This is a genomic window from Archangium sp. Cb G35 (assembly GCF_001896145.1).
Taxonomy (GTDB): Bacteria; Myxococcota; Myxococcia; order Myxococcales; family Myxococcaceae; genus Archangium; species Archangium violaceum.
In genome coordinates this window covers 57672-100475 of the sequence record NZ_MPOI01000025.1, presented here as the reverse complement: position 1 = coordinate 100475, position 42804 = coordinate 57672, and the positions used below count along the sequence as shown (strand labels likewise).

The 42804-nt window shown below is 67.6% G+C and carries 28 protein-coding genes, 2 pseudogenes and 1 riboswitch (1 of these 31 cut by a window edge); of the genes and pseudogenes, 18 read left to right on the top strand and 12 right to left on the bottom strand.

Annotated elements, in window-relative coordinates; genetic code table 11:
- Window positions 1-1294 precede the first annotated feature (1294 nt).
- From BO221_RS54600 to BO221_RS50255, 4 genes are all read left to right on the top strand, one after another.
- Complete coding sequence (locus BO221_RS54600; RefSeq protein WP_143196165.1) at window positions 1295-1600, top strand: hypothetical protein; 306 nt, start codon at window positions 1295-1297, stop codon at window positions 1598-1600.
- A 114-nt stretch (window positions 1601-1714) separates the two neighbouring features.
- On the top strand, window positions 1715-2644 hold the full coding sequence (locus tag BO221_RS50265; protein WP_158080057.1) for a DUF2381 family protein: 930 nt from the start codon (window positions 1715-1717) through the stop codon (window positions 2642-2644).
- A 188-nt stretch (window positions 2645-2832) separates the two neighbouring features.
- Complete coding sequence (locus BO221_RS50260) at window positions 2833-4260, top strand: hypothetical protein (RefSeq protein WP_143196164.1); 1428 nt, start codon at window positions 2833-2835, stop codon at window positions 4258-4260.
- The gene (locus tag BO221_RS50255) at window positions 4260-4616 is read left to right on the top strand and encodes a DUF2019 domain-containing protein (RefSeq protein WP_073568078.1); all 357 of its coding nucleotides are present in this window, start codon (window positions 4260-4262) and stop codon (window positions 4614-4616) included. Before BO221_RS50260 ends, BO221_RS50255 begins: the two co-directional genes overlap by 1 nt.
- Before the next feature lie 663 nt (window positions 4617-5279).
- On the opposite strand, the gene BO221_RS54595 is transcribed toward BO221_RS50255, so the two are convergent.
- Window positions 5280-7019, bottom strand: a complete 1740-nt coding sequence (locus tag BO221_RS54595) for a hypothetical protein (RefSeq protein WP_143196163.1) — start codon at window positions 7017-7019, stop codon at window positions 5280-5282.
- A gap of 519 nt (window positions 7020-7538) precedes the next feature.
- On the opposite strand from BO221_RS54595, the gene BO221_RS50245 reads away from it, so the two are divergent.
- The 3 genes from BO221_RS50245 to BO221_RS50235 all read left to right on the top strand — a co-directional run bounded on the left by BO221_RS50245 (window position 7539) and on the right by BO221_RS50235 (window position 11174).
- Window positions 7539-8705, top strand: a complete 1167-nt coding sequence (locus tag BO221_RS50245) for a hypothetical protein (protein ID WP_143196162.1) — start codon at window positions 7539-7541, stop codon at window positions 8703-8705.
- Window positions 8699-9046 carry a hypothetical protein gene (locus BO221_RS50240; RefSeq protein ID WP_158080056.1) on the top strand — a complete coding sequence of 116 codons (348 nt, stop codon included), beginning with the start codon at window positions 8699-8701 and terminating at the stop codon, window positions 9044-9046. The genes BO221_RS50245 and BO221_RS50240 overlap by 7 nt, the downstream gene beginning before the upstream one ends.
- Window positions 9047-9329: 283 nt before the next feature.
- Window positions 9330-11174, top strand: coding sequence for a bifunctional UDP-sugar hydrolase/5'-nucleotidase (locus BO221_RS50235; protein ID WP_073568074.1), 1845 nt, complete (start codon window positions 9330-9332; stop codon window positions 11172-11174).
- 76 nt (window positions 11175-11250) lie between these two features.
- On the opposite strand, the gene BO221_RS50230 is transcribed toward BO221_RS50235, so the two are convergent.
- Entirely contained in the window at window positions 11251-13716 is a 2466-nt protein-coding gene (locus BO221_RS50230) for a WD40 repeat domain-containing protein (protein WP_073568073.1), read from the bottom strand.
- Window positions 13717-13978: 262 nt separating this feature from the next.
- On the opposite strand from BO221_RS50230, the gene BO221_RS50225 reads away from it, so the two are divergent.
- Window positions 13979-14692: a hypothetical protein gene (locus tag BO221_RS50225; protein WP_073568072.1), complete on the top strand. Its 714-nt coding sequence runs from the start codon at window positions 13979-13981 to the stop codon at window positions 14690-14692.
- Here BO221_RS50225 and BO221_RS57545 read toward each other — a convergent pair.
- Window positions 14640-14969 carry an SDR family NAD(P)-dependent oxidoreductase gene (locus BO221_RS57545; RefSeq protein ID WP_304528737.1) on the bottom strand — a complete coding sequence of 110 codons (330 nt, stop codon included), beginning with the start codon at window positions 14967-14969 and terminating at the stop codon, window positions 14640-14642. The genes BO221_RS50225 and BO221_RS57545 overlap by 53 nt on opposite strands.
- Window positions 14970-15129: 160 nt before the next feature.
- A riboswitch (S-adenosyl-L-homocysteine riboswitch) is annotated at window positions 15130-15200 on the top strand.
- Window positions 15201-15269: 69 nt separating this feature from the next.
- On the opposite strand from BO221_RS57545, the gene ahcY reads away from it, so the two are divergent.
- Window positions 15270-16688: an adenosylhomocysteinase gene (gene ahcY / locus BO221_RS50215; RefSeq protein ID WP_073568071.1), complete on the top strand. Its 1419-nt coding sequence runs from the start codon at window positions 15270-15272 to the stop codon at window positions 16686-16688.
- 78 nt (window positions 16689-16766) lie between these two features.
- Window positions 16767-18140 (top strand): SBBP repeat-containing protein, encoded by a 1374-nt coding sequence (locus tag BO221_RS50210; RefSeq protein WP_143196161.1) that lies wholly within the window; start codon window positions 16767-16769, stop codon window positions 18138-18140.
- Between the two features lie 106 nt (window positions 18141-18246).
- Here the strand turns inward: BO221_RS50210 and BO221_RS50205 are convergent, their stop codons facing one another.
- Entirely contained in the window at window positions 18247-20379 is a 2133-nt protein-coding gene (locus BO221_RS50205) for a catalase (RefSeq protein ID WP_369866299.1), read from the bottom strand.
- A 407-nt stretch (window positions 20380-20786) separates the two neighbouring features.
- Between BO221_RS50205 and BO221_RS50200 the strand changes: the two genes are divergently transcribed.
- The 5 genes from BO221_RS50200 (at window position 20787) to BO221_RS53285 (ending at window position 30766) form a co-directional block, all read left to right on the top strand.
- Entirely contained in the window at window positions 20787-22283 is a 1497-nt protein-coding gene (locus tag BO221_RS50200) for a glucan biosynthesis protein (RefSeq protein WP_083682738.1), read from the top strand.
- Window positions 22271-22753, top strand: a complete 483-nt coding sequence (locus BO221_RS50195) for a hypothetical protein (RefSeq protein ID WP_073568069.1) — start codon at window positions 22271-22273, stop codon at window positions 22751-22753. Before BO221_RS50200 ends, BO221_RS50195 begins: the two co-directional genes overlap by 13 nt.
- 14 nt (window positions 22754-22767) lie before the next feature.
- The gene (mdoH, locus tag BO221_RS50190) at window positions 22768-24762 is read left to right on the top strand and encodes a glucans biosynthesis glucosyltransferase MdoH (protein WP_073568068.1); all 1995 of its coding nucleotides are present in this window, start codon (window positions 22768-22770) and stop codon (window positions 24760-24762) included.
- A gap of 122 nt (window positions 24763-24884) precedes the next feature.
- Complete coding sequence (locus BO221_RS50185) at window positions 24885-26753, top strand: OmpA family protein (RefSeq protein WP_198956347.1); 1869 nt, start codon at window positions 24885-24887, stop codon at window positions 26751-26753.
- Window positions 26754-26764: 11 nt separating this feature from the next.
- Window positions 26765-30766: a DUF4215 domain-containing protein gene (locus BO221_RS53285; RefSeq protein ID WP_083682736.1), complete on the top strand. Its 4002-nt coding sequence runs from the start codon at window positions 26765-26767 to the stop codon at window positions 30764-30766.
- Window positions 30767-31352: 586 nt separating this feature from the next.
- Here the strand turns inward: BO221_RS53285 and BO221_RS56930 are convergent.
- Together BO221_RS56930 and BO221_RS50160 are read right to left on the bottom strand one after the other, a co-directional pair.
- Window positions 31353-33626, bottom strand: a complete 2274-nt coding sequence (locus BO221_RS56930) for a S41 family peptidase (protein WP_083682734.1) — start codon at window positions 33624-33626, stop codon at window positions 31353-31355.
- A gap of 114 nt (window positions 33627-33740) precedes the next feature.
- Window positions 33741-34280 carry a DUF1801 domain-containing protein gene (locus BO221_RS50160; RefSeq protein ID WP_073568065.1) on the bottom strand — a complete coding sequence of 180 codons (540 nt, stop codon included), beginning with the start codon at window positions 34278-34280 and terminating at the stop codon, window positions 33741-33743.
- A gap of 163 nt (window positions 34281-34443) precedes the next feature.
- Between BO221_RS50160 and BO221_RS50155 the strand changes: the two genes are divergently transcribed.
- The 3 genes from BO221_RS50155 (at window position 34444) to BO221_RS56925 (ending at window position 36805) form a co-directional block, all read left to right on the top strand.
- The gene (locus tag BO221_RS50155; protein ID WP_073568088.1) at window positions 34444-35154 is read left to right on the top strand and encodes a rhomboid family intramembrane serine protease; all 711 of its coding nucleotides are present in this window, start codon (window positions 34444-34446) and stop codon (window positions 35152-35154) included.
- Window positions 35155-35216: 62 nt separating this feature from the next.
- Window positions 35217-35774, top strand: coding sequence for a hypothetical protein (locus tag BO221_RS50150; protein ID WP_143196160.1), 558 nt, complete (start codon window positions 35217-35219; stop codon window positions 35772-35774).
- Entirely contained in the window at window positions 35771-36805 is a 1035-nt protein-coding gene (locus BO221_RS56925) for a hypothetical protein (RefSeq protein ID WP_233166630.1), read from the top strand. The genes BO221_RS50150 and BO221_RS56925 overlap by 4 nt, the downstream gene beginning before the upstream one ends.
- On the opposite strand, the pseudogene BO221_RS56920 reads toward BO221_RS56925, so the two are convergent.
- The 6 genes and pseudogenes from BO221_RS56920 to BO221_RS50115 form a co-directional block, all read right to left on the bottom strand.
- Window positions 36797-37174 (bottom strand): annotated as a pseudogene (locus BO221_RS56920) (transposase); the annotation flags it as partial. The gene BO221_RS56925 and the pseudogene BO221_RS56920 overlap by 9 nt on opposite strands.
- An 18-nt stretch (window positions 37175-37192) precedes the next feature.
- A pseudogene (gene tnpB / locus BO221_RS57775) lies at window positions 37193-37489 on the bottom strand (IS66 family insertion sequence element accessory protein TnpB); the annotation flags it as partial.
- Window positions 37490-38188: 699 nt separating this feature from the next.
- Window positions 38189-38920, bottom strand: coding sequence for a DUF5953 family protein (locus BO221_RS50130; protein WP_233166629.1), 732 nt, complete (start codon window positions 38918-38920; stop codon window positions 38189-38191).
- A 31-nt stretch (window positions 38921-38951) separates the two neighbouring features.
- Window positions 38952-39605: a DUF6310 domain-containing protein gene (locus BO221_RS50125; protein ID WP_369866297.1), complete on the bottom strand. Its 654-nt coding sequence runs from the start codon at window positions 39603-39605 to the stop codon at window positions 38952-38954.
- 810 nt (window positions 39606-40415) lie between these two features.
- Window positions 40416-42074, bottom strand: a complete 1659-nt coding sequence (locus tag BO221_RS50120) for a hypothetical protein (protein WP_073568060.1) — start codon at window positions 42072-42074, stop codon at window positions 40416-40418.
- A 17-nt stretch (window positions 42075-42091) separates the two neighbouring features.
- Window positions 42092-42804: the 3' portion of an RNA ligase family protein gene (locus BO221_RS50115; protein ID WP_073568087.1), read on the bottom strand. 274 nt of this gene lie beyond the right edge of the window; the window shows 713 of its 987 coding nt (coding positions 275-987); its start codon lies beyond the right edge, outside the window — the gene reads right to left on this strand; the stop codon is at window positions 42092-42094.

Here is a 42804-nt window from a genome sequence, read left to right as displayed (position 1 = left end):
TTCTTATACATATAGCCTCTCGGACGAACTGTGGGCGCTGGGGGTGACTCTGTACTGGCTGCTTACGGACGTGCTGCCGTTTGGAAATCGAAGGGAGCCGGGGCTTAATGCTCGCATCCGCTTGGACTCCCCGCCGCATCCTTGCGTCGCCAATCCGCGACTGCCCGAATCGGCCAGCCGCTTGTGTCTGCGCATGCTGGAGAAGGACCCGCAGTCACGCTTTCAAAACCACGACGAGATATGTGGCGCCGTTGAGGCGCTGTTGTCCGCACATGAGGGGGATGCGAGCTGGGATGTGCCGTTGATTGATCCGGAGTCCCCAAATCGTGTGACAACCGTGGGGGGGCCGAACGCGGACAAGCCGAGGAATGAGCAAGAGAAGGAGGTAGCCCAGTGGATAGGCGAGAAGCCCCGGCGGGGGCTTTGGAGGGAGGGCGATGCACTCCAGCCACCCGCGCCGGGCAAGCTGCTACCGCCCGTGGGTTTCCTGGAAGGGCAAGCGCGGGCCTTGCCCGACGTGCCCGCCGTGGACGTAGCCCCTGGGGAGGTGCAGGAGGACGCAGGCGCCGCACCGCCCCGGGGGGAGCCCGCAGGGCCGGTGGGTGGCGCAGCCGCGCCCCCGGTGCAGGGGCGGGCCGAAGCTCGGGCACCGCCCGCCCGCCGGGGGGCCTCGGGCGTGCGCCGTTGGGTGTTGGGCGCGGGGCCCTTCCCCACGGGGCGCCTGCTGCTGGACTTGCTCAAGCGGCCCCCTTTGTCCCTGGTGGCGGTGCTCGCCCTGGTGGCGCTCGTGGTGGGCTCCGTGGGCGCGCGGCGCTCGCCAGCACCCGCCCGGGAAGCTCCGCCCGCCCCGCTTCCAGGGAAGACGGCGCCCCCACCGAGCGCGTCTGCCAGCGATGGGGAGACGGAACGGGCCTCACCCATCCGCGAAGTGGCGCAGCCGCACAACCCAGCCGAAGCTAACAAGGGCGCGGCGCCTGTGAGGGCCCAACCCCCCGCGCCTACTCCTACCGTCATGCTTCGCAAAGAATCCCGCTTGAAGCCCGAAGAGAAGCCCGCCCCCCAGCCGCAGAACAAGGCGCGGCGCTGCGTCCCCATTTTTAAATGGGTATGCACGGCGGCCGGTGTCTGCTCACCCATGCTCACCGGCTGCCCTGGCGCCCAGGTACGCCCCGAGCCCGCGCCCATGGAGTGCCCCGCCGGTTCGAGGGAGACACACACCAAGTTTCACCTTGGCGGGACCCAAGACGTCGTTCTGCAAGGGCACAAGGGGTATGGTGGAGATGAACTCGCCACCATGAAAGAGGGCCCCGTTACCGTGGTGCTCGATGATTGGTGGGACAAGCTGCCCCCCGGCACGCTGCTAACCGGGACGTTGACGGTTGGGGAAAAGCGTTTCTTCGGCCGCTTCACTCAAGCACAGACACCAGACCGGCAGACCTACCCGGTTTGCGTTCAGGTTTACACCTCCGGTTTGACTGGCATGCGCGAAGGTCCAGACTGCCACAGAGGCGTGGGCCTTTGCCTCATGCCCGGCAGCAAGCCGGATGCTTTCAAGGTTTTCCCTCGCTTGGAAGTACAGACAACAAGCCGTTTTGAATAGAGCCGCCCGGGTTGGCCCGGTGCGGTGTTAAGCCGGGCGCCACCGTGCCCGGCGGTTTCACAGGGGCCCCGGTAGTCGGACATGGCTCCGTTTGCATTCTGGAGGTTGATTTCCGTGCTGCCCCCGTTTCCCGGTGCACTCCTGGCGTTGGCCCTCCTCACTGGCACCGCAGAGGCCGCCGAGCCGCCCGGCGTCTCCGAGTGCTCCGCCACCTCTCGGCTTGCCTTAACGGCCGAGTCCACCGAGCAGACGCCCGGCGTATGTGTCACCCCGGACGAGCCAACAACCTTTGTATTTGGTGCTCCGCTGCCCCCCGGGGCGGTGGTGCTGTCCGACAACCGCTCAATAAGCTTCGCGCAAGTCGATAATTTCGTGACTGTCTACCCAAAGCGGAGCCTCTTGGCTGGGGAGCGAGTCAAGCTGACGGTGCGCTTCGCGGATGGCTCGGCCCCGGAGAGTGCAAGCTTTTGGCTGGTGGGACACTCGGTGCTGGGGGCGCGGCGCGTGGAGGTGTTCCGCCACTCGCGCCCGGCGGATGAACTCAAGAGGGAGGCATCCGAGGCACGAGCCGAAGCTCGCCAGTGCCAAGAGGACAAGGCGCGGCTGCTGGCCGAGCGCACCGAGCCGGGCGGACTCATGGGCGCCGCATGGCTGGAGCGCACAAGGGCCGTTCAATCAAAGAACATTCTCGGAGACTTGAGGCAGTACCCTGGCAACGCGCTAGAACTGGCCAAGGCCAGGAGCTACAGCCACCCGGGAAGCGTGGCGGTGCGGCTGAAGCTCCTAAACCCTGGGGCCGAGCCCTGGACAGCGGCGGGGGCGGTGTTGAAGGACTCGACGGGCGCGGAGGTGGAGTTTTCACCATGGCAGGAGGCCGCAATTCCCGCCGGGGCCCCTGGCTTTGTCGTGGTGGGCGCCGAGAGGGAGGCGGGGCAACTCGCCTGCCCCTGCACCCTCAAGTTGTGGGAGGCAGAGGGGCCCCGCACCGTCACCCTCGGGAACGTCACGTTCCCGCCTGTAGAGCAAGGAGGCGAGCGCGAGTGAGTGGCGCCGTCGCCCCATGGGGCCCGAGGGAAGCACAACCTACCCGATGGGTTTTGGGCACCTCACCAGACCCGACGGCTTGACCTAGCTATCAGCCGTTTTCTGTAATCGGCGGGTTTGGCTTCCAACTCGGGCGGCTCGCCCGGAGAGGTGCGTAAATGTCTAGGCATGCCATCGATACTCGCCCCATGGGCACACGGCAGCCCTTGCGAGTGGGGGCGCTGGCCCTGGCGGCGTTGATGCTGGTTACAGCGTGCGCCACGGGAACCCCCTCAGGCGGAGGGCTGACGGCGTACCGTTCCAGCCTGCCCACTCCCGAGGGCTCCTCCGAGGCGTGGACGCTGGAGGCGGAAGCCGACGAAGAAGACACAGGCGACGGCGAAGCCATCTTTTCCAACCTGCCCACGGACTTTCAGCCGGTGAGCGTCAGTGACTCCGAGCTTAGGGCCGCTCTGGCAACGTTTTGGCTCGAAGTCCCGCTGCGGGTGTCCACCTCATGCCCCCCGTTGTACGTCGGCCGGAAGCTGGCGCTAGCGTCCGCGCCTTTGAGCGGCGAAGCGTGGCAATCAGACTTGGCGCAGTCCTATGGGCGATTTTGTGAGCGGCGCGGTAATCCTGGCGACTGTCTAACGTTGTTTGACGATGGGCCCCGCCTGCAAGCCAACGATAAGCGCAGTATCGCCCTTGCCCTGGCGGTGGGGCCCGCCCTGGAAGGCGTGGATGCGGAAGTGCGGGCCATGCTCAACCCGACGCGGGTACTTGCTACTCTCAGCCTCACGATTACAGCCTATATGGCTCTATTGCTTGCACCCGAGCCCGTCACGAAGGGCGTTGCGCTCGCGTTCTCCGTGCTCATGTGGGGCTATCTCGGATGGGAATTCTTCGATCTACTGCGAGCCTATGCTCAGCTTTACGAAGATGCGCCGCGAGCTTCTAGCTTTGCGGAGTTGCGGGAGGTGGGTGACAGGTTCGGAAGAGTCATCGGCCCCAATAGCGTGCGAATTCTCGTCATGGTGGCGACGGCGGCGGTAGGTGAAACGGCGGCGCTCATGTCGAAAGGGCCGAAGCTGCCGGGCTTCGGGCAAGCTTCGCGCACCGTCGAGGCAAACACTGGGCTTCGCCTGATGGATGCGGCAGCCGATGCCGAGCGAGTCATTCTTTCCGTAAACGAGGGCACGATCCGCATTGTCCTGCCAGTCAATGCCGTGTCCATGACTGCGCGGAACGGAGGAGGCGCGCGCCCTGCACTCAAATCCAATGAGCCCACGAAAGGCGGCAGACTTCTTCCTAATGGTCATCGCGCCTTTAGTTCGTTCAGGGCCTTCAAACGTTACATGGGAAAGGCTGGCGACGGGCTGGAATGGCATCATCTCGTCGAGAAGCACAAATTCAACCTCAAGCGTTTCGGTGCCGAGGCTCTTCATAATACTGAGAATATCATTCCACTAAACAAGGATCTGCATGCGGAGGTCAGTGCGTTCTATTCCTCAAAGAGACCCAATATCACAAACTCATACGACTTGACCGTGCGAGAGTGGATAAGAACTCAAAGTTATGAGAAGCAGCGCTCGTTTGCGCTGCTTGCTATGGAAAAGATCAGAGCAGGGGAGTGGTGATGGCGAAGGATATAGAGAGGATTGTAGAGGAGTTTGCGGAGAACGTGGCCGCGCAGACGGAGGCGATAAGGAGAGGAGACGCAAAGACGGGCAACAAGCACGCTAGTCGTTATATATCTGCGCTCAAGAAGCTGCGGTTGAAGGGTGATGCCGGACGTGATGCGCTCGCCGTTCTGCTCAAGCATCCTCGCGCGGATGTACGGGTTAGTGCTGCTGGGTTCTTGCTGCGGTATCGAACGGCGGAAGCAAAAGCAGTGCTGGAGGCTGCCGCCACCGGAGACGGTGTTGCGGCTATTGATGCGATCATGGCCCTGAAACATTGGGAGGAAGGCACCTGGAACTTGGATCCCGGGTGATGCCCGAAGCACGGGCCAGTGGCGGACAGGGCCCGGCAGCCGAAGCTCGGGGTGGTGCTACTCGGATAATCGGAGCACGGGCCGGTGGTGGCCATGGCAGCCACCCCAAGGCCCGCGAGGACATGCACGAAGCACGGGCCGGTGGAGGGTGCCAGCAACCCGGCAGCCACGGCGGGCACCTCGGGCCGTTGGAGGCCACCAGGGGTACCCGTCCAGTCAATGACGTGCTGCGATGCTTGGCCGAACGAGTACCCAGGGCCAGGAATCCGCGCTCCAGGCGTCGTAGCGCGGGCAAGGGCATCACAGACACCACAGCGGGACTTGCGCCGGGGCGGCTTCACCTCCACCACGCCATGGGGCTCGAAGCGGGCTCCACTCACTCGCAGGCCCTTCACCCCCAGCAGTTTCTCCACCCCGATCCGCGCCATCGTCCGCCTCTCCCGCCGCGCTCTTCGTCCCTCCCTGTCCGTACCGGGGCGGCGCGTTATGCAAGGCGACCGCCAGCGCTGGTTCAGAGGGGAGCAGCCCTTTGCGCATCACATTGGTCGTCTCTCGCTGTGAACCACCATCCGTCGAGGGAAACCCACGGGTGCTACAGGAGAGCCGAACAAATGCCCTAATTCAATCGACGAGCGCTGGAAGGATGGAAAACTCAATCCCCTGTCACTTGAAGTCAAGATGTCGTCCACAGTGACCAATCACAATTTTCTTTGCGTCCGGGTCAAACTCAAAATGCAGTCGCCATGTCTCGGCGACACTATCCTTCACGCCAATTTTCAGGTGCTTCCACATGACGATTGGATTGCCGTTGTATTGAAAAGTACGAAGCTTTTGAGCACCTTTGCGACCCTCGACAGATTCACTTTCCCTTGAAGCAAAGGTAGCACTTGAGAAGCATTTCTTGCCAGCCGAGTCACCGCCGTTTTGGATCTCCACAAAGTATTCTTGGACGAGAACAAGCATGAGTTCAAATGCCTTTTCCGGCTTCTGAAAAGCTGCGGACTCTTTTGCTGAACTCCATGCGGATGGCAGAATGATCACCCGATCCGAAAACAATGCGTTCAATACATGAAGAGCTTGCTCAAGTGACCGAGGACCACCTCGCAGCACGTCGCGCAGAGCCTCTTTTTGTGGGGCGTTCAGGCCATTGTTGGTTGTTTTCAGAAGGCTTGCCAAGTGAACTGAGGCAAGCTGCTCTTTATGTTTTGATTGGTCACGTTCTTGCTCTGCAATCTCAAGAAGCTGGCGCAATTCATTGATCTCGGCTTCGTGACGGATGACGTCACGCTCCCAAATTGTTCGCTCTTCTTGTGCCGTTCTAAGTTGATGCCGAAGTTCGGCGATCTCTTGTGCATGAATCTCACTCTGAAGTTGAAGATTTTTTGCGTTTGCTGTCTCTCGTTGCAGGAGTGTCTCGGCCTGTGCACGACTTTCATTGCGATCCCACTCCTCAAGAATTGCAAAGAATCTAGGAGGAAGAGCACGCCAAGTAATTCTTTCGGCAACTTCTCCAGCTAGCCGTTCGGTGGCAGTCGAGCCGTAAGTCTCAAACCGCTCAGGAAACCACAGATAGTGGTCGCGAGGGCTCCGACTTTTCTTGATGCCGGTCTGATAAACCCGCGCTGCTCCATCAAAACAGTGACCATACTCACGATCAAAACCCAACTCTTCAAATGCATCCGCAAACAGCCATGTGGCGTCATCATCAAGCTTGACGACAACGGCTTGAGTGGAGAGGCGTTTCGCTAGCACGTCCGGGTCGACGAGAAAGGTGTTTGAGTCTTTAAGCGCCGACACAACCAAATAGGGATGGGAGCGATTGTCATCCATGAGCACGTGGCGCACAAATGTCTTCGCCTCGTCCTTTCGGATGTGAATCGGGCCTTTCGTGAAAAGATCTCGTGCGCGTGGTTTTGCGCTTGGCAGAGCGCAGAGATTGCCGACAACAATAGGGGCCCCGGCGACAGGCCGAAGGTTTAGGTGCGGTGGTGAAGCTCTACCAGTGGCATGTTCAACAAGAATGCCTTTTGATGTGGTTTCACTGGTAATGCGAACAACTGAGTGCCACCAGATGTCGGGCTTTTGGTCGTCTCGGTGCACGAATCGCAGAAGAAATTTTTCTGCGTTATGTCGCACGGTAAGCTCGCATCCATTCGACAAAATCGGACTCGTGCCGTTGAGCAGTGCCTCTCGATTGAACTTTGAAGGTACGCCTTGCAACTCACGAGAAGACCGTCGTTTCTTGTAGGCTCTAACTCCTTCAACCCAATCCAGGTACTCATGAATAGCCTTCTCAAGTGAAAGACCATCCAAATGAAGCGACGTGAAGTAGGTGGGTGACAAAACAACACGAGGGAGCAATGGCTCGGTCGTGGAAAATCCGGGTTTGAGCGTTTGGGTCATGCATAGATATTAGCTTGGAACCAACTTTGGCCATATCTTTGATTTTTTGAGAAACTGTGTGACGGCGAAATTTCAGTGCCCATGTCTGTGGGGCGGGCGATCGTCGTCCTCGTGCATTTGTACAGTGTTGCTGGAAGCGCGGTGGGATGCATGGGGCCGTTAGCTGCGTGGATTGAGCCACAAAATGCTACGTTGCGGATTAGCATTGGTGATGCAGCTTAGTAGGATATAGATGGATCGTTGGGCCCGTCGCTCGCGTTCGACAAAGCGGCAAAAGGGACCAAAAAAGGACCAAATCGAACGGACGCGCCTGGACTCTCCCGGACAGATGGGCGCCCCATGTTCAGAGGGAGAACGGGGGTGTGCCTCTGGTCCCGAGTGGGGGCGGCTCCGCCCTTGGCGGCTTCGATTCCCGCCGCCTCCACCAGGGTGATGATGGGGAGGCATGCCGCTTTCATGATGGAGTCATGTGGCCCGCATGACGAGGGGTGGAAGGTGCTCATGGGACGCTCGTGGACCATGAGCGCTCACCGTCTTCTCGCCTGTGTCCTCCTGGCCACTCTCCAGCTCGCCTGCCAGTCACAGCAGGCCGCGAGGAGGGATCGTCAGTCGCTCCATCGGCTCTTCCATGAGCCTCCCCCCCGCTGTGACACGGTGCCGCAGTGTGTCGCCATCGCCAGTCGCGAGCCCGAGGTGTTCTCGCTCGCGTTGAAGAGGATGCTGGTGAAGCCGTCCCTCTCCACGTTGGTGGACGGCTTCGACTATCAGCACGAGCGCCCCACGGTGACCCGGCGCGTCCAGGAGCAGCTCTGGCCCCTGCTCCATGGCGTGCTGAAAGAGGCCGTCGCGAATCCCTCCCGAGGGGACGTGCCCCCCGAGCTGATGGGCCGCCTCTTCGCGCTCGCCGAGCACGAACTGCGGTCGCCGAAACCGGAGCCCTTCCCGTGGGGGTTGGAGCTGCTGAAGTCCCTGGCGAAGCTCCCCGAGGGGCGCGCGTTGCTCGTCCAGCGGCTCTTCGCGGGTGAGGACGCGATGGCGATCGCCGCCAGCCTCGTGCTCCTGGAGCAGGAGCCCGACCCCGCCAGGGAGCCCGCGGTCTCCACTCGCGCCATCGAGGTCCTCTGGGGGTGCTACCTCGCGCAGCGCACCCGGGGCACCTATCTTCCGGAGCTGGAGTCGGCTCGCCAGCTTCCGAAGCTCGTCACCCAGACCCTCCAGGCGTTGCCCGTGTTCCACTCCCGGGTCATCGCGCAGGTCGAGGCGGACGCCGAGCGCGGCACCGTGTACCCGTCCGACTTCAGCCTCTACAACGGGTTCCTGTACGGCCGAGGGCTCTCGTGTAAGGAGCCGCGCCTCCGGGGTGTCTTTCTGCGATTCGCGGCCGCCGGCAGCGCCGATGCCGTGTATTCGCTGCTCGGCTGCCTCGAGGGCATGTCCACGCAGGAGGTGGCGCAAGTGGTCGCCCTCTCCCGCTCCTCCTCGAAGAAGGTCCGGGTGGAGATCATCCCCGCCCTGGGGACGCTGGCGCGGGAGCATGTCCCGGCTCGAGAGGCCCTCCTCGAGGTGCTCCAGCGCGATGAGCCGGAGAGGTGGGGGCAGCCATCGATACCCTCGTCAAGGGGGCTTCGTCACCCAGGACGCTCCCCCTGGACTGGCGAGAGCGCGCGGTGGCCGGGTGGTTGCTGAAGGTCCCCGCCAGCCGCTTCAGGGAGGGCGCCTGGCACTGGCCCCTCGGGGGGGCCCTCGAACTGGCCGAGCAGGTGTACCGGCGGCGCTTCCGGCCCTATGAGCATCCGCGACCCATCATTTGCGACAGCGGGAACTTTCCCTCCGAGGTGGAGTCGCAGAGCCTGGAGGATCAGATCGCCTTCGGACTCGAGCCGCCTTTCTCCTCCGAGCAGGCGCTGGCGCGGGACCGCCGGAGCGAGGAGCGGTGGATGACTCGGGATGGGGTCAAACTGCTGGAGGGCCGGGAGCGGTTCTCCCGGTTTCTCGACTGGTCCGAGGGGCGGCGCTCCACCTGGTGAGTCAGGGGAGATGACCGGCGAGCTGAAGCCCGGCACGGCGGACCGCCAATGCCGCTCCCTTCACGTACACCAACACCCGCCGCCTGCCTCCACACCTCACACAGACGACTCCCGCTACGAGCAAAGACAGACATCGCTTCTTGTGCATGGACATGTTCCTTCCGCAAGGAGATGAGCGCGAACGTTCCCGGGCAGAAGAAACATGCGATTGCAATGACCCGTGGGGACTCGTAGGAGGAACGCGCCCGGGAATTCCATCCCGGGTCCTGCGAGGTCACCTGTCATGTCTCCACGTTCTCCAGTCAGCCGTCGCCGCTCGGCCCTCCTCTCCCTGCTGGGCACCTGTGCCCTGCTCCCCCTCACCGCTTGCGACGAGCCCGAGCCCCAGCCCGAGCCCCCGCCGCCGGTGGATACCTCGCCGCGCACGTTGCGGCTGATGCAGACGAGCGATCTGCACACCAACATCCTCCCCTGGGACTACTTCACCGGAAAGCCGGACCCCCTGCGCGGCCTGTCCAAGGTGGCCACGCTCGTGAAGCAGGCCCGGGCGGAGCAGCCCGAGTGCAACCTGCTCATCGACACGGGCGACACCATCCAGGGTACGCCGCTGGGCACCTACTACGCCCTGGTGGACAACGCTCCCCAGCACCCCATGGCCGTGGCCATGAACGAGCTGCGCTACGACGCCATGGCGCTCGGCAACCACGAGTTCAACTACGGCCTCGACGTCCTCTCCAAGTTCAAGGGCGAGGTGGGCTTCCCCCTGCTCGGCGCCAACATCCGCCACAGCTCGGGCGGCGAGGCCTTCACCCCCTACCTGCTCAAGGACGTGTGCGGAGTGAAGGTGGGCATCCTCGGCCTGGTGACGCCCGGGGTGACGACGTGGGAGCGCGCGGAGAACATCCCCGGCCTGCGCTTCGAGGATCCGCTCGCGACGGCCCGGGAGTACGTGCCGAGGATGCGGCAGGCCGGCGCGGACGTGGTGGTGGTGGCCATCCACAGCGGCCCGGACAAGCAGCCCACCGGCAGGGCCACCGATCCCGCCTCCTGGCTGACCGACTACGCCGACCCCACGAAGTGGGCCGACCGCGGCAACCTGCCCGGCGAGAACCAGGCGGTGCAGATCGCCCAGCAGGTCGAGGGCATCGACGTGCTGCTCACCGGCCACACCCACCAGCCCATCCCCAAGATGCTGCTCGAGAACACCCAGGGCCAGGACGTGCTGCTCATCCAGCCCAACCGCTGGGGCAGCCACCTGGGCGTGGTGGACCTCTCGCTCGTCCACGCGGACGGCCACTGGAAGGTGGAGGGCAAGGACTCGCGCCTGCTCGAGGTGAACGCCAGCGTGGAGCAGGACGCGCGGGTGACGCAGCTCACCCAGGGCCACCACGACACTACCCTGAACTACGTGAGCAGGAAGATTGGCACCACCCGCGCCGCCTTCCCCGGGGGTTACGCCGCCCGCTACGTGGACAGCTCGCTGGCCGATCTCATCAACGCCGTGCAGGAGCAGGCCGCCGACGAGGCTGGCTTCCCGGTGGACTTCTCGATCGCCGCGCTCTTCACCGATGATGGCCTGCCCGCTGGCGACATCACCCTGCGCGACGCCTACAGCATCTACATCTATGACAACACGCTGTATGTGATGGAGATCAACGGCTCCATCCTGCGCCGCGCGCTGGAGCACAACGCCGGGTACTTCGTCCAGTGGAACCCCAGTGCCCCGCCCGATGCCTCCAGACCGGAGGCGGCCAGGGTGAGCAGCGTGCAGCACTACAACTGGGACCTCTACTCGGGCATCGACTACGGGTTCGATCTCACGAAGCCCTTGGGCTCGCGCCTCACCCACCTGAGGTTCAAGGGCGCGGACGTGCGCGATGACGACGTCTTCCACGTCGCCGTCAACAACTACCGGGCCGGCGGCGGAGGCGGCTACTCCATGTTCAAGGAGGGCCGGGTGCTCTGGACCTCGGCGGATGGCGTGCGCGACTACGTCGCCCGCTACCTCCAGAACCACCCCGGCGTGGACCCCAACGACGTGAACGCGTGCAACTTCTCGCTCACGCCCAGCGTCTACGACTACTACTTCCAGGCCACGCGCGGCCCGGTGAAGTGCTCGGTACCGTAGTGAGCGCGCGCCCTCTCCCCCCTGGGAGAGGGCACCTCTGGAGGGGCCACGTCGAGCACGGCAACGGGTCCTGGACTCACGCCCCGCCCTGGGCATCGTGAAGCCGCAACACATACAGGAAGTCCCGAAGGGTGCGGCCCCGGGCCACGACGAGCCCATCGCGCAGGATGAGGTCCTCCTCCAAGACGTCCGGGAAGTACGCCATGGGCACGGGGTCCGTCCGGCGATGGAAGGCGACGGGGCCCTCCCCCAGCACCTCCCAGTACTGGCGGCGCGTTACCTCCTCGGGCTCCGCGTTGCCCTGAATCACGGCGCGAGGCGCCCCCGTGGCGAGGTCGAAGAAGCGCGTGGTCTGGTCATCGGAGCGGGTGACCAGCCAATCCCCCTCCATGGCCACCGAGAACGGCATCGCCGGATGCGGCACCTCGTACAGGAGCCCTCCCGTCCCCGCGTCGAAGAGGCGCACGCGATCGTCCAGACTGCACGCGGCCACCCGGCCGCCATCGTCGGACAGCCGCACCGCGATGACAGGCTCATTGGAAGGCTGGAGGACGCGCCGGAAGCCCGCGGATAGGTCGAAGACCTCCAACTCCCCAGAGGCCCGGCCCACGGCGATGCGGGGCGCGCGGGCCGCCGCCGCGTACGCGGGCGCGGGCTTCAGCATCGCCTGGGTGTCGAGCACCAGCGCCCCCGTGCCCATGTCGTGCACCATGAGCCGGGAGGCCTCTGCATGGCCCGAGACGACGTAGGCCCCATCGGGCGTGAACTCCACCAGCGAGACGGGCGTCACCGGCCCCTTCAGGGTGTGCCGCAGCTTCCCGTCCGCGACGCGCCACACCCGCACCACGCCGATTTCGATGACCGCCGCCAGCCACTGCCCGTCCGGCGAGAAGGCCATGGGCGGCTCCAGCGTCAGCTTCTTCGACGCATCACGCCCCTCCAGCGGTGGCACGGACAGCTCCCGCACCGGCACGAGGCGCTCCACGTCGATCAACTGGACGCCCCGCCTGGGAGGCTCCTCGTGGAGATGCAGGACGGGGTAGGCGGCCAGGGCGCCGTCCGGACTGAAGCGCCAGGGCTGCAGGCCGGACTCGTTGGCCTCGGCGGGTACCGCCCGCATGTGTCCCCGGGCATCGATGGCGAAGGCCGCGTCGTACCGCTTCGCGATGGCGATGTTCCCCTCCGCTCGCCCCCAGAGGTTGACCACGCGGTGCTCCTCGGCGAGCAGGGTGGGCGGCGTGGGCGCGTGGAGCTCGCTCAGGAGCACGCCCCCGTCGGCGGCCGTCAGCGCGAAGTGCTTCAGGTCCGGCGAGAAGGCCGCGCCGCGCTCGTGGCCATCCGAGGCATAGGGGCGCGTCCACAGCGTGACGCCGTCGCCCAGCTCCAGCAACTCCAGCCGGTCATACCGGAGCAGGCCCAGGCGCGACGTCCCCAGCCAGCTCACCTGGGAGTAGCGCCCCTCCCCCTTCAATCCCTCCATCCGCTTCCAGTCCCGCGTCCGCGCCACGGCGACGCCGTCCAGGGCCGCCCAGGCCAGCCACTCGCCATCCGGGCTGAAGGCCACCGTGCCGACGGACGTGTCGGAATCCAGCCGCGCCACCTGCGCCCCCGTCTCCACGTCCCAGACGCGCACCGTGTCGTCCGAGGCACCCGAGGCCAGCCAGCGCCCCGAGGGATGGAACGCCACGCTCAGCACCGACTGCTGATGCCCCTGAAGCGTGCGGACCCTCTTGCCCGAGGCCACATCGTACAGATGGATTCTCCAGCCGAGGTTGCCCACCGCGAGCAGCGTCCCCTCGGGGCTGAAGGCCACCGACGTCACCTGGCCCTCCTGGCCGGTGAAGGCATGCAGTTGCGCTCCCGTCTCCGCGTCCCAGATGCGCGCGTCGTGGTCCCTCGAGCCCGACGCCAGGCGCTTGCCGTCCGCGCTCCAGGCAATCCCTCGCACCTCGCCCTCGTGGCCCTCCATCACCTGGAGGCTTCGGGCGGTGGCCGCGTCCCAGACGCGCACGTTGTGACCATCCGACCACGAGCCGGTGGCCAGCCGCGTCCCAGACGGGTCGAACGCCGCGCACAGCACCTGGGAGTCGTGCCAGAGAACCTCGTCCACGCCTTCGAGGGCGCCGCGCAGCGGAAGCAGGGACTCCACCCAGGACGAGCCACCCGCCGCTTCGCGCTGCCGTCGCCACTGCGCCGCCAGCGAGTGCAGGTGCGCCTCCGGGTCGCTCCAGGGCTTCGCGCCTGCCCCGGAGTAGTGCGCGGCGGCATCGGGCGCGTCGTACCAGCGCAGCCGGTTGTAGAGACACTGGAAGAGGGCCTCGGGGTGCGCCCGCAGGAAGCCGGCGTCGAGTGCGATGGCCTTGCGCAAGACGCGCAGCGTCTTCGGGCCCACCGTGGGCCCGTCCTCCCGCGGCACGCGGGCGTCCTCGGGCGTCTGGGCGAGCGCCGAGTCCAGTGCGGCGAGCAGCGCCTCCACGCCCTGGGTGCTCAGGAGGTGTTCGAGGGTGGAGAGCTCGGTGAGGGATGCGAGGTCGTGGGGCATGGCAGTTCCTTCGCCGCGAGACGCGAGGGGGCGCATTCTCGCGGCGACTCTCTCCCGGATTCAATGGCAGACGAAGGCCGCTGACGGGAGCCCACGAGCTGTGAGCCATGGCCCGATTCACGAAGGGGCGCAGTGACGATATTCGTCCCCCAGGTGACGCAAATTGTCCCTTGCCCTCCCCCCGGCGCTCCTGAAATCACCACTTTCAGGGCTGGCCCACGTCATGCAGTCCGGCGACGAACCGCGACGAAAGGCCCCCTCCATGCCCCGCAGCCCCTTGCTCCTCCTCCTCGCGACCCTCGCGGCCACTGCCGCCGCCGCTGCCCCACCTGTCGACGACGGGTATGACGACGGATATGAGGAGACCGAGGAGATGCCTCAAGACGAGCTCGAGGGCTCCAGCCGCTTCTCGCTCATGACCGGCTGGCGGTATGCGCCCAACGGCCGCTTCTACGACATGTACTACGCGCGCCCGAAACACCAGGGCCTGGAGCGCTCTCGAGGCGCCACCGGGGGGCCGCTGCTGATGGGCTGCTTCGCGTTCTCGCCCATCAACCTGATCGAGGTGGGAATCGATCTCTTCACCACCTACGAGCGCATGGAGTTCACCGGCCAGCCCGGGCTCAACGCCGTCGGCGTCGGAGCGATCATCGACGTGCGCTTCCAGCACAAATTCGAGTTCGGCCGCTACGGGCTGGTTCCCTCGGCGGGAATCCTGCTGGGGCCGACGTTCGTGGCCTCGTTCTTCGATGGCGGGTATGCGGTGGAGAGCGGCTCGCAGTCCTTCGGAGTCACAGCGGGAGCCACTCTGCGCCTCTCCGACGTGTGGGGCCTGCGCTTCGATTACCGGCTGGTCACCGGCCGGGGCGAAGCGGAGGACATCGGCTCCTTCGATGCCGGCGGGAGCTGGTTCTCCGTGGGCATCAACTACCAGTTCCCCACGAAGCCAGCCCGGCCCCTGCGCCGGATGTTCTGAATGGTCCCACAGCAGGGGTAGCTACTGCGCGACGATTCCCCCGTCCACCGGAAGCGCGGCTCCCGTGATGAAGGACGCCGCGCTCGAGCCAACGGATGAAGCGCGCCTCGCCCCCCTGCTTCTGGATGGCCGCCACCGTCTCCTCCCCTCCCTCCACGTTCACGTCGGAGACGATCACCCTCGCCCCCTCGCGCGCGAACACCGCCGCCGCCGCACGGCCAATCCCCGAGCCCGCCCCCGTCACCAGCGCTGCCTTGCCTTCCAATCTCCTGCTCATGGATGTCTCCCCCAGTTCCCGGCCACTCGCTGTTCCGGCCGGCTCCACCCACCGTGACAAAGAAGCCCGCCCGGAGGAAGTCTTCGTCCACCCCCTCGCCCGGCGCCTCGGGGGGTTCACTTCTGTGGCGGCACCCCACCCTCTTGTTGTAGGGTCCGCCCACCCTGAGGAGCGCTGCAACGGGGGTCCCTCCCCGCCAGGCTCAGGTTCGTGCAACGGCGCTCGCTGACTCGTGGCTGGATGCCCGGGAGGCGAGCAGGTCCCGTCGCCCACATCCAGCCCCCTGCCGAGGAGCACCGCATGAGGGCTGCAGTCGATCTGTCCAAGTTCACCGACTACCGCATCGCCGACATCAAGCTGGCCGACTGGGGCCGCAAGGAGATCGCGATCGCCGAGACCGAGATGCCCGGTCTCATGGCCATCCGCGACGAGTTCACCAAGACCCAGCCCCTCAAGGGCGCTCGCGTCGCTGGCTCGCTCCACATGACGATCCAGACCGCGGTGCTCATCCAGACCCTGGAGGCCCTCGGGGCCGAGGTCCGCTGGGCGTCCTGCAACATCTTCTCCACGCAGGACCACGCCGCGGCCGCCATCGCCGCCGGCGGCACCCCCGTGTTCGCCTACAAGGGCGAGTCGCTCGAGGAGTACTGGGAGTACACCCACCGCATCTTCGACTGGGCCGACGGTGGCACCCCCAACATGATCCTCGATGACGGCGGCGACGCCACGCTGCTCATCCACCTGGGCACCCGCGCCGAGACGGATCCCTCCGTGCTCAACAACCCGGGCAGCGAGGAGGAGACCATCCTCTTCGCCTCCATCAAGAAGCAGCTGGCGGCCAAGCCGGGCTGGTACTCGAAGATCCTCAAGAACATCCAGGGCGTCACCGAGGAGACCACCACGGGCGTGCACCGCCTGTACCAGATGGCCAAGGAGGGCAAGCTCAAGTTCCCCGCCATCAACGTCAACGACTCGGTCACCAAGTCCAAGTTCGACAACATCTACGGCTGCCGCGAGTCCCTGGTGGACGCCATCAAGCGCGCCACCGACGTGATGATCGCCGGCAAGGTCGCCGTGGTGTGCGGCTACGGTGAGGTGGGCAAGGGCTCGGCCCAGGCGCTGCGCGGCCTCCAGGCCCAGGTGTGGGTGACCGAGATCGATCCCATCTGCGCGCTCCAGGCCGCGATGGAGGGTTACCGGGTCGTCACCATGGAGTACGCGGCGGACAAGGCCGACATCTTCGTGACCGCCACGGGCAACTTCCAGGTCATCACCCACGATCACATGAAGCGGATGAAGAACAACGCGATCGTGTGCAACATCGGCCACTTCGACAACGAGATCGATGTGGCGGGCCTCAAGCAGTACCAGTGGGAGAACATCAAGCCCCAGGTCGACCACATCATCTTCCCGGACAAGAAGCGCATCATCCTGCTGGCCGAGGGGCGTCTGGTGAACCTGGGCTGCGGCACCGGCCACCCCAGCTACGTGATGAGCTCGTCCTTCGCCAACCAGGTGCTGGCGCAGGTGGAGATCTTCTCCAACCCGGGCAAGTACAAGCCGGGCGTGTACATGCTGCCGCGGCACCTGGATGAGAAGGTGGCCCGCCTCCAGCTCACCAAGCTGGGCGCGGAGCTCACCGAGCTCACCGACTCGCAGGCGAAGTACATCGGCGTCACCAAGGAAGGGCCGTACAAGAGCGACCACTACCGCTACTAGAGATCCGCTCTCGAGGTGAGGTAGCAAGGGCCCCGGCCGCCATCAGGCGAGCCGGGGTTCTTCTTTGGGGGGGTACGCATGTCCATCCGGTTCGGTGTGGTGCTTCTGGGATTGGCCCTGACGGCCTGCGAGGACAACGTCAAGCCGGCGCCCGCCGGGTGCTTCCAGGTGCCCACGGAGTCCCTGGGCTGGAGCTGGAGCACGGAGGGATTCCAGACCGGGGCGGCGAAGAGCGAGGAGTTCCTGGACGTGGCCATCGACGCCCAGGGGCGGCTCTACCTGGCCGGGTATGAGAATGGAGATGTCGGAACGGAGCGATTCGATCCCTCGGGAGATTCGAGGGGTGTTCTGTGGAGGCTGGGAGCCGGAGCCAGCGATGGCTCGAGAAGCTTCGACCTCCCGGGCACGACCGAGTCCCTCGATGCGCTGACCTTCCACCCGGTCACGGGCGCGCTCTACTTCGCGGGCCGCACCACGGGGGCCTTCGACCGGGCGCACGGTGCCTCCGCGGATTTCACCCACCTGGGCCAGCAGGACGTCTTCGCCGGTTCCGAGCAGGACGGAGTCCTGTACCAGGGGGGCTCGATACGCCCACAGCACCCGAACCGGATCGCCTTCGATGCCCAGGGAGCGCTCATCGTCAGCGGGTTCGACGACTACTACGTGCCTTCCGGGACCACCTACGTCGAGCGGTGGGATGACCCCTTCTTCATCAAGCTGGAGCGGCCAACGGAGGGGCTGACGTTGAACGAGCGCTGGTTCCGATCGTTCGACACCAGCGCGCTCGACCGGCTGGGCGGTCTGGCCGTGGACACCCGGAGTGACTCGAGCATCTACGTCACGGGCAACGCCGAGAATGGCTCCACGCGGGGCTCGTTCGTGCGGAAGATCGACCCCGGCACCGGGGAACCGGGTCCTCTCTGGCGGCAGTCGGCAATCAGCATGGACTCGATGCAGGCCGCCCACTTCCGGGAGGATGGGAATCTGCTCATCGCCGGCTCGACGTTCGGAGTGATGGGGCCGCGCTCCTCCGGCGGACAGGACGTGGTGGTGCGGTTGCTCAACATGGACCCGGAGAAGGGAGCCATCGGTGAGCCCCTCTGGACGAAGCAGTACGGCTCACCGGGAGCCGACTTCGTGACGGACATGGCGGTGGACGCCCAGGGCAACATCATCGTGGTGGGCGAGACGCTGGACTCGGTCCTCGAGCAGGATCCCACGGCCAACAAGGGCAGTTACGACGTCTTCATGATGAAGCTGGATGTGAACGGCGACCGGCTCGACGTCAAGCAATGGGGCAGCGCGGGAGATGACCACCCGAACGCCGTGGCGGTGGACGCGTGCGGAGAGATCTTCATCGCCGGCTACACGACGGGCACCCTGCTCTCCTCCTCTGCCCAGGAGGGCGAGCGGGACGCCTTCCTCATCACCACGGCCAGACGGAGGGAGTGACACCGCGTCCAGCACCCGGCAGCCAATCCCGCCCCTCGTCGCAACTTCTAGCGAGGGGCCGCACCTCCCAGCCCGCGTGGGCCGGGAGGTCATCCTCCGGGTGTGATCAGCCCGAGATCACATCCTTGTCGTGACGGGCCCAGTGCCGGTGCTGCGCGATGGCCGCGATGAACTTCGTGGCGAAGTCCTGGCCTCCCGCTTCACCCACGACGACGCCCAGCGCCGGGGTGGACACGCCCGCGGTCTGCAACAGCTCGGCGGCCTCCTTCGTCACCCCGATGGCCTTGCAGTGACGGTAGGCCTCCTGGATGAAGTGCACCGAGTCTCCGTCCTTCTTCAGCACGGCCACGCTCGCCTTGCCTCCGGGCACGAAGACGGCGTCGTACTCGAACGAGCCCGTGGTGAGCGCGCTCTTGTCCACCTTGACCGGCTGCCCGTCCGAGCCCTTCACCGTCCCCAGGCGCCGGGAGATGATCACCAGCTCACCGCCCGCCTGCTCGATGGCCGCCTTCGTGGACTGGAGATCCGCCGCGTCGAAGCCATCCCCCACGAGCACGCCGATGCGCCGCGTCTTGATGGAGTCCTTCTTCTGGTTCTCCTGGCTCAGCGCGGGCGATTTGTCGATCACCGGCAGCCCCAGCGTGTCGGCCACCTTCTCGAGCTTGCCCTTCACCGCCGTCATCGCGGGCACCGTCATCCCCAGGCCCTGCGCCACCTCCGTGACGAGCTCCGCGTCGATCTTCGCGAGGATCTGCTCGATCACGCGCTTGCGCACCTCCTCCCGCTCGACCTTTCCCAGCTCGAACTGGAGCGCCATGATGATGTGCTCGCGCTCGGGCTTGGACATGCTGCGGAAGAACAGGCCCGCCTGGCTGAAGTGATCCTGGAAGCTCTCCGCGCGCTGGCGCACCTTCTCGCCCGCGGCCTTCTCCGGGAAGTGCCGGTAGCCCCCCTTCTCCGCGGCGGCCATGAACGGGCAGCCGCCCCCCAGCGAGTTGGGGAAGTAGTTGGCCCGCCCCGCGTCGATGGTCTGCCGGTGGAAGCCGTCCTGGTGGAAGTTGTGGACCGGCGCGATCGGGCGGTTGATGGGAATCTCCGTGAAGTTCGGCCCGCCCAGCCGCGTGAGCTGCGTGTCCATGTACGAGAAGTTGCGCGCCTGCAACAGCGGGTCATCCGTGAAGTCGATGCCCGGCACGACATGCGCGGTGCAGAACGCCACCTGCTCCGTCTCCGCGAAGAAGTTCGTCGGATTGCGGTTGAGCACCAGCTTGCCCACGCGCCGCACCGGTACGAGCTCCTCCGGGATGATCTTCGTCGCATCCAGCAGATCGATGCCCAGCTTGTCCGCGTCCTTCTCCTCGATGATCTGCAGGCCGAGCTCCCACTCGGGGAAATTGCCCTTCTCGATGGATTCCCACAGGTCGCGGCGGTGGAAGTCCGGGTCCTTGCCCGCGAGCTTCTGGCTCTCGTCCCACACGAGCGAGTGCACACCGAGCACCGGCTTCCAGTGAAACTTCACGAAGCGCGACACGCCCTTCGCGTTGACCAGGCGGAAGGTGTGGACCCCGAAGCCCTCCATCATCCGGTAGCTGCGGGGAATGGCCCGGTCGGACATGGTCCACATGATCATGTGCGCCGTCTCCGGCACGAGCGACACGAAGTCCCAGAAGGAATCATGCGCGGTGGCCGCCTGGGGCATCTCGTGGTGCGGCTCGGGCTTGGCCGCGTGGACCACGTCCGGGAACTTGATGCCGTCCTGGATGAAGAAGACGGGGATGTTGTTGCCCACCAGATCCCAGTTCCCCTCCTCCGTGTAGAACTTCACGGCGAAGCCCCGCACGTCCCGCACCGTGTCCGCCGAGCCTCGCGAGCCCGCCACGGTGGAGAAGCGCACGAACACAGGCGTCTTCTTGGACGGATCCTGGAAGACCTTCGCCTTGGTGTACTCGGCCAGGGACTCGTAGACCTGGAAGTAGCCGTGCGCCGCCGAGCCTCGCGCATGCACCACCCGCTCCGGGATGCGCTCGTGATCGAAGCGCATGATCTTCTCACGGAGGTGGAAGTCCTCCAGCAGCGCGGGACCCCTGGCCCCGAGCCGTAAGGAATTGTCCGTATCCTCGACGGGAACACCCTGCCCCGTCGTCATCCGCTGGCCCGTGGGGTCCGAACGGTTCCTCTCCAGTTCCTGGTCCTTGCTGTGCTCGCTGATGTTCACCGTCTCCGGGGTCTTCTTGTCCACAGGCACTCCTCCTAGGAGCCCTCCGGGGTAAACATCGGTTCACTGGCATGCGAGCGCCCACCTCCGCGTGTGAGCAGGCCCTGCCGGTTGGAGAACGGATCACTCCCGGACCTGTGCAGCACCACCACCGCCAACGCTGTCTCGCTGTTGTGGACCAAACGGACAGCGCCTCGCCTGGCGCTGTTCCTCTCCTCCACACCCCTCGCCCTCCGCTCCCCGCTCGCGCCTCACGGCGGCGCCACGCCAACCCCCCGAATTTATTTGAGCAACAACGAGATTCTCACGCTGTGTTGGGAAAAATAACGGGGATTCCCAGACATCCGGAGTGCGCGCGGTGAATGGCACGGGGGCTGCTACGTGCCCGAACGCAACGCGTCACCGCCCGGAGGGAGTCGGAATTGAAGTCGATGAAGTGGGCTGTACGAGGAGCGCGTGTGGCCTGTGTGCTCGGCGCTCTGTGGTCCGTGGTGGCCGTGGCCACACCCAAGCCCGCGTTCAGCGCCGAGCGGGTGCGGGAACGGGCCCGGGAGTTGTCCGGACGCCCCTACCAGGCCCCGGTGGCGGCCCTCCCTCCCGAGTACGCACGGCTCTCGTACGACCAGTACCGCGACATCCGCTACCGCAACGAGCGCGCCCGGTGGCGCGACGCCGGCCTGCCCTTCCAGGCGCAGTTCTTCCACCCCGGCTTCCTCTACACCTCGCCCGTCACGGTGCACGAGGTGGTGGGCGGGCGCGTGGAGACGGTGCGGTTCTCGCCGGACCTCTATGACCATGGCGCGCTGGCGCCGGCCCCCGCGCGGATGGAGGGCTTCGCGGGCTTCCGGCTCACCCACCCGCTCAACCGGCCGGACCACTTCGACGAGGTGGTGTCGTTCCTCGGGGCCAGCTACTTCCGCTCCCTGGGCCGAGGCAACGTGTACGGGCTGTCCGCGCGCGGGCTGGCCATCGACACGGCGCTCCCCGAGGGCGAGGAGTTCCCCTCGTTCCGCGAGTTCTGGCTGGAGAAGCCGGCGCCCGGCGCGGACCGTGTCGTGGTGCACGCGCTGATGGACAGCCCGAGCGTCACCGGCGCGTACCGCTTCGTCATCATCCCCGGCGAGCGCACGGTGATGGAGGTGGAGGCGTCGCTCTTCGCGCGCAAGGCGGTGAAGCGGCTCGGGGTGGCACCGCTCACCAGCATGTATCTCTTCGGGGAGAACGACCGTGGCACCCCGGACGACTTCCGGCCCGAGGTGCATGACTCGGACGGGCTCTTCCTGAGGACCAGGGGCGGCGAGCAGTTGTGGCGCCCGCTGCGCAACCCCGGCCAGCTGAGCGTCTCCAGCTTCCAGGTGGACGGCCCGCGCACCTTCGGCCTGCTGCAACGCGATCAGGCCTTCACCAGCTACGAGGACCTCGAGGCGCGCTACGACAAGCGTCCTGGTGTCTGGGTGGAGCCGGTGGGCGATTGGGGCCGGGGCGTGGTGCAGCTGGTGGAGATCCCCACCCCGGAAGAGGTGCACGACAACATCGTGGCCTACTGGGTGCCCGAGGCGCCCTTCAAGCCCGGCACCGAGCTGCGCCTGGGCTGGCGGCTGCACTGGGGGAGCACGCCGCCCGAGCCCTCCACGGTGGCCCACACCACCGCCACGCGCGAGGCGGCGGGCAGTACGCCCGGGGCCCGGCGCTTCATCCTCGAGTTCTCGCGCGGCGGTACCGAGGGCACGGGCCCGGTGGAGGCGGTCGTCACCACCTCGACGGGCCAGGTGCTCCGCCCCACCGCGCAGCACAACGACGTCACCGGCGGCTGGAGGGTCACCTTCGAGCTGCTACCCGGGACAGGCGCCCCCGCAGAGCTGCGCTGCTTCCTCCGACGTGGATCCGAAACCCTCACCGAGACTTGGAGTTACCTATGGACCCCGTGATGACGCCGACCTTCTTCCCCTCCTCCTCGGACGCACGCGAGGCGCTCGATGCCTTCTTCGAGTCCTTCGGCTTCACCACGGACGCGGACCTCTCCCGGTTGTCGGCGTGGGTGCTCGGCACGCGTGGCCAGGAGACGCGGGACGCGGTGGAGCTCGCCCGGGCCCGGATGGAGGACTGGCTGTCTGGAGTGCTCGGCGCGGGCCTCGCGAGGGGTGGCGCGCTGCTGTCCCGCGGCCGTGCGGCCTTCGTGCTGAGCGATGCGGCGCGCTGGGGCGCGGACGTCCTCACGGAGGGCCCGGGCGAGGTGCCGCCGGAGCTCACGCGGGCCCTGCGCGCCGCGGTGCCCGTCCCCGCGCCGAGGGAGCTGCCCGCGGTGATGCCAGAGCAGCAGCTGGTGCTGTGGCCCCTGGGTGAACTCTTCCGCCGCTGGTGGCGGGCGGGCGAGCCGGACGTCTCCATCTCTCGCTGAGCCTCGGGAGCACCATGCACGCGCATTCGTTCTCGCCCGACACCACCGGGCTCCGGCGGGGGTGTGTCCTCGGCCTGGCCGCGGGCTCCACCCTGCTCGGGACGTGGGAGATGTACTGGCTGCTGAGCGACTGGGGACTCACCGCTCCCGAGGCGGTGATGCTGGGCCTCTTCGCCCTGTGCTTCGCCTGGATCTCCCTGTCCTTCTGGACGGCGGTGGCGGGCTTCCTCGAGCTCGCGCTCGGAGGGCGGGCGCCGGGCCTCCGGTGGCCGGACGCGAAGGAGGAAGCCGCTCCGCTGAACGGCCGCACCGCGGTGGTGATGCCCATCCACAACGAGGATCCGGCGTCGGTCTTCGCCAACGTGCAGGCCACGTACGAGTCCCTGGCGGCCACGGGGCGGCTGGACTGCTTCGACTTCTACGTGCTGAGCGATTCCACGCGCGCGGAGGCCTGGGTGGCCGAGGAGCTGGCGTGGGCGGACCTGTGCCAGCGGGTGGGCGGACAGGGGCGCATCTTCTACCGGCGGCGCTCGGACAACACGGGGAAGAAGGCGGGCAACCTCGCCGACTTCTGCGAGCGCTGGGGCCGGCGCTACGACTTCATGGTGGTGCTGGACGCCGACAGCATCATGTCGGGCGAGACGCTGGTGAAGATGGCGCGGCTGATGGAGCTCAACCCGCGCGCGGGCATCCTCCAGGCGCCGCCGCGGTGCGTGGGGAAGACCACGCTCTTCGCGCGGCTGCAGCAGTTCGCCGGGCGGGTGTACGGGCCGGTGGTGGCGGCGGGCGCGGCGGCGTGGCAGCTCGGCGAGTCCAACTACTGGGGCCACAACGCCATCCTGCGCGTGTCCGCCTTCACCGAGCACTGCGGGCTGCCGGTGCTGCCGGGGCAGCAGCCCTTCGGCGGCCATATCCTCAGCCATGACTTCGTGGAGGCGGCGCTGATGCGGCGCGCGGGCTACACGGTGTGGCTGGTGCCGGAGCTGGACGGCAGCTACGAGCAGTCCCCGCCCCACCTGCTGGCGTACGCGCAGCGGGATCGGCGCTGGTGCCAGGGCAACCTCCAGCACCTGCGGCTGGTGCTCGCGGGCGGGCTGCACCCGGTGAGCCGGGCCCACTTCCTCATGGGGGTGATGTCCTACGTGGCCTCGCCGCTGTGGCTGCTCTTCCTGCTGGCGGGACTGGGGGCGGCGCTACACGGCCGCGTCGTGGACCTGGAGGCCTCCATGCTCGACAGCGAGGGCGCGCTGTGGCTGATGGGCGTGTCCATGGCCATGCTGCTGCTGCCCAAGGTGTTCGGACTGGTGCTGGCTCTAGCTCGGAAGGAAGAGGCGGAGCGCATGGGCGGCCGGGTGCGGCTGGTGCTGAGCGCGCTGGCGGAGATTGGGATGTCCACGCTGCTCGCCCCGGTGATGATGCTCTTCCAGTCGCACTTCGTCTTCGGGACGCTGCTCGGCTACCGGGTGTCCTGGACGAGCCAGCAGCGCGATGATGAGGAATTGCCGTGGGCGGAGGCGGCGCGGCGCCACGCGGTGCACACGCTGGTGGGAGTGGTGCTGGCGGCGGTGGTGCTCGTGTTGTCCCCGGGGCTGCTCGCGTGGCTGTCGCCCGTGGTGGCGGGGCTGTTGCTGTCCATTCCACTGTCGGTGTGGACAGCGCGCGCGTCGCTGGGCACGTGGGCGCGGCGGCACGGCCTGTTCCTCATCCCCGAGGAGTCTGACTCTCCACCGGTGCTGACCCGGGCGCTCGAGCTCGCACAACGGCCACTGGAGCCGGTGGAGGACGGACTGGATCGGGTATTAACGGATCCACGCGCCCATGCCCTGCACCTGGCACTCCTGGAGTCGCTGCCGGGCTCGGGGGCTGCGCCGCTCGTACTCGCCTCGGCACGCCGCAAGCTATTGGAAGGAACGCCCGGGCCTCTTTCCACGCAGGAGAAGACGGCGGCGCTGCTGGACGCGGAGACGCTCACGCAAGCGCGGAGCCGGTACGCCGTCCGCTTCATTTGATTGCGCGAGAGCCCGGAACGTCCCCCACACTCTGAGTATTACCTTGTGCGGTGGCCTGGAGCATGCAATGGGCCCGCCACCCACCCGCTCGTCCAGAGCGCCGTGCTCCGAAAACCGGGCACATGGGTGTGGAGGAAACCTTGCTTTCAAGAAAGTACAACCCGTGGATCGGAGGAGCGGCCCTCCTCTGGGCCGTTACCGCCCAGGCACAGGCTCTGCGCGACATTCCCGGGCTCGAGCTGGAGCGGCTGCAACTCAATCCCGGCGCCCGTGACAGTCTCGTGTTGTCGACGGGCGACCTGCTGCAGCGGGGCCAGTACCACCTCGGCCTCACCGCGCACTATGAGCGCGAGCCGCTCGTGCTCATCGAGCGCGGCGAGCAGAGCGCCACCATCATCTCCGACCGCGTGACGACGCACCTGAGTGGCGCCTACGCCATCACCGACTGGCTCGAGCTGGGCGCGCAGGTGCCCGTGGTGGCCCAGTGGGGCCCGAACATCTCGGAGCTGGGCCTGTCCGCGCCCCAGACCCTGGCACTCGGCACCCCCTGGCTGCAGGGACGCGCCGGCCTCCTCTCCGAACGGGCGGGTGGACCGCTCGACCTGGGCGTGCACCTCGGCGCGGCGCTGCCCGTGGGCAGCTCGGAGGCCCTCACCCGGGATCAGGGCTTCGTCTTCTCCCCTCGCCTGGGCCTCGGCAAGCAGCTCGGCGGCACCTGGCGCGTGGGCGCCGACGTGGGCGCGCTCGTCCGCACCAAGACGTACTCGCTCTCCAGCAACACGCAGAACCCCCGGGACGAGCTGGGCGTGGAGGTGAATGGCGGCCTCAACCTCTCCGCCGCCCTGTTCGGCCTCAAGGAGGAGCTGGTGGTGCGCGGCGCGCTGCCCGTGGCGCGCTCGCCCTCCTCCCTGGAAGTGCTGCTCGGCCTGCGCGCCCCCCTGGGCCCTGGAGCCGAGGTGTACGCCCTGGGCGGCCCCGGCTTCGGACAGACTCCCGGCACTCCGCTGTTCCGCGTGCTCGCGGGCGTCTCGTTCACCCCCGAGGCCGCTCCCGTGAGCCGGTGCGTGGAGGGCCAGCCCTACGTCCTGGCCCAGTGCCCGGATCTCGACGCGGATGGCGACGGCGTGAAGAACGTGGCCGACCGCTGCCCATCCGACAAGGGACTCGCCCAGCTCAACGGCTGCGCCGACACCGATGACGACAAGGACGGCATCCTCAACCTGGCCGACCGCTGCCCCGCGCAGGCGGAGAACACCAACGGCTATCAGGACGACGACGGCTGCCCGGATGATCCGGATACGGATGGGGATGGCCTCGCCGACTCGAAGGACGCTTGCCCGCGCGACGCGGAGGACCTGGACGGCTTCGAGGACGCCAACGGCTGCCCGGAGCCGGACAACGACCAGGACGGCCTCGCCGACGCACGCGACGCCTGCATGAACGAGGCGGGCCCGAAGGAGAACCGCGGCTGCCCCGACAAGGATCGTGATGGGGACGGCCTCGTCGACCGGCTCGACAACTGCCCCGGCGAGAAGGGCCCCGAGAAGAACAAGGGCTGCAAGGAGAAGCAGCTGGCGCAGATCGACGAGGGGCAGATCCGCATGCTCGAGTCCGTCTTCTTCGAGCAGAACGCGGACGTCATCAGCACGCGCAGCTACAAGCTGCTCGACACGGTGGCGGCCATCCTCCAGTCGCACCCGGAGATCCAGAAGCTGCGCATCGAGGGCCATACCGACAACCAGGGCGATGCCGCGTACAACCTGGACCTGTCGCAGCGCCGCGCCGAGGCGGTGGTGAAGTACCTCGTGGGCAAGAGCGTGGTGCGCGAGCGCCTGGAGCCCAAGGGCTTCGGTCCGGCCCAGCCCATCGCCAGCAATGACACCAAGGAAGACCGCGCGAAGAACCGCCGCGTGGAGTTCAAGATCGTCGGAGACGTCGAGGGCGTGAAGACGCAGCAGGGCGCGCCCACCTCCGGCACCCTCGAGAAGTGAGGCGACATTTCATGAATACGTATGTCATTGAAGCTCTCTCCCGGGAGCCGGCGGCCGTGAAGCGCTCGCGCGCGGGAATCTCCGCGGCGGCGCTCGCGCTCGCCCTCCTCTCCACCCTCACCGGCTGCGGGACGGATGTCTCGCAGCCCCCTCCCCCCGGGCCCACGCTGGCGAGCCAGTCTCGGCCCCTTGCCGGAGACGGAAAGCTCCAGCCCGGCGAGCAATGTGACGATGGCAACACCACGAACGGTGACGGCTGTTCCAGCACCGGCGTCATCGAGTCCGGCTACCTGTGTCATGTCCCCGGCCGGGCCTGCTCCCTGGCGAGCCTGTGCGGCAACAACACGGCGGACCCGGGCGAGGCCTGCGACGACGGCAACACGACGGACAACGGCAACGGCTGCTCGGCCACGTGCGACCTGTCGCAGTGCGGCAACGGCGTGTTCAACAACCGCCAGTACCCGTCCTTCGCGCAGGAGACCTGCGACGATGGCAACCGCTTCGAGGGCGACGGGTGCAGCCGGCTGTGCGAGGTGGAGCCCGGCTTCGCCTGCGCGGGCAACCCGAGCCGCTGCGTGCGCGCGGGCGTGGCGCTGTTCAACACCGGCGTCGACGCGCACAACCGCCGTCTGGAGACGGGGAAGGATCCCCACTGGTTCTACGTGGGCACCACCACGGGCGCGGACCCCGGCCCGCGCAACGCCAGCGACTGGCCGCAGGAGAGCCAGACGGCGCGCTTCATGGCGCCGCAGGGCTCGTTCACCTGCGTGTACCAGGACTTCATGGTGCCCTCGACGACCAACATCCCGCAGTTCCGTCTGCAGCTGGCCACCTTCAACGACAACGACTTCTCCAGCGCCAAGGTGAACGGCGTGGGCTTCACGCCCATCATCGTCAACAACCCGCCCGGCGAGTCCTGGCAGAAGAACGTCTTCCGGGAGTTCGGCACCTCGGCGGCCTGGCGCGCCGGCCTCAACCGCATCGAGCTGTGCAATGAAAACGATCCCGACCAGGAGCCCAACGCCTTCCGCTATCTCTTCGTGGACGCGTACGACGACAAGTGCGGCGACGGGGTGATTTCGCTGCGCGAGGAGTGCGACGACGGCAACGCCACCCCGGGCGACGGCTGCAACGCGAGCTGCGGCATGGAGCCCGGCTACGCCTGCACCGGCCAGCCCAGCAAGTGCGCCGCCACCTGCGGCAACGGCGTGCAGAACGCGGGCGAGCAGTGCGACGACGGCAACACCACCGCGGGTGACGGCTGCAACAGGAGCTGCCGGGTGGAGGCCGGCCACGCGTGCCCCATCGCCGGCCAGTCCTGCGTGAAGACCTGCGGCAACGGCGCCATCGACCCCGGCGAGCAGTGCGATGACGGCAACGGGTACAACTCCGACGGCTGCTCCGCGGCGTGCCTCACCGAGCGCGGCTACGAGTGCGCCGGCGCTCCGTCCGCCTGCGCCCCCCTGTGCGGCAACGGCCGGATGGACAGCGGGGAGCTGTGCGACGACGGCAACATCACCCGGGGGGATGGGTGCTCCAATGCCTGCACCCTGGAGCTGGGCTACGCGTGCCCCACCGTCGGCCAGCCCTGCGTGAAGACGTGCGGCAACGGCACGGTGGACCCCGGCGAGCAGTGCGATGACAACGACCTGGAGCCCCTCGATGGCTGCGGCACCGAGTGCCGCGTCGAGCCGGGTTACGCCTGCAGCACGCCCTCGAGCGCGCCTTCCGTGTGCGCCGCCACCTGCGGCAACGGCGCGCTGGACCCGAACGAGCAGTGCGATGACAACAACACGAAGGCCGGTGATGGCTGCACGCCGGGCTGCCGCATCGAGACCGGCTACTCCTGCAGCGGGGCGCCGAGCACCTGCTCCACCGTGTGTGGCGACGGCATCATGGCGGGCGGCGAGCAGTGCGACACCGGCAACACCACCGCCGATGACGGCTGCGATGCGTCGTGCCGCATCGAGACCGGCTGGAGGTGCCCGGCGCCCGGGACGGTATGCTTCCAGACGTGCGGCAACGGCACGGTGGAGTCCGGCGAGAGGTGCGACGACGGCAACACCACCGCCGGCGATGGCTGCGGCGGCACCTGCCAGGTCGAGAGCGGCTACTCCTGCAGCGGCGCCCCCAGCGCCTGCCGCACCACGTGTGGTGACGGCATCGTGGCGGGCACCGAGGTGTGCGACGACGGCAACCTGTCCGGGGGCGACACGTGCTCCCCGCGCTGCCTGTGGGACGTGGGCCAGGCCTGCACGGCTTCCGGCGTCTGCGACGGCGTCTGCAACCCCACCACCAATACCTGTGCGCTCACCAACGTCTGCGGCAACGGCTTCGTCGAGGGCTCGGAGAGCTGCGACGACGGCAACACTGCCTCCGGCGACGGCTGCGGTTCCACCTGCGCCAGCGAGCCCGGGTCCAGCTGCTACGGCAACGCGCCGTCCATCTGCCACCCGAACTGCGGCGACGGCAGGCTCGGCGAGGGCGAGCAGTGCGACGATTCCAACATCACGGCCGGTGATGGCTGCGCCCCCCACTGCGCCATCGAGGCCGGTTACAGCTGCACCGGCAACCCGTCGGTGTGCGCGGTGAGGTGCGGTGATGGCGTCAAGGCCGCGTCCGAGGCCTGCGATGACGGCAATACCGTCTCCGGTGACGGCTGCGACTCCGCCTGCGCCGTGGAGAGCGGCTTCAGCTGCCAGAACACGGGCGTGCAGGCCTTCTTCACCCGCCGCGGCCGCACCGACTGCACGCAGGTGTCGAGCATCACCGCTCCGTCGCTGGCCTCCAGCACGTCCCAGCCCGCGCTGAGCGTGCCGGGCCGCTACCGCATGCACTACGTCTCGGGAGCCGTCAGCTACTCGAGCGGTGTCAACTGGTTCCCCGGCATCCTCGGCGTCAACGTCGACGCGGGCGCCGGTGTGCAGCGCTTCTCGCTCGGCATCGACTCCCCGGCCGTCCCGCCCTCCGCCACGAGGGATGAGGCCATGACACTCGGCTTCCCGCTGCTGCGCGACTTCGACGCGGGCACGGGCGAGGTGCGCCTGGCCCTCATCGGCACGGACTGCGGCCTCGGCAACAACAGCGACACCACCGTCACCTACCGCGTGGACGCGCTGTCCATCTGCCAGTGGATTCCCGCCATCACGAGCCCCTCCTCGGGTGGCCTCTCGGGTCCGAACATCGGGGGCACCGCCTCGCCGGGCGCCACCGTGCACGTGTACATCGACGGCGGCACCACGCCGGCCTGCACCGCCACCGCCGATGCTTCCGGCCATTGGACGTGCACCCTCTCCAGCGTCGGGGCGGGGCCGCACTCGGCCGTGGTCACCTCCACCATCGTGGGTGCCACGGAGACCGCCCCCGCCATCAACTTCACCCTCGACCTGACGCCGCCGGCCGCGCCCGTCATCACGGGTCCCAAGCCGGACTCCGTGCTCGCCACCTCGACGCCCGCGCTGAGCGGTACGGCGGACCCGGGCAGCCTGGTGACGGTGCGCGAGGGCTCGACGGTGCTGTGCACCGTCACTGCCAATGACAGCGGCAAGTGGAGCTGCACGCCGTCCACGCCGCTCGCCGATGGCCCACACACCGTGACGGCCACTGCCTCCAACGCCGCGGGGAACACCAGCCCGGTGTCCAACTCCGTCACCTTCACCACTGACACCCAGGCGCCCGACACCACCATCAGCCACGGCCCCGCCTCGCACACCGAGGACAACGCCGCGGCGTTCGGTTACTCGTCGAGCGAGAACGGCGTGCGCTACGAGTGCAGCCTGGATGGCACGGCCTACGCTCCTTGCAAGGACGCCTACGACGTCAAGCCCGGGGAGCACACGCTGAGAGTGCGCGCCGTGGACGCCGCGGGCAACGTGGACGCCACGCCCGCCGTGTACACGTGGACGGTGGAGGACACCCGTGCCTTCGCCGGTGGTGGATGCAGCGCGGCGCCCGCCTCGTCGTGGTTCGCGCTGCTGGGCCTGCTGGGCCTGCGCCGCAGGAACCGCCGCTGAGGCTGAGCAGTCCCTGAAAGACCCCCGGGGGTCCACCGAGTCAGGTGGGCCCCCGGCCTCTTTTGGCGGCGAAGCTGGACCCCACCCGAGTCAGGGCACGGCACCAGGCGCCTCACGTGATGGTATGTTCGTCTGCTCGCAGGAAAGTTGCCCGTTTCCGCCCTCTACACAGCTTGGATCCTGCGTCTTCCTCATGTCACAGAGCAACGCTGCCGAGATCTCCATGTGCCATGCGTGCGGCGTGGCACATGCCCCGAAGAGCTATTACCACCGCGGATCGGCGAGTGCGTCGGAGACGCCGCAGAGGGCGCCAGCAAATTACGCGTCCATGGGTCCGAATCGCGTTGACCAGACACACTCGTACGGCAGCCGCTGGGTGAGCGCGGGCGAGCCCACTCAGTCGCCCTGCGCACGCGACGGCTGCGGCAACGTTGAAGGCAACGTCAAAATCTTCATGGACGAGTGTGCGGGATTGGACGGCGTCAACGAATGCAGCGAGATCAAGTGCGCCAGATGTGGATGGTTTACGCTGTACAGATGGAGGGATGAGTTCTAGGCGTTGCGCAACAACAACGCCTTTCACGTCTCACTCGCGAAGCATGGAGATCGCCCGTTCGAGGACCTCGTCCCTCCCCGAGCGGATGCCTTGCACGGTGGGTCGCACCTCCACGTCCGGAGGGACTCCCACGCCCTGCACCGGACGGCCATCCGGGTAGAGCAGGAGCTGGCCGGTGAAGAGGACGCAGATGGCTCCAGGCAGGCACACGTTGGTGGTGTCTCCCACGGCACCCGCGGTGGGCGCTCCGACGATCCGCGTGCCCGCCGTGGCCTGGAGCATCATGGCCGTGTACTCGGCCTGGCTGGAGGCGCGCTCGTCCACGAGCATCACGGTGCGGCCGGTATAGCGCGGTGGGGTGGCTCGGGAGATTTCCGAGTCGGAGAACCGCAGCTCCTGGCGTTTGCCGGAGGACACGAGTGGCCGGGCGACCACCGCCGCGTGCTCGGCCCCCTTCACGTTGAGGCGGGGCGCCAGCTCCCACGCAGTGCTCCGGGGCTGGCCGCGCATGTCGAAGATGATGCCGCGAGTCCCCTTCATGGCCTCCAGCATCGGGTCGATCTGCTCCACCCGGAGTTGCCGCAGGTCGACATAGCCGAGGTTGCCCTCGAGCTTCCGGTAGGGCTCACCCTCGGAGGAGGGCTGCCGGAAGGGGGCGAGCCAGGCGCGGGAGCGGGGCAGCTTCAGTTCCTTCTGCCTGCCATCCGCGGACTTCACGCGCAGCGAGACCTGCGAGCCCTCCGGCCCGGCGAGCAGCATCTCCGCCACCTTCAGCGAGAGTGCCGCGGGAGTCGAGGCCGCGAGGTGACTGCGGAGGAACGCGGCCCGCTCCTCCACGGGCTGTCCATCCACGGTGAGCAGCTCGTCTCCCACGGAGAGCCCGGCCTCGCGGGCCACGTTGGCATCGAAAATCTCCGTCATCAGGGGGCGGCCCTCCACGTATCGGGGGAGGATGGGGGCAGTCGCCTCGCCCAGTGTGCGGAAGACGGTGCCGCGCTCGGCCAGGAAGATGTGGCCGTCATGGACGCGGGCGGACAGCTCGTAGAGCGCGAGCGCGTAGGTTCGGGCATCCGAGGCCTCGCGGGCCTTGCGGAGGAACTCGGGCAGCACCGTGTCCCAGTCGCCGAGCGCCTTCGGGTCCGGGTGGAAGTAGTGCATGACATTCCAGAATCGGCAGACGGCCAGCGTCCTGAGCCCGGGGGAGGGGTACTCCTGGTTCGCGTAGGTCTCGTCCGCGCGCCATGTGGGCAGTCCGGTTCGTTGTGAGGCATTGCGCGCGGGAGTCTTCGCCCTGCCCGAGCGGACGAGCTTCAAAGCGGCCTGGAAGGCGGGGCCCTGCTCTCCTTCATCGGCGTTCGCGGGCACGGTGACATCCGCGCGCAGGCCCTGCGAGCCCTCGGGGAAGACGAGCTCGGAGGTGCGCACGACGGCGCGGTGGCCACCGGCGAGCGGCAGCTCCATCGTCTTGACGGCGGGGCTCTCGTCGAGTGCTCCCTGGGCCACGAGGAAGGTGCGGGACGAGGAGCCCACCATGGCCAGCAGCAAGGGGACGAGCGGGGTACGCCCGTTGACGAGAAAGGCCATGGAGCGCTTGGGGGTGCCGGGGGCGGGTGCGAAACCTTCGGCGAGCCTCAGGTCCATCGTGGTGCCGTAGCCGCCCGAGGTGGCGCCGAACTGGATGCGATAGCCCGAGTGCTGGAGGTATCGCTCACCGGGGCCCGTGACCGGCTCGGAGGGCAGTGCGCCCGCGAGGAAGCCCAGGGCCTGGTCCATCCAGACGGCCTCATCGGTGCCACGGGCCCGCAGGTCCACGACGACGCGGCGGGCCTTCGCGAGCTCGGGGCCCAGTGAGGACACCGCCATGTAGAGCTCCTGGAAGTTCCCGAAGCGGCGGTCGAGATCCACCACGAGCACGTCCCCCACCTGGCGTGAGAGGGGCGTGGCCTGCGCGCTCGGAACGGGCGCGGGCGGTGTCTGCCGGGCAACCCGCGTGACAGGGTCTCCGAGCCTGCCGAGCATCCCCTGAAGGGCATCGGAGAGGGCTTCGGGAGAGCGGGCCTCCATCACCCGGGGCGCTGTCTCCACCAGCGCCGCGTCCCAGTCGAGGCCCCGGGAGGGAAGGGACGGATGGAAGTGCTCCACCGCACCCCAGATGCGGCAGAGCGCCGCGAGCCGCGCATCGGGAGTGGCCTCCACGAGCTCCGGAGCGTCCTCCGCCGTGGGGGCCGCATGTGCGGCGAGCCCCATGACGAGTGTGAGTAGAAAGATCGCTCCTGGCTGACGGCGAACTCGTGCGGTGGCCATTCTTCCCTCCCGAATGTTGCCGCAGAGACAGCATGAGGGGCGAAAGGTTCCCGAATTTTATCGAGAGTGGTCCTCACCACGCGAACTCTCCGCGGGCGGCCTCCCCCCTCTCCCTCAGGAGTGGTGCGCCACCGCGGCCTTCACCCAGCGCAGGATGCTCGCCTCGTCGATGTCCGCGGCGCTGCGCACCTTGAGGTGGCGCATGGTCTTCCCGGTGCCCTCGAGCTTTCCTTCCGGGTCGTCGAGCTTCTCCGGGGGCGCCATGATGCTGAGGGCGGCGTAGGTCGGCGAGGTGTAGAGCGCACAGAACCCGCCCTTCAGCTCGAAGTAGGGCATGCCCCACTTCATGGACTCGCGGGCGCCGGGGGCGGCCTTCTTCACCAGGGCACGCAGGGCCTCGAGGTGCTCGCGCCGCTCCGGAGGCTGCTGCTCGAAGAAGGCGTCCGCCGGGGCGCCGAGATCCTCGCGGCGCAGGTATTTGCGGGCAGGGGTCTTCTTGGCGGCCGCGCCCTTCGCAGGCGCCTTCTTCGCAGCCGCGCCCTTCGCCGGGGTCTTCGCGGGCGTCTTCCTCGCGGCGCTCTTCCGCGCAGGGGGATTCTTGGTGGGTGTCTTCTTCCTGGGTGTCTTCTTCGCCATCGCCTTGCGTGCCGCCATCCGAGCCTCCGAGGCCCCGGACCGCCGGGGCGGGCGGGGAGACTATCCCAACCCCAGCAGCGGAGGGCGCATGGGCCGGAGCCAGCTCGGGTTGCGCAACCTCCGCGAGGTGGCCACCTTACCCAGAGCGGCACCGTCGTCCGCCACGAGCCCCGAGCCCTGGATGAATCCCGAAGACCTGCCCCAAGGCCCGTACAAGGCGGAACCCGAGCCAGCCGCTCCTCCCCCGGTGCGCCAGCCGTGGCCTCCGGTGTGCGCGGCCGTCCTCGGGGGCTCGGTGGCCCTCTTCGTCCTGGACCTCCTGCTCGCCCCGTCCGGAGCCAACCCGGGGGCGCTCGGGCCCGTCTTCCAGCGGATTGCCCTCTTCGGGCCGCTCGTCCAGAACGGGGAGTACTGGCGGGTGCTGAGCTGCGTCTTCTCTCACGGAGGCGCCCTCCACCTGGCCTTCAACATGTGGGTGGGCTACTCCATCGGCTTCCCCTTGGAGCGGGCCATCGGCAGCGGGCGCTTCCTGGTGCTGTCCCTCATGGCCGCGCTCGGCTCCTCGGCCTTCGCCCTCTTCTTCAACTTCGACGTGCCCACCGTGGGGGCATCGGGGATGATCCTGGGCTGGGCGGGAGCCATGGTCGTCATCGCCACGCGCGAGTTCCGCAAGAGCCTCTTCGTCTGGCTGGCCCAGGTGGCGCTGCTCAGCCTGCTGCCCGGGGTGAGCTGGGCCGGACACCTCGGAGGCTTCCTCTTCGGCGTGCCCGTGGGCTTCGCCCTGCTCTCCGGTCACCGCGCCTTCGCTCGCGCCGCCCCCCTGCTGCTCGCCGTCGCCACGGTGGCGGTCTACCTCACGGCCCACCCGGAGCGATTCAGCGGTCCAGGCTGAGAGAGTGACACGAGCTTCACATCGCGAGTGACACCTCGCCCGGGCGGCGGTGTTCAGGCGGCATGACGCGATCGACGGGCCTCCGAGCCGTCCTCCTCCTCATGCTCTGCCTCTCGGGTACCGCACGCGCCCAGTCCACCTGGAGCAGCTTCGCCCACGTGGAGGTCCACGGCACCCTGCTCAATGGGGCACCGGGCGCGCCGTTGCTGAACATCAACTCGGGCTGGGCGGTGCGCGGCGGTGTGCGTCGCGGGGGCTGGGGCACCTTCCTCCAGGTCGAGCAGAGCCTCTGGCGCGGCACCGAGTATGGCGCTCACATGGTGCCCGGCGCCCTCAACCTGGGCATCGGAAGCGAGCTCCGCTTCGCGAACGGACTGGTCCGCTCCAGCCTCACCCTCGGCCCCTCCCTGCTGCTCTTCGACACCCAGCTCGACAAGGCCGGTCATCTCGGGGTGTTCCTCGATGCACGGCCCCTGGGACTGCGCTGGCGGCTCAGCCCCCACTTCACGCTCGGGGTGGATCCCCTCTCCTTCGCCATCGTCGCGCCCGTGCTGTCGGGCATTCCCCTCGTCCGGGTGCAGTACCGCACCACCCTCCTCATGGAGTTCGACTTCCCATGAGGCCCACCCCGTTCATCGCCATGCTGGCCTCGCTGCTCATCGCAGGGCCCGCCACCGCCTATACCGTCGCGACGGGGTTCTCCGAGGCCTGTCACGAGCGGATCACTCTCGCGGCCTGGTCGCGCGCCCTCGCCGAGCGCCCCTCGGGCCTCATTCCACCTCCGCCCGGCAACACGGCCGAGCTGCTCTCCGCCCATGTCCTCCGGGAGCACCAGGTCTCCGCCTACGACGAGCGGCAGCGCAACCTCGTCCTCAATCTGGTGCTCGGGGTACAGGCGCCGGACACCCATGGGCACTCGGTGCTCGAGCTGGAGAACACACGCACCATCCACGCGGACCCTGGAGACCAGTACGCCCACGCGCTCCGCGCACCGGAGGACGACGGACCGGAAGGTGACCGCGCCGCCATCGCGGGAACCCGGGCCCACATCAAGGGGTTGCTCGAGCAGTTCCGGGCGGAGCTGGAGAAGCCCCGGGACGAGCAGTTCATCCGGACCCGGCACTATCTGGACTACTACGGGATGATCGAGCTCGAGGCCTGGACCCCGGCCTTCTACCTGGGGGAGGCGCTACACGCCCTCCAGGACTCCTTTTCCCACTCCATCCGGTCCGACGACTTCCGGCGCATCCGCCACGTGCTCAACTATGGAGACGCCATTTCCAGCCACTTCGACGAGCACCGGGATGGGCTGCGTCATTCCTCGAGCCTGGACACGTGTGGCGACGACACCGTGCCGATGGTGCACGCGGCCACGGAAGCGTCGGCCGACCTCCTCCTCGCGGCCATGGCCGGGTCCGGCCAGGTCGACGCCATGCTCGACCGCTGGATGGGATACGAGGAGGGCTGCACCCTCGCGAACGACTACTGTCAGTCCCCCTGGACGGCGGTGGCCCGGAAGGAGCCGACGAAGCCCTATCTCGGGTGCACCGCGGCACCGGATGCGGTGCCACAGATTCTCCCGTGGCTCCTCACGTTGCTCTGTCTCGGCTGGCGCCGCCGGGCACGTGGAAGTGGTTGGAGGCAAAGGTGAAGGCGTGCAGCCGGACGGCGAGTTGGGGTGCGTCTGCACGCGCAGCAACACGTCCGCCAGGTACTCCTCGGGGTTGATTCCGTTCACCTCGCAGGTGGCCACCAGGGCGTAGAGGCCCGCGAGGTTTTCACCCGCCGCCTCGTGCCCGACGAAGAGGAAGTTCTTGCGGCCCACAGCGGCCTTGCGCAGCGCGCCTTCCGAGCGGTTGTTGTCCAGCGGCAGCCGCTCGTCCTCCACGAAGCGGCAGAGGGCGTCCCACTGGTTGAGTGCGTAGGCAATGGCCTGTCCCATGGGCCCCTTGGGCAGGTGCAGCGGTTGCTTTTCCGAGGCGACTTCTGCGGAAGGCTGGCCGGCAGGAGTCCAGGCACGCGGGCGCTCCACTCGTGCCACATCAATGCCGTCCAGCAGCATGGTCAGCTGCGTGGCGTCCAGCTGCACCGCCTGCGCTTCAGCGTCCACTCGCGGCAGGCGGAAGCGGCCCGACTCCAAGCGCTTGTAGTAGAGGACGAAGCCGCCGCGGCTGAAGGTGAGAATTTTCACCCTGTCGCCCTTGCGGCTGACGAAGACGAAGAGGTGCCCCGAGTACACGTCCTCGCCCCAGGCGGTGCGCACCAGGGCCATGAGCCCGTCTATGGAATTGCGCATGTCCACCGGCGGGGTGGCCAACAATGTGCTCAGCGTCATGCTCCGACGCTCCGCGAACTCCCTCTGCGTCAGTCCGCTCGCCTCGTACTCCTCGGCGACGCGGACCCACTCCGGTTTCTCACTCTGCTTCGACATGCCCAGCAGGGTCCGTCGGCTCCCTCAGCCCGGCCAAGCTCCGCAGCACGTCATTGGCCGGACGGATACGTTTGTGGAGCACCCCAGCATGGGCCTTCCTGCGCGCCCGGCGCCGCCCCCGCCATGTTTTAGGTGCTGAGCGGTTTTCGAGCGAGCGTGCGTGTGTACCCCTCACCCTCTGACAAGGGCACCATGCACTCAACGCAACGCCTTGCTCTCATGTGCCTCGCACTCGCACTCGCAGCCGCGGGCTGCCAGGACGAGGCCACAGGCTCTGCCCAGCTCGCGCTCTCCGTGAGCCAGGCCCTCTCCTCCCAATCTGTCACCCGCGTCACCGTCACCTCTTCAGGGCCAGGAATCCCCTCTGAGTGACGCAACCCGGCACGACACGCGGCGGAAAAGAGAAGAGCGGAAAGCGTGCCGAGAAATCCCCTCGCCTCCACCGTGCCGCCGCCTCTCGGAAGGCCGCGACGAAGGCCCGGCCCTGTACCCTCAAGCTGTGGGAAGCGCAGGGGCCGCGCACCGTCACCCGTGGGAGCGTCACGTTCCCGGTGAGCCAGCAGGCGAGGCCCTGAGCCCGGCCACTGCGAGCCGTGCCGAGCCTCAAGGGGTGGAGCGCCCGCCAATCTCCGGGAAGCGCTCGTAAGCCCGTTTGAGCGCGTCCAGGTGGGCGGGGTTGTCCAGGTCGAGCGGCGCATCCGTGAGCATGACAACCCACCCGCCTGTCGCGGTACGCCGTGAGCGCGAGACCAGCTCCGCATCGCGGGCGGGGTCCGGAAAGCCGATGGCCCGTGCGGCAGCATCCGACCAGTAGTTCAGCCATCCGAGGCGATGCGGAATCTCAGGCGAGCGCATGGCAACAGGGGACTTGATCACCGGCAGGCCGCGAGGAGGCGGCTCCAGGCCGTCTGGCCGATTCTTCGTCTGACGTGCAATGTCCACCCCCGCGCTGAACGGCGTCGCGTGACCCCAGAACGCGCGTGCGTCCTCCGCCACGGCCTCCAGTAAGGCTGCCGCAGCCGCGCTGCCGGCAGCGGACAGAGGTAGCGCTACATGGAATTCGAATTGAGCCCGACCGCCAGGAGAAATCCCCGCCGGCTTTCCCCATCCCGTCACGCTGACCCGGAAGTTGTCATCAGTGCTGCGCAGCGGTGGCATTTCCCCACGACTAGACTCGCGGGCGACGAATGCGTCGCGATCCGGCAACGGAATAAGCTTCCCCTCGTCAGAAATCATCAACCCAATGCGCAAGCCGGGGTGTGCGCGCTCCATCGCATGAACAACAGCCAAAGTTCGGCCATCATCCCCCGCAAGCGCAGGCGCGTAGACGATCATGCCGATCTGATTCTCTCGTGTAGCTGGCATTTCAGCACCAATCCATGACGACGATCAGGTTTTCGAGCGCCGGTTCGGCGTACTCCAGCGCCTTTTTGTGTGCGGCACTTCGAACGCCGACCCGAAAATCAAATCCGCACGCCCTCGCAAGCTCACGCTCGATCAGAAAATCACGCACGTGCTTTCCTACTACAATGTCTTGAAGTTCGAGCGGGTACGAGTCGTAGTTGTCAGTTTTCACCTCCCAAAGCACGCCCGCGACAACCTGCAATGCGTCGAAAGCCTTGCCGTTGACCAGCGCGTTAGCCCCACGGTAGGCGTTGAACTTGATCCCGTCAGCGCACTTGTTGTGCAGCTTGTTCCCGCCCTTGGGCGGCACCCGTCGAGGCTTGCACTCCGGACGGCGCTCCCGCTCCGAGACTTCGGTTGGCCCCACGGGAGGGAAGTCCGGCCCTTTTGGCTCCGGCTTGGGCCTTTTTTCCGGCAAGGGTTCCTGCGGAGCGGGCTTCGTTTCAGGCACGGGCCGCGTTTCAGGCGCGGGGATTACGACCTCGGGTTCGTCTCCTAACAGCTCATACGCATCCAGCGCCTCTTGGAGGGCGAATCCCACCACCACCACGCCCGCGACGATCACCGCTCCCACGATGATCTCCGGCGCCGCCAGGACACAGAGTCCGACGCCCACTGCCACACCTGCGGAGGCGACGGCGCATCTGCCCGTGATGTCCCGAAACCGAACCCTTTCATGGTCCAGAGCGTGGTAGCACCTCTCCGCCAGCACGGGCCAGGGCTCGGAAGCCTCCTGGACGGCGCACCGGCCCCCGTCCGTCCAGGGCAGCGTCGCCGCTCGCTGGAGGTTGGCGAGCCTCGGGTCCCGGGCCGCTGGCTGTGTTGGGCTGGGCGGTGTCGTCGTACAGGCTGAGAGAAAGAGCAGAAGTGCGATGCACGCTCGGAGACGCATGGCCGGACCCTCCACCCGATTCAAGACCTGAATGGTCCTGGCGGGGCGGTTCGGAGTATGGCGGCGTGCCCCTACAGTCACGACCGCTCGCAAGGGGAGCGGCAGGGGGAAGAGGGTGCAGCAGCCGCAGCTCGGTCCTATGGATGGCTCCCAAGGCGCTAGCCGTGCCAGGGGGCGCGCGCTCGCGGACAGTGCCAGGACAGGGACCGCTGGACCGCTTGCCACGGAAGCGGCGAGCCACACAGCCCAGGATGTCTAGCGACGGGAGGTGGGCAGCCCCCGCCATGTTGCACGTATGTGGCAGGAGCGTGCGGAATGGGCCGGAACAAGGTGGGACAGGAGGGGACGCGGCGGGATACCGACTCCCAAGCATTCCGGGCGGTTGCGAGGTAAGGGCGCGATTCTGCTGGGAGTTTCGCACCGCCCGGCGCGGGTTCGATTCCCGCCGACTCCAATAGAGATTGCCCGCCGCTCTGACTCTCACCGCGCGCCGCGTGCCTCCGCCGGTGGAGGCCTGAGCGGCTGTACGGGCCCTCAGCGGATGCGGCGGGCGAGCTGTTCGAGGTGCGGCGGCAGCCCCCGCGCGGGGTCGAGCACCTCGGTGGCGAGCTCGTGCCACAGGTCCCGGTAACGCTCATTCCCGGTCGCGCACAAGAGTGCTCCGAAATCCGGGTGAGGGTCCGAGGCCTCGGGCTCCACCGCCTCGAAAGCCGCGACGAGCGGACCGAGCCGCGGATCCCCGGGCGCGCGGCGCGCGAGCGTCAGCACGAGCGCGAACAGCGGCCACGCATATCCCGCCGCCGGCTCCATGACGTCCGCCAGCCACACCAGGAGCTGCTCCAGCTCGGCATCGAGCCCGAGCGCCCACGCGCTCTCGAGCAGGGGCGCCAGCGAGTCTTCGAGCTCACCCATCTGCTGACTGATGGGCAGCACCACGTCGAGCGCGAGCACGGTGCACGCGAACGCGCGCCGGACGTGGGGTGTGTCCGCTCCCCGGGTCCATCGTGTGAGCTCGAGCACCTCGCGTGGTTCCCACGGGAGCGGCAGCGGGAAGGTGCCCGTGGCCTGGATCTCGAGGAGCGCCTGGTGGTGTTTGCCCGCGCCGCTGCCGTAGTCGGCGTTGGCCATCGCCGTGAGATCCTCGGGACGGAGTCGGGTGCGCAGGCGATGCAGAAGTGCGCGCGGGTCGCGGGCTTCCCACCCCTCGAAGTGGCGCCAGGGCACCGCCTCGCTCTCCAGCGAGCGCATCGTGGGGGCGAGCTGTGCCGCCCGCGCCTCATCCCCCAACCAGCGCCGGAACGCCACCGCGAGCTGCTCGCGCTGTGGGTCCGACGGCGCGGGCTCAGCCGCCAGCGCCGCCTCGAGACAGCGCTGGACCCCCACCGGATCCCACGTGCCCTCGCGTGAGCTGTCACCGCCGTCGCGGTAGCCCTCGGCCAGCACGAGCCAATCCTCGAGCGTCCTCGCGAGCGTCTCCCCTCGGACCAGCGCGCCACGCAGCGCATCCTCGTCCTGGAACATCGAGCGCCAGGCGATCGTCAGGGCGGTGAGCGTTTGGATGTCGGAGGTCCCAGTAGTCGCGAGCTCCAGGAGCGACCGCGCGCGCTCCTTGTCGTGAAGGGACTCGCTCCATTTCAAGGCGATCGACCACAACTCCCGATAATCGCCGCGCTCGAGAGACAGCCGTTCCGCGCGCTCCAACAGGCCACGAGCCTCTTCCAGGTCACCGCGGAACTCGACGTAGCCCTCCGCGAGAGCCTCGAGATCCTTCGGCTGGGAGGCACCCGTGGCCGCGCTCGCGAGACACCGGTGGACGGATTCCGTGTCGCCGAGAACCTCCTGGTAGGCGCGGGCGAGCAGCACCCATTGGTAGGTCTGCGTGGGCATGTACGACGGCGGCGACAAGAGGCGCGCTTCGATCCAGCCCAGCGCCGCACCCGCCGCCGCTCGATCGCCCAGCCGCGTCAGCAGGAATTCGGCGGCCCGGCGGCATGGCCAGTGCTCGCCCTGGGCGCGTTCGAGCGCCGTCCCGACGCACCGCCGCGCCGCCGCCACGTCCCCGGAATCGAGCCACGCGGCCGCGAGCCCCAGCCAGTCGTCGGGCCACCGCGCCGCGCGCTCCCCCTGTGCGAGGCACGACGCCACGTCCTTGCCCTCGCGCGCACGCGCCAGCCAGTCCTCGGTGGTCAACATTCCGCTCAGCTTATCGGTCAGCGGGACGGGCTCGAAGTGGACAGGCCGAGCGCCGTCAGGACGAGCGGCATGGCAAGCCCGCGGATACGGGTGGACAGCTCCTCGTCCGCGGTGGTGTCGAGCGAGCGGCACGCCAGCGGGAAGGCCAGCTCCAGGTCGACGCGCACATCCAGCACCAGCTCGTCGAGCACCTGGCCCGCGTCACTCCGTCCCACCTTCGACACCGCGCTGGCGAGACGCGCCGGATTGACCAGGCGTTCGGCCCACCCCACCAGCTCGTCGAGAGACAGCGGCTGGTGGGGATTCCAGGCCTCGCTCTCGTCGAAGCGGCCCTCGTTGAACTCGTCGATCTTCCGCTTGAAGGAGACTCGCTGGCCTGGGGCCGCGCGTTGATCGACCTTGATGACGAGGCCCTCGGCCACGTTGTTCTCGATGAGCGGAAGTCCCAGCAGCGCGGGGATACGGGCCGGCGCACGCGTGGGCACCGCCCCCATCTCGGAGCGGGTCCCCCGCCGCACCACGGGCGGCGTCAGCAAACCCGCCTCGCGGGCCGCCGCCTCCACTTCGTGGTGGGCCAGCAGCACGCCCTCGTCCTCCTCCGAGCGCGCCACCAGGATGTCGAACGGGGACCACCGCAAGTCCGGCGCATACCAGATGCCCGTCTGCACCGGAGACATCCCCGGCACCGCGGGCACGTCCGGATGCGGGTAGTGGCCGCCGAAGAGCTCGC

Bases quoted from the DNA above. Each gene is read 5' to 3' on its own strand.
- BO221_RS54600 (WP_143196165.1), top strand. From the start codon at position 1,295: ATGAAAGAGGGCCCCGTTACCGTGGTGCTCGATGATTGGTGGGACAAG.
- BO221_RS50260 (WP_143196164.1), top strand. From the start codon at position 2,833: ATGGGCACACGGCAGCCCTTGCGAGTGGGGGCGCTGGCCCTGGCGGCG.
- BO221_RS50255 (WP_073568078.1), top strand. From the start codon at position 4,260: ATGGCGAAGGATATAGAGAGGATTGTAGAGGAGTTTGCGGAGAACGTG.
- BO221_RS54595 (WP_143196163.1), bottom strand. From the start codon at position 7,019: ATGACCCAAACGCTCAAACCCGGATTTTCCACGACCGAGCCATTGCTC.
- BO221_RS50245 (WP_143196162.1), top strand. From the start codon at position 7,539: ATGAGCGCTCACCGTCTTCTCGCCTGTGTCCTCCTGGCCACTCTCCAG.
- BO221_RS50235 (WP_073568074.1), top strand. From the start codon at position 9,330: ATGTCTCCACGTTCTCCAGTCAGCCGTCGCCGCTCGGCCCTCCTCTCC.
- BO221_RS50230 (WP_073568073.1), bottom strand. From the start codon at position 13,716: ATGCCCCACGACCTCGCATCCCTCACCGAGCTCTCCACCCTCGAACAC.
- BO221_RS50225 (WP_073568072.1), top strand. From the start codon at position 13,979: ATGCCCCGCAGCCCCTTGCTCCTCCTCCTCGCGACCCTCGCGGCCACT.
- BO221_RS57545 (WP_304528737.1), bottom strand. From the start codon at position 14,969: ATGAGCAGGAGATTGGAAGGCAAGGCAGCGCTGGTGACGGGGGCGGGC.
- ahcY (WP_073568071.1), top strand. From the start codon at position 15,270: ATGAGGGCTGCAGTCGATCTGTCCAAGTTCACCGACTACCGCATCGCC.
- BO221_RS50210 (WP_143196161.1), top strand. From the start codon at position 16,767: ATGTCCATCCGGTTCGGTGTGGTGCTTCTGGGATTGGCCCTGACGGCC.
- BO221_RS50200 (WP_083682738.1), top strand. From the start codon at position 20,787: ATGAAGTGGGCTGTACGAGGAGCGCGTGTGGCCTGTGTGCTCGGCGCT.
- BO221_RS50195 (WP_073568069.1), top strand. From the start codon at position 22,271: ATGGACCCCGTGATGACGCCGACCTTCTTCCCCTCCTCCTCGGACGCA.
- mdoH (WP_073568068.1), top strand. From the start codon at position 22,768: ATGCACGCGCATTCGTTCTCGCCCGACACCACCGGGCTCCGGCGGGGG.
- BO221_RS50185 (WP_198956347.1), top strand. From the start codon at position 24,885: ATGGGTGTGGAGGAAACCTTGCTTTCAAGAAAGTACAACCCGTGGATC.
- BO221_RS53285 (WP_083682736.1), top strand. From the start codon at position 26,765: ATGAATACGTATGTCATTGAAGCTCTCTCCCGGGAGCCGGCGGCCGTG.
- BO221_RS56930 (WP_083682734.1), bottom strand. From the start codon at position 33,626: ATGGCCACCGCACGAGTTCGCCGTCAGCCAGGAGCGATCTTTCTACTC.
- BO221_RS50160 (WP_073568065.1), bottom strand. From the start codon at position 34,280: ATGGCGGCACGCAAGGCGATGGCGAAGAAGACACCCAGGAAGAAGACA.
- BO221_RS50155 (WP_073568088.1), top strand. From the start codon at position 34,444: ATGAATCCCGAAGACCTGCCCCAAGGCCCGTACAAGGCGGAACCCGAG.
- BO221_RS50150 (WP_143196160.1), top strand. From the start codon at position 35,217: ATGACGCGATCGACGGGCCTCCGAGCCGTCCTCCTCCTCATGCTCTGC.
- BO221_RS56925 (WP_233166630.1), top strand. From the start codon at position 35,771: ATGAGGCCCACCCCGTTCATCGCCATGCTGGCCTCGCTGCTCATCGCA.
- BO221_RS50130 (WP_233166629.1), bottom strand. From the start codon at position 38,920: ATGATCGTCTACGCGCCTGCGCTTGCGGGGGATGATGGCCGAACTTTG.
- BO221_RS50120 (WP_073568060.1), bottom strand. From the start codon at position 42,074: ATGTTGACCACCGAGGACTGGCTGGCGCGTGCGCGCGAGGGCAAGGAC.